At 60.0% G+C, this 54,960-nt stretch carries 52 protein-coding genes and 4 pseudogenes (2 of these 56 only partly in view); 29 read left to right on the top strand and 27 right to left on the bottom strand.

The features are described 5' to 3' along the window. From pbpC to AC07O1_RS02330, 5 genes are all read left to right on the top strand, one after another. Positions 1-1,892, top strand: partial view of a peptidoglycan glycosyltransferase PbpC gene (pbpC, locus tag AC07O1_RS02310; protein WP_495087799.1) — the 3' portion only. The gene continues 430 nt to the left of window position 1, outside the view; the window shows 1,892 of its 2,322 coding nt (coding positions 431-2,322); its start codon lies off the left edge, out of view; the stop codon is at positions 1,890-1,892. 150 nt (positions 1,893-2,042) lie between these two features. Continuing rightward, positions 2,043-2,345, top strand: a complete 303-nt coding sequence (locus tag AC07O1_RS02315; protein ID WP_494993529.1) for a MazG-like family protein — start codon at positions 2,043-2,045, stop codon at positions 2,343-2,345. Beyond that, positions 2,345-3,094 carry a methyltransferase gene (locus tag AC07O1_RS02320; RefSeq protein WP_495087800.1) on the top strand — a complete coding sequence of 250 codons (750 nt, stop codon included), beginning with the start codon at positions 2,345-2,347 and terminating at the stop codon, positions 3,092-3,094. Before AC07O1_RS02315 ends, AC07O1_RS02320 begins: the two co-directional genes overlap by 1 nt. A 24-nt stretch (positions 3,095-3,118) precedes the next feature. Then, positions 3,119-3,730, top strand: coding sequence for a DUF4136 domain-containing protein (locus AC07O1_RS02325; protein ID WP_495087801.1), 612 nt, complete (start codon positions 3,119-3,121; stop codon positions 3,728-3,730). A gap of 41 nt (positions 3,731-3,771) precedes the next feature. Continuing rightward, on the top strand, positions 3,772-4,332 hold the full coding sequence (locus AC07O1_RS02330; RefSeq protein WP_495087802.1) for a DUF4136 domain-containing protein: 561 nt from the start codon (positions 3,772-3,774) through the stop codon (positions 4,330-4,332). Between the two features lie 182 nt (positions 4,333-4,514). Here AC07O1_RS02330 and AC07O1_RS02335 read toward each other — a convergent pair whose 3' ends face one another. Together AC07O1_RS02335 and AC07O1_RS02340 are read right to left on the bottom strand one after the other, a co-directional pair. Beyond that, positions 4,515-7,268: an ATP-binding protein gene (locus AC07O1_RS02335; RefSeq protein ID WP_495087803.1), complete on the bottom strand. Its 2,754-nt coding sequence runs from the start codon at positions 7,266-7,268 to the stop codon at positions 4,515-4,517. Then, on the bottom strand, positions 7,265-7,534 hold the full coding sequence (locus tag AC07O1_RS02340; protein WP_495087804.1) for a TadE/TadG family type IV pilus assembly protein: 270 nt from the start codon (positions 7,532-7,534) through the stop codon (positions 7,265-7,267). The genes AC07O1_RS02335 and AC07O1_RS02340 overlap by 4 nt, the downstream gene beginning before the upstream one ends. 75 nt (positions 7,535-7,609) lie before the next feature. Between AC07O1_RS02340 and AC07O1_RS02345 the strand changes: the two genes are divergently transcribed. Both AC07O1_RS02345 and AC07O1_RS02350 read left to right on the top strand, forming a co-directional pair. Beyond that, positions 7,610-8,080, top strand: coding sequence for a prepilin peptidase (locus tag AC07O1_RS02345; RefSeq protein WP_495011285.1), 471 nt, complete (start codon positions 7,610-7,612; stop codon positions 8,078-8,080). 130 nt (positions 8,081-8,210) lie between these two features. Beyond that, a pseudogene (locus AC07O1_RS02350) lies at positions 8,211-8,531 on the top strand (response regulator); the annotation flags it as partial. 92 nt (positions 8,532-8,623) lie between these two features. Here the strand turns inward: AC07O1_RS02350 and AC07O1_RS02355 are convergent. The 4 genes and pseudogenes from AC07O1_RS02355 to AC07O1_RS02370 all read right to left on the bottom strand — a co-directional run. Then, on the bottom strand, positions 8,624-8,890 hold the full coding sequence (locus AC07O1_RS02355) for a DUF3613 domain-containing protein (RefSeq protein ID WP_494993629.1): 267 nt from the start codon (positions 8,888-8,890) through the stop codon (positions 8,624-8,626). Positions 8,891-8,908: 18 nt separating this feature from the next. Next, positions 8,909-9,631: a tetratricopeptide repeat protein gene (locus tag AC07O1_RS02360; RefSeq protein WP_495087805.1), complete on the bottom strand. Its 723-nt coding sequence runs from the start codon at positions 9,629-9,631 to the stop codon at positions 8,909-8,911. 120 nt (positions 9,632-9,751) lie between these two features. After that, on the bottom strand, positions 9,752-10,930 hold the full coding sequence (locus AC07O1_RS02365) for a type II and III secretion system protein family protein (protein ID WP_495011343.1): 1,179 nt from the start codon (positions 10,928-10,930) through the stop codon (positions 9,752-9,754). A gap of 260 nt (positions 10,931-11,190) precedes the next feature. Beyond that, a pseudogene (locus AC07O1_RS02370) lies at positions 11,191-11,559 on the bottom strand (SAF domain-containing protein); the annotation flags it as partial. Positions 11,560-11,774: 215 nt separating this feature from the next. Here AC07O1_RS02370 and AC07O1_RS02375 point away from each other — a divergent pair. Both AC07O1_RS02375 and AC07O1_RS02380 read left to right on the top strand, forming a co-directional pair. Then, positions 11,775-11,903: pseudogene (locus AC07O1_RS02375) on the top strand (response regulator); the annotation flags it as partial. Positions 11,904-11,957: 54 nt separating this feature from the next. Then, positions 11,958-12,407, top strand: coding sequence for a DMT family transporter (locus AC07O1_RS02380; RefSeq protein WP_494993538.1), 450 nt, complete (start codon positions 11,958-11,960; stop codon positions 12,405-12,407). 9 nt (positions 12,408-12,416) lie between these two features. On the opposite strand, the gene AC07O1_RS02385 is transcribed toward AC07O1_RS02380, so the two are convergent. Further along, positions 12,417-13,271, bottom strand: coding sequence for a MaoC family dehydratase (locus AC07O1_RS02385; RefSeq protein WP_495087806.1), 855 nt, complete (start codon positions 13,269-13,271; stop codon positions 12,417-12,419). Between the two features lie 2 nt (positions 13,272-13,273). After that, positions 13,274-14,626 (bottom strand): 3-oxoacyl-ACP reductase, encoded by a 1,353-nt coding sequence (locus AC07O1_RS02390; RefSeq protein ID WP_495087807.1) that lies wholly within the window; start codon positions 14,624-14,626, stop codon positions 13,274-13,276. Between the two features lie 123 nt (positions 14,627-14,749). Here AC07O1_RS02390 and AC07O1_RS02395 point away from each other — a divergent pair, with 123 nt between their 5' ends. Beyond that, positions 14,750-16,027 carry an acetyl-CoA C-acetyltransferase gene (locus AC07O1_RS02395; RefSeq protein ID WP_495087808.1) on the top strand — a complete coding sequence of 426 codons (1,278 nt, stop codon included), beginning with the start codon at positions 14,750-14,752 and terminating at the stop codon, positions 16,025-16,027. On the opposite strand, the gene AC07O1_RS02400 is transcribed toward AC07O1_RS02395, so the two are convergent. Continuing rightward, a complete protein-coding gene (locus tag AC07O1_RS02400) occupies positions 16,014-17,042 on the bottom strand; it encodes a bile acid:sodium symporter family protein (protein ID WP_495087809.1) in 1,029 nt (342 codons plus the stop codon). The two genes, AC07O1_RS02395 and AC07O1_RS02400, sit on opposite strands and share 14 nt — an antisense overlap. An 83-nt stretch (positions 17,043-17,125) precedes the next feature. Between AC07O1_RS02400 and AC07O1_RS02405 the strand changes: the two genes are divergently transcribed. After that, complete coding sequence (locus AC07O1_RS02405) at positions 17,126-17,917, top strand: AraC family transcriptional regulator (protein WP_495087810.1); 792 nt, start codon at positions 17,126-17,128, stop codon at positions 17,915-17,917. Positions 17,918-18,050: 133 nt separating this feature from the next. Here the strand turns inward: AC07O1_RS02405 and AC07O1_RS02410 are convergent, their stop codons facing one another. The 3 genes and pseudogenes from AC07O1_RS02410 to AC07O1_RS02420 all read right to left on the bottom strand — a co-directional run bounded on the left by AC07O1_RS02410 (position 18,051) and on the right by AC07O1_RS02420 (position 20,275). Beyond that, positions 18,051-18,818 (bottom strand): methyl-accepting chemotaxis protein, encoded by a 768-nt coding sequence (locus AC07O1_RS02410; RefSeq protein ID WP_494993631.1) that lies wholly within the window; start codon positions 18,816-18,818, stop codon positions 18,051-18,053. 90 nt (positions 18,819-18,908) lie between these two features. Beyond that, positions 18,909-19,997 (bottom strand): annotated as a pseudogene (locus AC07O1_RS02415) (cache domain-containing protein); the annotation flags it as partial. Then, on the bottom strand, positions 19,994-20,275 hold the full coding sequence (locus AC07O1_RS02420) for a hypothetical protein (RefSeq protein ID WP_495087811.1): 282 nt from the start codon (positions 20,273-20,275) through the stop codon (positions 19,994-19,996). The pseudogene AC07O1_RS02415 and the gene AC07O1_RS02420, both read right to left, overlap by 4 nt. Positions 20,276-20,485: 210 nt before the next feature. Here AC07O1_RS02420 and AC07O1_RS02425 point away from each other — a divergent pair, with 210 nt between their 5' ends. Then, the gene (locus tag AC07O1_RS02425) at positions 20,486-21,379 is read left to right on the top strand and encodes a PA4780 family RIO1-like protein kinase (protein WP_495087812.1); all 894 of its coding nucleotides are present in this window, start codon (positions 20,486-20,488) and stop codon (positions 21,377-21,379) included. A gap of 170 nt (positions 21,380-21,549) precedes the next feature. On the opposite strand, the gene cueR is transcribed toward AC07O1_RS02425, so the two are convergent. The 3 genes from cueR to AC07O1_RS02440 all read right to left on the bottom strand — a co-directional run bounded on the left by cueR (position 21,550) and on the right by AC07O1_RS02440 (position 24,956). Further along, the gene (gene cueR / locus AC07O1_RS02430) at positions 21,550-21,963 is read right to left on the bottom strand and encodes a Cu(I)-responsive transcriptional regulator (protein ID WP_495011292.1); all 414 of its coding nucleotides are present in this window, start codon (positions 21,961-21,963) and stop codon (positions 21,550-21,552) included. Beyond that, on the bottom strand, positions 21,960-24,356 hold the full coding sequence (locus AC07O1_RS02435; protein WP_495087813.1) for a heavy metal translocating P-type ATPase: 2,397 nt from the start codon (positions 24,354-24,356) through the stop codon (positions 21,960-21,962). Before AC07O1_RS02435 ends, cueR begins: the two co-directional genes overlap by 4 nt. A gap of 216 nt (positions 24,357-24,572) precedes the next feature. Further along, a complete protein-coding gene (locus tag AC07O1_RS02440; protein ID WP_494993547.1) occupies positions 24,573-24,956 on the bottom strand; it encodes a hypothetical protein in 384 nt (127 codons plus the stop codon). 148 nt (positions 24,957-25,104) lie between these two features. On the opposite strand from AC07O1_RS02440, the gene AC07O1_RS02445 reads away from it, so the two are divergent. After that, positions 25,105-25,302: a heavy-metal-associated domain-containing protein gene (locus AC07O1_RS02445; RefSeq protein WP_494993548.1), complete on the top strand. Its 198-nt coding sequence runs from the start codon at positions 25,105-25,107 to the stop codon at positions 25,300-25,302. Positions 25,303-25,396: 94 nt separating this feature from the next. Then, positions 25,397-26,593: a multidrug effflux MFS transporter gene (locus AC07O1_RS02450; protein WP_495087814.1), complete on the top strand. Its 1,197-nt coding sequence runs from the start codon at positions 25,397-25,399 to the stop codon at positions 26,591-26,593. 1 nt (position 26,594) lies between these two features. On the opposite strand, the gene AC07O1_RS02455 is transcribed toward AC07O1_RS02450, so the two are convergent. Next, a complete protein-coding gene (locus AC07O1_RS02455; protein WP_494993550.1) occupies positions 26,595-26,774 on the bottom strand; it encodes a hypothetical protein in 180 nt (59 codons plus the stop codon). Positions 26,775-26,922: 148 nt separating this feature from the next. Next, positions 26,923-27,936: a zinc-binding alcohol dehydrogenase family protein gene (locus AC07O1_RS02460; protein ID WP_495087815.1), complete on the bottom strand. Its 1,014-nt coding sequence runs from the start codon at positions 27,934-27,936 to the stop codon at positions 26,923-26,925. A gap of 136 nt (positions 27,937-28,072) precedes the next feature. On the opposite strand from AC07O1_RS02460, the gene vimR reads away from it, so the two are divergent. Next, entirely contained in the window at positions 28,073-29,002 is a 930-nt protein-coding gene (gene vimR / locus AC07O1_RS02465) for a transcription regulator VimR (RefSeq protein WP_495022821.1), read from the top strand. 129 nt (positions 29,003-29,131) lie between these two features. Further along, positions 29,132-30,511: an MFS transporter gene (locus tag AC07O1_RS02470; RefSeq protein ID WP_495087816.1), complete on the top strand. Its 1,380-nt coding sequence runs from the start codon at positions 29,132-29,134 to the stop codon at positions 30,509-30,511. Between the two features lie 126 nt (positions 30,512-30,637). Here AC07O1_RS02470 and AC07O1_RS02475 read toward each other — a convergent pair whose 3' ends face one another. Further along, on the bottom strand, positions 30,638-31,603 hold the full coding sequence (locus AC07O1_RS02475) for an alpha/beta hydrolase (protein WP_495087817.1): 966 nt from the start codon (positions 31,601-31,603) through the stop codon (positions 30,638-30,640). Continuing rightward, a complete protein-coding gene (ypfJ, locus tag AC07O1_RS02480; protein ID WP_495087818.1) occupies positions 31,604-32,494 on the bottom strand; it encodes a KPN_02809 family neutral zinc metallopeptidase in 891 nt (296 codons plus the stop codon). On the opposite strand from ypfJ, the gene AC07O1_RS02485 reads away from it, so the two are divergent. Further along, positions 32,493-32,681 carry a hypothetical protein gene (locus AC07O1_RS02485; RefSeq protein WP_494993556.1) on the top strand — a complete coding sequence of 63 codons (189 nt, stop codon included), beginning with the start codon at positions 32,493-32,495 and terminating at the stop codon, positions 32,679-32,681. The two genes, ypfJ and AC07O1_RS02485, sit on opposite strands and share 2 nt — an antisense overlap. Before the next feature lie 40 nt (positions 32,682-32,721). On the opposite strand, the gene AC07O1_RS02490 is transcribed toward AC07O1_RS02485, so the two are convergent. After that, positions 32,722-34,440 (bottom strand): FAD-dependent oxidoreductase, encoded by a 1,719-nt coding sequence (locus AC07O1_RS02490; RefSeq protein ID WP_495087819.1) that lies wholly within the window; start codon positions 34,438-34,440, stop codon positions 32,722-32,724. A gap of 187 nt (positions 34,441-34,627) precedes the next feature. On the opposite strand from AC07O1_RS02490, the gene AC07O1_RS02495 reads away from it, so the two are divergent. The 4 genes from AC07O1_RS02495 (at position 34,628) to AC07O1_RS02510 (ending at position 38,467) form a co-directional block, all read left to right on the top strand. After that, positions 34,628-35,404: an IclR family transcriptional regulator gene (locus AC07O1_RS02495; RefSeq protein ID WP_495011297.1), complete on the top strand. Its 777-nt coding sequence runs from the start codon at positions 34,628-34,630 to the stop codon at positions 35,402-35,404. Between the two features lie 178 nt (positions 35,405-35,582). After that, positions 35,583-36,635, top strand: a complete 1,053-nt coding sequence (locus AC07O1_RS02500) for a Gfo/Idh/MocA family protein (protein WP_495087820.1) — start codon at positions 35,583-35,585, stop codon at positions 36,633-36,635. A gap of 10 nt (positions 36,636-36,645) precedes the next feature. Then, positions 36,646-37,461, top strand: coding sequence for a sugar phosphate isomerase/epimerase family protein (locus AC07O1_RS02505; protein WP_495022815.1), 816 nt, complete (start codon positions 36,646-36,648; stop codon positions 37,459-37,461). A 127-nt stretch (positions 37,462-37,588) separates the two neighbouring features. After that, positions 37,589-38,467, top strand: coding sequence for a DMT family transporter (locus AC07O1_RS02510; protein WP_495087821.1), 879 nt, complete (start codon positions 37,589-37,591; stop codon positions 38,465-38,467). 6 nt (positions 38,468-38,473) lie between these two features. Here the strand turns inward: AC07O1_RS02510 and AC07O1_RS02515 are convergent, their stop codons facing one another. After that, positions 38,474-40,096, bottom strand: coding sequence for a methyl-accepting chemotaxis protein (locus AC07O1_RS02515; protein ID WP_495087822.1), 1,623 nt, complete (start codon positions 40,094-40,096; stop codon positions 38,474-38,476). Between the two features lie 96 nt (positions 40,097-40,192). Next, positions 40,193-41,530 (bottom strand): MFS transporter, encoded by a 1,338-nt coding sequence (locus AC07O1_RS02520; RefSeq protein WP_495087823.1) that lies wholly within the window; start codon positions 41,528-41,530, stop codon positions 40,193-40,195. Positions 41,531-42,120: 590 nt separating this feature from the next. On the opposite strand from AC07O1_RS02520, the gene quiC reads away from it, so the two are divergent. Next, entirely contained in the window at positions 42,121-44,031 is a 1,911-nt protein-coding gene (gene quiC, locus AC07O1_RS02525) for a 3-dehydroshikimate dehydratase QuiC (RefSeq protein WP_495022813.1), read from the top strand. Positions 44,032-44,133: 102 nt separating this feature from the next. Beyond that, entirely contained in the window at positions 44,134-44,811 is a 678-nt protein-coding gene (locus tag AC07O1_RS02530; RefSeq protein WP_494993565.1) for a TetR/AcrR family transcriptional regulator, read from the top strand. 47 nt (positions 44,812-44,858) lie between these two features. On the opposite strand, the gene AC07O1_RS02535 is transcribed toward AC07O1_RS02530, so the two are convergent. After that, on the bottom strand, positions 44,859-45,713 hold the full coding sequence (locus AC07O1_RS02535) for a shikimate dehydrogenase (protein WP_494993566.1): 855 nt from the start codon (positions 45,711-45,713) through the stop codon (positions 44,859-44,861). Positions 45,714-45,718: 5 nt separating this feature from the next. After that, entirely contained in the window at positions 45,719-46,159 is a 441-nt protein-coding gene (aroQ, locus tag AC07O1_RS02540; protein ID WP_494993567.1) for a type II 3-dehydroquinate dehydratase, read from the bottom strand. Positions 46,160-46,513: 354 nt separating this feature from the next. On the opposite strand from aroQ, the gene AC07O1_RS02545 reads away from it, so the two are divergent. Then, positions 46,514-46,912, top strand: coding sequence for a DUF4160 domain-containing protein (locus AC07O1_RS02545; RefSeq protein ID WP_495087824.1), 399 nt, complete (start codon positions 46,514-46,516; stop codon positions 46,910-46,912). Continuing rightward, positions 46,909-47,355 (top strand): DUF2442 domain-containing protein, encoded by a 447-nt coding sequence (locus tag AC07O1_RS02550; protein WP_495087825.1) that lies wholly within the window; start codon positions 46,909-46,911, stop codon positions 47,353-47,355. The genes AC07O1_RS02545 and AC07O1_RS02550 overlap by 4 nt, the downstream gene beginning before the upstream one ends. Before the next feature lie 65 nt (positions 47,356-47,420). Here the strand turns inward: AC07O1_RS02550 and trmA are convergent, their stop codons facing one another. Continuing rightward, positions 47,421-48,509 (bottom strand): tRNA (uridine(54)-C5)-methyltransferase TrmA, encoded by a 1,089-nt coding sequence (gene trmA / locus AC07O1_RS02555; protein ID WP_495087826.1) that lies wholly within the window; start codon positions 48,507-48,509, stop codon positions 47,421-47,423. Continuing rightward, positions 48,506-49,801, bottom strand: coding sequence for an NCS2 family permease (locus AC07O1_RS02560; protein WP_494993571.1), 1,296 nt, complete (start codon positions 49,799-49,801; stop codon positions 48,506-48,508). The genes trmA and AC07O1_RS02560 overlap by 4 nt, the downstream gene beginning before the upstream one ends. Positions 49,802-50,004: 203 nt before the next feature. Here AC07O1_RS02560 and AC07O1_RS02565 point away from each other — a divergent pair, with 203 nt between their 5' ends. Both AC07O1_RS02565 and AC07O1_RS02570 read left to right on the top strand, forming a co-directional pair. Continuing rightward, the gene (locus AC07O1_RS02565; RefSeq protein WP_495087827.1) at positions 50,005-50,460 is read left to right on the top strand and encodes a DUF4879 domain-containing protein; all 456 of its coding nucleotides are present in this window, start codon (positions 50,005-50,007) and stop codon (positions 50,458-50,460) included. 67 nt (positions 50,461-50,527) lie between these two features. Further along, on the top strand, positions 50,528-51,079 hold the full coding sequence (locus tag AC07O1_RS02570) for a DJ-1 family glyoxalase III (protein ID WP_495087828.1): 552 nt from the start codon (positions 50,528-50,530) through the stop codon (positions 51,077-51,079). 14 nt (positions 51,080-51,093) lie between these two features. Here AC07O1_RS02570 and AC07O1_RS02575 read toward each other — a convergent pair whose 3' ends face one another. Beyond that, positions 51,094-52,335 (bottom strand): MFS transporter, encoded by a 1,242-nt coding sequence (locus AC07O1_RS02575; RefSeq protein WP_494993574.1) that lies wholly within the window; start codon positions 52,333-52,335, stop codon positions 51,094-51,096. Positions 52,336-52,732: 397 nt separating this feature from the next. On the opposite strand from AC07O1_RS02575, the gene AC07O1_RS02580 reads away from it, so the two are divergent. Together AC07O1_RS02580 and cydB are read left to right on the top strand one after the other, a co-directional pair. Beyond that, on the top strand, positions 52,733-54,166 hold the full coding sequence (locus AC07O1_RS02580; protein ID WP_495087829.1) for a cytochrome ubiquinol oxidase subunit I: 1,434 nt from the start codon (positions 52,733-52,735) through the stop codon (positions 54,164-54,166). A 3-nt stretch (positions 54,167-54,169) separates the two neighbouring features. After that, a protein-coding gene (cydB, locus tag AC07O1_RS02585) for a cytochrome d ubiquinol oxidase subunit II (protein WP_494993576.1) crosses the window boundary here: on the top strand, positions 54,170-54,960 show its 5' portion. The gene runs 217 nt beyond the window's last position; 791 of the gene's 1,008 nt are visible here — the first part of the coding sequence; it begins with the start codon at positions 54,170-54,172; the stop codon falls past the right edge of the window.

Here is a 54,960-nt window from a genome sequence, read left to right on the forward strand (position 1 = left end):
TGTCCAAGGATCAAATCCTCAGCCTGTATCTCAACCGCGCGCCGTTCGGCGGTACGCTGCAAGGCGTGGCGGCGGCCAGTTGGGCATACCTTGGCAAGTCACCGCAGCAACTGACTCACGCCGAAGCGGCACTGCTGGCGGTCCTGCCGCAGGCACCGAGCCGCTTGCGCCCGGACCGTCACCCGGCGCGAGCCCAAGTGGCACGGGATAAAGTCTTGCGGCGGCTGGCGCAGTTCCATGTCTGGCCGCAATCAGCGGTGAACGAAGCACTGGAAGAGCCCTTGCTGCTGGCGCCACGCCTGGAACCGAGCCTCGCGCCGTTGCTGGCGCGAAGGTTGAATCGCCCGGACAGCCCGCCGCTGATCCGCACCACCCTGGATGCTACTTTGCAGCGACGTCTCGAGGACCTGCTGCTGGGCTGGCGCGCGCGCTTGCCGGAGCATACGTCCGCAGCGATTCTGGTGGTCGAAGAAGAGACCATGGCGGTGCGCGCCTACCTTGGCTCGGTGGACATCAACGACACACGGCGCTTTGGACATGTGGACATGATCAGCGCCATGCGCTCGCCCGGTTCGACCCTAAAACCCTTCCTGTATGGCATGGCCATGGATGCCGGGCTGATCCATTCCGAATCACTGCTGCAGGACGTGCCGCGGCGTTACGGCGATTACCGGCCGGGCAACTTTTCCATGGGCTTCAGCGGTGCGGTGTCGGCCAGTAGCGCGCTTGCGATGTCGCTGAATCTGCCCGCGGTGCAGCTGCTCGAAGCCTACGGGCCGAAACGTTTCGCCGCCCGGATGCGCATCGGCGGCGTGCCGCTGACGCTGCCGGTGTTGGCCGAGCCGAACCTGGCGTTGATTTTGGGCGGGGCTGGTAGTCGTCTGGAGGATCTGGTCAGTGGTTACAGTGCTTTCGCCCGTGGTGGCAAGAGCGCCAATATTCGTTTGCAACCGGACGATGTGCTGTATGAGCGGCCGTTGCTGTCGCCGGGCTCGGCGTGGATCGTGCGGCGGATCCTCAGCGGTCAGGCGCGGCCGGATCGCGATCCGCTTGCCGAGTTGGTGCAGCGCCCGGTGCTGGCCTGGAAAACCGGCACCAGCTACGGTTTTCGCGATGCCTGGGCGATTGGCGTCGGCCCACGGTACTTGATCGGCACCTGGATCGGCCGCCCGGACGGCACCCCGGTGCCGGGGCAGTTTGGTCTGGCCTCGGCAGCGCCACTGATGCTGCAAGTGCACGACGTGCTGATCAACCGCGACACTCAGCGGGGAATCACCGTGCCGGCGCAACCGGTGCCGATGAACGTCGGGGTAGCGGCGATCTGTTGGCCATTGGGTCAGCCCATGAACCGTAACGATCCCAATTGCCGGCGCCAGCGTTTCGCCTGGACCCTGGACGGCACCACCCCGCCAACCTTGCAGGCACTGGATCAACCGCTGGGCGTCGGTTTGCTGGAAAAAATCTGGGTTAACGCCAAGGGCCAGCGGGTCGACGTCAAATGCCCAGGGGCGCAGGCTCGTGATATTGCGTTGTGGCCAGCACCGCTGGAACCGTGGTTGCCGAGGGTGGAGCGTCGCGAAGCGCGTTTGCCGGCCAACGACCCTGAGTGCCCGGGGCCGATGCTGTCAGCCGCGTCGCCATTGTCGATTGTCGGCGTGCACGAAGGCGATCAACTGCGCCGCCCGGCCGCCAGCCAGGAACTGCTGCGATTGGAGCTTTCGGCCTTGGGCGGCAGCGGTCGACGATGGTGGTTTATCAATGGCGCACCGCTGGGTGACAGCGCCAGTCAAGACAGCATCAACGCGACCTTTGATCAGCTCGGCCGCTACCAGCTCAGCGTGCTCGACGAGGGCGGGCAGACCGCACAGGTCGAATTCAGTGTTGTTGATTAGTCCGCCATCGCGAGCAAGCTTGCTCCAAAAGGTTATGCGCTGCTCTTGCAGGAGCGAGCTTGCCCGCGATCTGTCGCGAAGCGACTGCAATGCCCGGTACTTGCCTTCACTCGCCATCCACCCGAAGCTATACGCCTTCAGGAGAGCCCGATGAACCTTGACGAACTGACCGAACGCCTACACTCCATCCGCGACCGTAACGACTGGCGCCAATTCCATAGCCCGAAAAACCTGGCCATGGCCGCCAGTGTGGAAATGGCTGAACTGGTAGAAATATTCCAGTGGCTCAGCGAGGATCAGTCGCGGCAGTTGCCTGCCGAAAAACTTGCCCATGCCGGTCAGGAAGTGGGCGACATCGTGCTTTATCTATTGTTGTTGTGCAGCGAGTTGGGGCTGGACATGGAACAGGTCGTGCGCAGCAAGCTGGCAGACAGCGAAAGGAGATTCAGCTAATGAGCGACCGTCATTTCGATCAGTTGGCGACCCGTTTCGCCGAGAAAATCTACGGTGGTGCCAAAGGCGCGATTCGCCTCGCGGTGCTCCAGGCCGATCTGGCCGAGGCCCTGCCGGACCGCCCATTGCGGGTGCTGGATATCGGTGCCGGTCTAGGTCACATGTCCCTGTGGCTGGCCGAGCGTGGGCATCAGGTGACACTGGCCGAGCCTGCCGAGCCGATGCTCGAAGGCGCGCGCCAGCGTTTCGCCGAGGCGGGTCAAACCGCGACCTTCATTCAGGCACCGTGGCAGGAATTGCTCGGCCAGCTCACCGAACCTTACGACCTGGTGCTTTGCCACGCGGTGCTGGAATGGCTGGCCGAGCCCCACGCGATCCTGCCGGTGCTGCATCAGCTTACGACCCAGGAAGGCTGGCTATCGCTGGCGTTCTACAACCGTGATGCGTTGATTTATCGCAACTTGCTCAAGGGCCACTTCCGCAAGATGCGCAAGAACAACATGGCCGGTGAAAAGCAGAGCCTGACGCCTCAGCAGCCGCTTGATCCACGTGAATTGGCAGTGCAACTCGAAGGTCTGTGGCAGGTCGAAAGTCAGAGCGGGGTGCGGGTTTTCCACGACTATATGCCGGTGGAATTCCAGGCACGCGCCGAATTGCTGGATTTGCTGGAAATGGAGCTGGCTCATCGCCGTCACCCAAGCTTTGCCGGACTTGGGCGTTATTTGCACTGGATCTGCCGTCCGGTTTAAGCGGTCCCGTCAGTGGAGAGCGAAATGAAACGCCGCGTTGGATCAGTCGTGCTGTGGTGCTCGCTGTACTTGAGCCTGGTCGCTTGCCAGGGCAACAATCCTTATGTCGCCAGCTCTAACCCGATTCCGCCCGCACCGCCACAAGCCGCCCATACCTTCGACCGCAGCGCCTACCCGGCGCCGCAACGGGATTACGGTCGCTATCGCAACTGGGCCTGGCTCAACGGGCGTTTGCCCGCCGGCTCGGCTTGGGCCGATTCAGCGCAGATTGCTGAAGCGGTCAGCAATGCTCTTGACCAACGCGGTTTGCGCCCGCTGCGTGACAACCGTCCGGCGGACCTGTGGGTCAGCGCCGACGTGCATCTGGAGAAACGACTGCGTCAGGTGCAGGACGACTACGGCTACGGCGGTTATAACCGCTATGGCAATGGCTACGGTATGTACAACGCGGTGCCGGTCGTGCGCACGTATGAGGTGCAAGTGATGGTCGTGCGGGTCGACTTGTTTGACGCCGGCAGCGGTCAGCCGGTGTGGAGCTCCAGTGCCGAAGCCAGTAGCCAGGGCAGTCTCAGCGAGCATGCCGATGCATTGCGCAAAGCTGTGGAAAAGGCCCTTTCGGCGTATCCTCCTGGTTAGCGACACCCTGTCAGGTTCATGTCTTCGACCGGAGAAGAATCATGTTCCGCCGTCTCGTTTTACTGGCTTTGGTTGCGTTGCTCGGCGCTTGCGCTTCCAGCCAGGTCAACCACGACTTCGATGCCAGCCGCGACTTCACCGCCTATCGCAGCTGGAGCTGGAAAGAGCCCGCCCTGCAATACCGCCCCGATGATCCACGGATCAAAAGTGACCTGACCGAGCAGCGCGTCCGCCAGGCGATCAGCGATCAATTGGATCAGCGTGGTCTGCGTCCGGCTGCCGCTGGTAGCAAGGGCGATCTCAAGGTGCAGGCTTACCTGATTGTTGAAAACCGTCAGCAACAAGTGACCACCAGTTACGGCGGCAGCGCCTGGGGTCGCCCATGGAATGGTTATTGGGGCGGGCCGATGTACAACGAAACCCGCAATGTCACCTACAAGGTCGCGACCATTCAGATCGACCTGCTCGATGGCAAGGACGGCAAGCTTGTCTGGAGAGGCAGTGACGAGCAAATGCTCAGCCGTACGCCGGAGCCTGCAGACCGCAGCGCCGCTATACGAGTGACAGTGGGCAGGATTTTGGCGAATTATCCGCCGAGGTAAGGACCTTTTCACCTGAAGCCAGGTAATGCCAGTCGGTTAAGCGATTGGTTTTGCGCAATACCCTGCTGCCGCAGCCTGCGGCAGCTGCTGCAGGGAGCTTCGCCTCCCCCGGGGATTACCTAATGGAGGAAGCGCTCGGCACTGCGCCGGCAAAGGAGTGCTCGATGTCCCATTCGGGTGATCTAACCCACCACCGGCAACTCAATACAAAACCGCGCACCCTCAACCGTATTGCTGGCGCTTAGCCGTCCGCCCATGTTCTCGACGATGCCGTAACTCACTGACAACCCGAGTCCGGTCCCGACACCGACCGGTTTGGTGGTGAAAAACGGTTCGAAAATCCGCTCCAGCAGCCGCGGGTCGATTCCGCCGCCGTTGTCCTCCACCCATAGGCGCACTGAACTGCCATCTCGTTGGGCAGACACCGCAATCCAGGGTTTGAATTCCCGGATAGCCTCGCGTTTGCTCAGCAGTGCGTCGCGGGCGTTGACCATCAGGTTGATCAGCACCTGCTCAAGCTGATCGACATAACCGCGTACTTGCACCTCGAAGGCCATCTCGCTGACCCGCAGTTCGACGCCTTTGCCGCGCATACCTTCGCTGAGCAGCGATAGCGTGCCTTCTATGGCCTGCGCCGGGTTGAACGGTTGCTGTTCGACTTCCGAGCGTCGACCGAACACCCGCATATGATCGACTACCCGCGCCGCACGCTGGACCTGGGCATCGATACGGTTGAGTGTGTCCTGCAGGTAGTCGATCTGCACCTCGCCGCGGCTCAAACGTTTGAGCCCATTGAAGATGGCCATGCGCATCACGTGCAACGGCTGGTTGATTTCATGGGCAAGGCCGGTGGCCATTTCACCGAGTGTGGCCATTTTTGCGCTTTGAGCGAGTTGCTGTTGGGAGCGACGGACTTCGGTGTTGTCACGGCCCACGGCTTGAACCTCCAGCAATCGGCCTTGCTCATCGAACACCCCCCGATCCGACCAGATCCACCAGGCGTGTTCGCGCCCAGGCAATTGCAGGCTGATTTCTGCGGTGCTCACCGGGAATTGCGGGCTTAACCGGCTGATGCGCTGGACAAACGCTTCGCGCTGTTCGGCAGACAACCAACTGCCCAGATTCACCCCCGGCAGTTGCGCAGGCAGACATTCCAGATAGTTCGCCAGGGGCCGGTTGCCGAAGGTCAGGGTCAGGTCCGGGCGATAGCGACAGATCATCGCTGGCGAGTCCTCTACCAGAATGCGATAGCGCTCTTCGCTCTGTTTCACGTGCTCGGCGGCCAGGGTCGCCTCGGTGATATCCAGCCACAGTCCGACGGCCTCCACCGGCAGGCCCAGGTCATCACGGAGCAATTTGGCTTCATCCAGCAGCCAGTGGTAATTGCCGTGTTTATCTTGCAGGCGATAACGGCAGCGCACCGAGCCTTCGCGCAGCAGTTGCCGGGTGCGTTCGAAATACAGGTCGCGATCTTCGGGATGAACCCGGTCTACCAGTGCACCATTGAGACAATCGACCAGGTTCCAGCCGAGCAGCGGCAGCAAACTGTCGCTGAAAAACGTCGGTTGCAACGCACCTTCGACATAACGCTGCACGTAGATCACCGCAGGCGAGCTGGCGATCAGGTTATCCAGCCGCGCATGGGCGGCTTCGGCTTGCCGTTCCTGGGTCTTGATATCGCTGATGTCGAGCATGAAACCGACCACCCGCCGAGGTTCGCCCACTCCCAGTGCCTGGCCTTGAAGGCGATACCAGATCGGGTTTTGCGCGGCGTCTGACCGGTGCAGGCGTACACACAGCAACAAGGCTTTGCCGTGTTGTTGCAGGTCCTGCAAGCGGCTGCTCAGCTCCTGGCGGTCGGCGGGATGAATCAGGGCCAACCACGCGTCCAGGGGCAGCCGGGCAGTGTCTGGTTTCAGATGCAGGTTGAGGGCCAGTTGTGGCGCCAGTTGTACCTCGCCACTGTGCGCATAAAGCTCCCACCAACCGGTGCCGAGTAATCCTTGCAGGGTTTCCAGTCGCTCCAGTTGCTGATGGTGATGCTGTTCGCGCAAGCGGCTCAACAACGGCCCGGCCAGCGAAGCGGTCAGCAGCAACCAGTCACGCTCACTCAGGTCCGGGGCGCGCTTTTGCACCGGGTAGAAGCCACAGAGCAACCAGGCCGCAACACCATGATCATCGCGGTAGGGCACTATAAACCCATCGCTATTGCCAAAGGCACTTTGCAAGCGCGGATGTTCGCTGAAGCCCTGGCGCACGCTCAGGCGCAACGGTGTATTGCCGTTCAAGCTGTCCAGGCTGGTACCCAGAAGCTGCCCGGCGTGCCATAGCGCCGGGGCATCGTGGGCCGCATACTGGCTATGGATTTGCCAACCCTGCTCCTGTTCGTCGAGCAACGCGAGGGCAATACAGGGGATGCGCCAGCGCTGGGCAAGCGCTTGCAGTTGTTCGTTCAAGACCTCCGCCAGCCGCGCCATGCTGCACAAGTACAGATGTTCGCTCATCTGTCCGGCAAACACTTGGCATTGCTCACGGCTTTGGGACAGCTGCCGCTCGTGGAGCAAGTCGCCGATATCAAGTAACTGCAGCAGCCAGCCGTCCGCTGTGGGCTGGACCCAACCGCGCAGATGCAGGCTTTGTCCGGTGAGGCTCAGGAAGTCCAGGTCGAGGGTCTGTCCCTGCCAATCGGCGGGCGTGCCGTCGACCACAAGCGCGCTGTGGGGCAACAGGAAATCGAGCAGACGCGGCGACTGATTACCGGGTGTTTGCTGGACCAGAGCATGGTGCAAGGGTCCGGTCATCTGCAGCACGCGGCCCTCATGGTCCAGGTACAGGTGCAGCCCGACACTGCGCGCGGTGACGCTGCCCGGCGTCTGGGCAGTGAGCGGGGGCTGGCGTCCGAGCAAGCGCCCGAAGAGTCTTTCCCCCGAATTCAAAACTGCAAACTCGACTTCGCGCGGAGTGTCACCGGCAGATCGGGGACTGTTCCCACGCCGGGTAGCAGCAGAAACGGCAGGACCTGATTTAATTTAATGGTTGGATAGTTCACGCTGACGGTCAACACCTCGTTGAACGATTGCATCAACAGCAGCGGCAGGCTGTAACTGACCAAGCCATAAAACACCGCGAAGAAAATGACAAACACCAAAGCGAATTCAATCGCCACGGCACCTTTTTGCTTTCTGAGGAGGCTTAGCGTCATCAGTGCGTCTACCCTGACAAGTATTACGTCATACCAGCATAGAATCATTCAGCCAAAAGGGACGCTTTTTACCTGATGCAGAGCTTTATCCTATTTATCTGGCTGGCTCTCTGCGCTGTGCAGGACATTCAGCACCGCCAAATTGCCAATGGCTTGACCCTTGGCGCGACGGTCGTGGCGCTGGTGTATTTGCTGTGGAACGACACCACGTGGCTAGGCGCCCGTGCGGAGCAGGGTGTCTGGGCATTCTTGCTGGCGTTGGCCTTCACGTTGCCCGGCTACGTGTCAGGGCGTCTGGAGGCGGCTGATGTGAAGCTGATGGCTGCGTTGGGGCTGGCGACCGACAACCTGCATCTGTTGGGAACCTTCATTGGCGCGGGCATCGTCAGTGTCATCTGGCTGCTGATTGCTCCCAGGCTCTGGCCGCATATCAGTAAAAAACTGAGAACCCGCTTGCAGTACCTCGATCCGAAAGAGTCCAGACAACAACCCTTTGCGCCCTTCGTTTTTGTCGGCATGCTCCTGGCTGTCGCCTGGATTCATTAATAGCCCTGAGCTACTAGTGGCCTGTACATAGTCGCAAAGTAGTCTATTTTCAATTCAGTACCTGAACAGCCCGACGCTGCAGGTACAGGAAAGGTCAGTCAGTCTTCGGCTGCCAGACATGGAGTCGCGCGTGAACAAGCTAATGTCCCCGGTAAAAGTGCTTGTGGTCGACGATCAGCCGCCGGTCGTGGAAGAATTCTGCGAACTTCTCGAAAACAGCGGTTATCGCTGTGTCCCCTGTAAATCCGGCAGACACGCCATCGAACGGTTCAGTGAGGACGCTGAAATAGGCCTGGTGCTGTGTGATTTGCACTTGCCCGAGCTGGACGGCATTGAGTTGGTGCAGGAGCTGCAACGCATCGCCGGCAAACAGCGAGCGTTCGAGGCGATCATGCTCACCGGGCATGCCGATAAGCAGCATGTGATCAAGGCGCAACGCGCCGGGGCCGCCTTTGATCAGCGAGCCGGACACAGCAAAGCCGTGTTGACGGAAAGGCTCAGGGCGTGATGGCGGCCTGTCATTGAACGAAGATCTCGCCTCTACTAATTGGATTTCACCCTCCCGGCCATTTTCTGCTCATAGAGGGCAGGAATTTCATGTTGATAGCTTTTCAGCCAGCGCTGCATGCTCAGCTCACGCTCGGCGGGCGTTGCGATTTGCGGTATTGACGATGCCACTGTGTTGCGGCCTTGCAGCTGCAGCCAGACTTCGGTTCCCTGTTGCTGCGCCGAGGCGGGCCCGGCATCCATGGCCAGGGCGGTCAACGGCAGGCTCAGCAGGCCCGCATAGCAGAGGATATTCAGTTTCATCATGGCCTCTCTTGGTGCTTACTTGATACTCGGTTGTTGTGGATCGCTGGCGGTAACGACTTGATCGCCTACGGCCGGTTTGCCTTTGATCAGGGTTTTGAGCTTCTCGGCGCGCGCCTTGGCATTGGTGAATTGTTCAGGGCTCAGGCCGGCGCGGCTGACCACCTCGGAAGCTTGTCTCCAGTTGTCTTGATAGAGTAGCAAGGACACCAGATTCACTGCCGCCAATTGATCTGTCTGCTTGAGCTCAATGGCGGTGAGGAACTCAAAGCGTGCTTCGTTGATCCGCAGTTGGTTGAGGTAGACCACGCCCAGGTCGTTGCGGATTTTCTCGTCAGTGGGCGAGAGTCGCGCGGCACGCGACATATGTTCCAGGGCCTGGTCGTTGTCACCTTTGGCCGCGGCCAGCTGGCCCAGGCCATGTTCAGCTTCGGCTGACAGGCAGGTGCCGAGCAGGCTGCGGTACAGCGGCTCGGCTTCATTTTGGCCCAGCAAGCGGTAAATCCTGGCTTTGCGCAAGCGCACCTGGTTGAGGTCATCGGGCAGATTTTGCAGGTTGGCCAGGCCGGCGTGCAGCTTGCCATCATTGATCATGTCGTCGGCCAGGTTCAGCGACAGTTCCTGATCGGAGTTCAATTTGGCACAGGGGCCGGGTGGGGAAAGGCTCGACCAGGAGCCCTGACCGTTGGTGGCGCAGCCGCCCAGCATCAGCAGGCTTAGTACAGCAATCATTGCTTTCATCAGGATCCCTCTAGTAAGCAAATGCACGGGCGATGTCGGCGCTGATCACTTGCCCCAGTAGCGCCTCAAAGTAAGTACTGTTGCGAGTGATCGCAAGGAAGGTCTGACTCAGGCTTTGGTTCATTGCGAGAGTCCCATTTTCTTGTCGAAGTCGCCGTTTTCCAGGAAGTACATGCGGTAAAAATTCGGGTCGTAATTGCGCAGTTGCTCGCCGGGCAGCGACGGCAGTTGCGCATTGGCCGCCAGCGGCTGAACCAGGTGCGGGGTGACGATCATCAGCAGTTCGCGCTCTTCGCGATTGATCTTCGAGTCGCGGAAAAAAGCCCCGAGGATTGGAATATCACCCAGGCCGGGAAACTTGTTGACCTGAGAATTATTGCGGGTACTGATCAAGCCGCTGATCACGAAGCTTTCGCCATCGGCCAGGGAAACGCTGGTGTCGGTACGTCGCACCGTCAGTGCTGGCACCACGGTACCGGCGATGGTCACGGCGTTGGTGAAGTCGAGTTCACTGACTTCCGGCGCCACCTTCAGGGCAATGCGGTTGCGGCCGACGATCGTCGGCGTCAAGCTCAGGCGGATGCCGAATTCCTTGTATTCGATGAACACGCTGTCGCTGCCGGAGCTGGGCACCGGAATCGGAATCTCGCCGCCGGCGAGGAAGCTTGCACTCTGGCCACTGAGGGCCACCAGGCTCGGACGTGCCAGGGTGTAGGCAAAACCGCTGCCCTCCAATGCGTTGATCGCTACCAGGGTTTTGCCGCCGATCCAGTTGAAGTTGAACTGAGCGTTATCCACTGGTGCGGTGGCGGTGACGACTCCGTTAATCGTCGGCAGGGTTTTCGGTGCGCCGAACAGGAAGTTGCCACGGGTACCGAAAATCGAGGTCGTGGCTTCCTTGAGCTTGGTGCGGCTGACCTCGACAAAGCGGATGTCGGTCTGCACCTGGATGGGCAGCGTCGGGTCTTCGGACGGTGCTAACGAACTGCTGGTCAGGGAGGCGCTGGCTTTGCCCTGAACGAATATCATGCTCTGACGAGGAGCACTGGAGCACGCGGTCCAGACCATCAGGCTGGTTGCGCCCGGGGCCATACCCGTGAGCAGAAAAGCGTTGTTGCCATTGAGGTGCACGTCAGCGACTTTCGGATCGCCCACCGCCAAGCGAGTGATCGCCACAGGTGATGGTATCTCTCGCTGGAGGCCCTCGCCGACTTCAATCGCTGCTGGTAATCGGTCTAATGCGGGGCAGTTGCTGGAGGCGGCTAGCGCCATATCGATAGGTAGTCCGGCCAGCATCATGGCCCAGATCACACGTTTGAACTCTGGCACGGAATGTTTGCGCATGTATGTTCTTCCCTGCTTTATCAAGGGGTTTGTCAGGAGGCCTGGTTACCGCGAATAATCTCTATGGCTGTGTGTAGCGTAGCCACAGTATTGTTTCTAGCCAGCCCTTTGGACACCGCACCGAGGGCCAGTTGGGTGAATTGGAACAAGTGACTATTGACGGTGTAGAGGTTGGCCGGGGAGTCGCTTTCGCCTGCCCAGGAAAGGGCTGGCGGGCCACCGGCCTCGAAGCTGTCATCACTGAACCAGGCACCGGCACTCAGGTGCCGCCAAGGCGCACGACCAACAGCCTGATCGATACTGCTCAGGCTGCCAGCAGGTGCACTGCGAAGTTTTTCCAGAGCAAGGTCAGCGGCGCTGATCGGGACGAACGGAGGTACGTCGTGGACCAGCACTACGACCGGTTGACGGGGCTGGTCTTCGGCCGTGGCAACGGCTTTTTCCAGTGCGACGGGGGCGGAGCTCTGGACCATTGGTTCGGCTACCAGCACTGGTTGGTGGCTGAGTACGAGCCCCCAATAACCAACAAAAATGGCCCCTGCTAAAAGTAATCCGGCCAGGCCCATGGTGATGCGACTGTTCATCACGGCTCTCCCTTTCCTGCCGTATTACCAGTCTGTATTTCCAGACGGTCAGTTTCGCAATCAGGCAGCTATGAACATGTATCTATTTGCTATTTGAAGGTAGCGCAGACAAGCCAAAATGCCATTAGCCAGAAAGAAATAACTCAAAGACGTCTGTAATTCTTTAAAAACGACGGACTTTTGGCGTGATCCTCCTGGTTAATAGTTTGTGATTAATCCGTTCTTGCAGTTGCTTCACCGCGACCTCGGTCAAACTTGCCCTGCAACACTTGACCCGCAATCCGGATATCGCGCTGGTCATCGCCGACCTGCGCATGCCGGAAGAAAGCGGTATGCCGATCATTTAACAAGAGGGATTACCTTATACTGCGGTCCCAATTTCCCCGCTGGAGAACACTATGCCCGCCCCTGTCTGGTGGCTGCTTTGCCTGCCCTTTATTGCCGGCGCTTTTCTTCCGCTGCAGGCGGGGATCAATGGCCAACTGGCCAAGCAGGTGTCCAGCGTTCTGGCTGCGGCATTGATTTCATTTTTTGTCGGGGCCGTGGCGCTGCTGATTCTGGTCATGGTTCAACGTGAAGTACCGACGTTGAACGCGCTGAAAAGCCTGACCTGGTGGCACTGGAGCGGGGGGCTGCTCGGCGCTTTCTTTATCACCACAGCCGCGTTTGCCGGCCCGCGAATCGGCGCCATGTTGTTCATGGCGCTGGTACTGGCCGGTCAGTTGGGCATGGCCCTGGCGCTGGACCATTTCGGCTGGGCCGGTTTTCGCGAAGCGCCGATCAGCGTCGGCAAGGTTGCCGGGCTGGTGCTGATCCTGGCCGGGGTGTTCATGATCCGGCGTGGTTGAGTCGCAGCCTCAGGCAATTGGCCGCCAACTGCCGAGCATGTGCTCCAGATCCCCGACACCCATCAATCGCAAATCCCCACTGGAGCCCGCTGCGCTGCTCAGTAATGTGACCTCGCCGGGCAAGCGCACCGGTTTTTTGAACTCCACCGCAATTTCTACATTGGCCGCGGGCAAACGCTCGCTGAGTGCTGCCAGGGTGCGCGCCTTGTTCCACAATCCGTGGGCGATGGCTTTGGGGAATCCGAACATTTTGGCGCTGACGGCGCTCAGGTGAATCGGGTTGTAATCGCCGGAGACCCTGGCGTACCGACGGCCGATGTTGGCGGGAGCCCACCAGCGCGTCAATTCGCTCAAGGCCGTGGGCGCTGATTGCGTTTCTTCGAGCGGTTCGCCCGGCAACTCGACGCCTCTGCACAGCATGCGGCTTTCGGCTTCCCACAGCGGACCGAGCGGATCTTCAAGCGTGGTGATCAGGTCGAACACCGCACCTTTGGCGTGAGGTTGCAGGTTTTTCAGATGAACACTCACTCGCACACTGCCGACACCGCCCATGGGTCTTAACACGCGGATGCGATTGGCCAGATGAATCAGCCCCAGCAGCGGGAAAGGGAAGTCACTGGCGGTGAGCAGTTGCATCTGCAAGGCGAACGCCAGCACATGGGGATAGGTCGGCGGTAGCAAGCCGTTCTCGGTAAAACCGCAGACTTTGCGATAGGCCGCCAGCCGTTTTGGGTCGACATCGACCCAGCAGCGCAAGCCATACTCGGGCAGTGTGCTGCCGGTGATCTTGCGCCGCGTGGCTGCCCGAACGTATAGCTCGGTCAGGTTGGGGGCTCTGTTGAGTGCGTGCCAGTCCACTGCCATGATTATGCTCCCAATACGTTTTGCCCACAGACGCGCAAGGCTTGCCCGGTGACTGCGCCACTACCCGGCTGGCTGAGCCAGGCCACAGCTTCGGCGACGTCCTGGGGCAAACCACCCTGGCCCAGAGAATTCATGCGCCGCCCGGCTTCGCGCAGAGCGAACGGAATATGTGCAGTCATCTGTGTTTCGATAAAGCCCGGCGCTACCGCGTTGATGCTGATGCCGCGCTCCCGCAGCAGCGGCGCCCAGGCCTGGGCGAGGCCGATCAGCCCGGCCTTGCTCGCGGCATAGTTGGTTTGCCCGCGGTTGCCGGCAATGCCGCTGATGGAGGCCAATAGAATCACTCGACCGTTATCGCACAGGGTGCCGCTGTCCAGTAGCGCCTGGGTTAGTACTTGCGGCGCGTTGAGGTTGACGGCGAGCACCGCGTCCCAGAAATCCGGGGTCATGTTGGCCAGGGTCTTGTCGCGGGTAATCCCGGCGTTGTGCACCACGATATCAATGCCGTCCGGCAGCTGTTCGATCAGTTGCGTACCGGCATCCTCTGCGCAGATATCCAGCGCGATACCGCGCCCGCCCAAGCGAGCGGCGAGGGCATCGAGATCGGATTTGGCCGGCGGCACGTCAAGCAGGATGACGTCGGCGCCATCTCGGGCCAGAGTCTCGGCAATCGCTGCTCCGATACCGCGTGCAGCGCCAGTGACCAGGGCTTTGCGCCCGGCCAGGGGGCGGCTCCAGTCCTGCACCTGGGTGTCGCAGGCACTCAGGCGCAACACTTGCCCGGACACGTAGGCGCTTTTGGGCGAAAGGAAAAACCGCAGTGCACCTTCAAGCTGCTCTTCGGCGCCTTCGCCCACATGCAACAACTGCAAGGTGCCGCCGTTGCGCAATTCCTTGGCCAATGAGCGACTGAAACCTTCCAGCGCCCGCTGGGCGCTGGCGGCGAACGGGTCGCTCAGGGTGTGCGGTGCGCGTCCGAGAATTACCACGTGAGGGCTGTTGTCGAGGTTCCTCAGCAGCGGCTGGAAGAATTCGCGCAATTGCTTGAGTTGATCGGTCCGGGTAATGGCGCTGGCATCGAACACCACGGCTTTGAGTCTGGGGCCGTGACCGGGAATCCAGGCAGGCGCCACCAGCGGCTCGGGGCCGTAGCTGTAAATAGCATCGGTCAGCTTGTTGGCGAACGCGCTGATGTTCTGCGCCAGCGGGCCACCGCCAATCAGCAACGCGCCTTCGACGGGTCGCAGGCGCCCGGCCTGCCAGCGCTCCAGACGTCCCGGTGACGGCAGGCCAAGGGCACCGACCAGGCGGCGGCCGATTGCCGAGTTGGCGAAGTCGATATAGCGATCAGACATGGAACGCCCTCCAGCTGCTGGGGTTCAAACTGTGGACCATTGATGGTCATCAGTCGTTCGATTAAACGAGATACAACCTACGCTTGTACAAGCGTGCACCACTCACAGGATAGGGAGCTTTTCATGACTCAGCCGCGCCGCGTCGCGATTATCGGCGGTAACCGTATCCCCTTCGCCCGCTCCAATGGTCCTTATGCCACGGCGAGTAACCAGGCGATGCTGACGGCGGCGCTCGAAGGGTTGATCGAACGCTATAACCTGCACGGCCTGCGCCTGGGCGAAGTGGTTGCTGGCGCGGTACTCAAGCATTCGCGGGATTTCAACCTGACCCGCGAATGCGTGCTTGGCTCGCGACTGTCACCGACCACCCCGGCCTACGACATTCAACAAGCCTGCGGTACAGGCCTTGAAGCGGCGCTGCTGGTGGCGAACAAAATCGCCCTGGGGCAGATCGAATGCGGCATCGCTGGCGGGGTCGACACAACCTCGGATGCGCCGATCGGGGTGAATGAGGGGTTGCGCAAGATTCTGTTGCAGGTCAATCGCAGCAAAACCACCGTCGAAAAGCTCAAAGCCCTGCTGCAACTGCGGCCCCATCACCTGAAGCCTGAATTGCCACGAAATGGCGAACCGCGCACCGGCTTGTCCATGGGGGAGCATTGCGAGTTGATGGCGCAGGCCTGGAGCATTCCCCGTGCCGAACAGGATCAGCTGGCGCTTGAAAGCCATCAGAAAATGGCTGCCGCCTACGCTGAAGGCTGGCAAAACGATTTGATGACGCCGTTCCTTGGCCTGACCCGTGATAACAACCTGCGCCCTGACCTGACCCTGGAAAAGCTCACGTCGCTCAAACCGGTGTTCGAGCGCAGTGAAAAGGGTACGTTGACGGCGGGCAATTCGACGCCGCTGACCGATGGTGCGTCGCTGTTGTTGCTGGGCAGTGAGGCATGGGCCAAGGAGCGCGGCTTACCGATCCTCGCGTATCTGCGCGACGGCGAAGCGGCTGCGGTGGATTTCGTCAAAGGTGCGGAAGGCCTGTTGATGGCGCCGGTGTATGCGGTGCCGCGCTTGCTGGCGCGTAACGGTCTGACGCTGCGGGACTTCGATTACTACGAAATCCACGAAGCCTTTGCCGCGCAAGTGCTGTGCACCCTCAAGGCTTGGGACGATCCGGTGTATTGCAAAACCCGTCTCGGCCTGGACGCGCCGCTGGGCTCCATTGACCGCAGTCGGCTAAACGTCAAAGGCAGCTCTCTGGCCGCCGGACATCCGTTTGCGGCCACGGGCGGGCGGATCGTTGCGAGTCTGGCCAAGTTGCTGGACGCGGCGGGGCAGGGTCGAGGCTTGATCTCGATCTGCGCCGCTGGCGGTCAGGGTGTCACTGCAATCATTGAGCGCTGAGCACAGCTGCGCCTTGCTGCTCGGCGATCAACCGATTGCGGTTGGCGTAACTCTCGGCCATCACCGAGCAGACGATCAACTGCAAGGGGTGATAGATCATGATCGGCAACAGGATCAGCCCCAGCCCCGGGTTGGCGCCGAAGATCAGCGCGGCCATCGGTGCGCCGGCGGCCAGAGACTTTTTGCTGGAGCAGAACACCGCGGCGATCTCGTCGGCCGGACTGAACTTCAAGGCGCGGGCGGTGCGAGTCGTCATCCAGAGGATAGCTGCCAGCAATATCGCGCTGCCAATCAAGGCGCTGAGAATGACCGAGTTACCCTGCTGCTGCCACATGCCGGAGACCATCGAGTTGCAGAACGCGGCGTAGACCAGCAACAGGATCACCAGCTTGTCGACGATGTTGGTGTAGCGCTTGTGTCGGGCGAAAAACTTGCCGAAGAACGGCCGTAGCAACTGGCCGAGCACCAGCGGCAGCAGCAACATTGCGCAGAGGTCGAGCAAGGTCGAGCCCAGGTCGATTCCGCCCGCGCCGCTGCCCATCACCAAACTCACCAGCAACGGCGTGAGGAAGATCCCCAGCACACTGGACAGGCTGGCATTGAGAATCGCCGCAGGCACGTTGCCGCCGGCGCTGCCGGTCAGGGCCACAGAGGAGGAGATCGTCGAGGGCAGGGCGCACAAGTAGAGAAAACCGAGCATCAACAGCGACGGGAAATGGGAACCCAGCAGTTTGTCGCTGAGCAGCCAGATCAGCGGAAACACCACGAAGGTGAAACTCTGCACCATGATGTGCAGACGCCAGTTCTTCAGACCATGGCTGATCTGTTCGCTGGACAGGTTGACCCCATGCAGAAAGAACACCAGAAACACACCAATGTTGATCACCCATTCGGCATGCATCGATCCGCCCGAAGCGCCGAAGCGTGGGAACAGGTACGACAGCAAGGTCGCCACCAGCATGCCGCACAAGAACCAGTCGGTGACCACGCGTTTGAGGTGTTTGAAGGCATGCATATCCGGCACCGATAGGATTGTAAGAATTGATGACTTAGCCTAACGTCGGTGCAACAAGCCGTCTTGCGACATAAGGCCAATCAATGCCGACTAACGGACAACGTGGACTCGAACGGCAAATTCCTGCCCTGACGGCATTGCCGCGTCCACTGTATGCGCGGGCTGAAAGTCTCAGCGCCGGCTCATGGACGCCTGCTCATCGCCACGACTGGGTGCAGTTTTCCTACGCGATCAGTGGCGTACTTGGCGTGCATACCGCCGAGGGCAGCTTCTTTGCGCCGCCACAGTGGGGGATCTGGATTCCGGCCGACCTGGAGCATCAAGTGGTGACCTCGATGCGCGCGGAAATGCGCAGCCTCTATGTGCGCCGCGAAGATTGCGTATGGGCCCCTGAGCGTTGCCGGGTGCTGGAAGTGACGTCGCTGGCGCGGGAGTTGATCAAGAGTTTTTGCCAATTGCCGGTGGATTATCCACAGGGCAATACCCGCGAAGCGCGCCTGGTGCAGGTGCTGATGGACCAGTTGGCGAGCTTGCCTGAGGTCGGCTTCTCCTTGCCGCTGCCACGCCATCCACGCCTGCTTGGGCTGTGCAACGAGTTGATCGCCAGCCCTGAGCAAAGCGTCACTTTGCAGGAGTGGGCTGAGCATCTGGGGACATCGGAGAAAACCTTGATGCGGCTATTTCAGCGCGAGACGGGTCTGAGTTTCCGCAGCTGGCGTCAGCGTATGCGCTTGTTGTCGTCATTGCGCGCATTGGAGGAGGGCGACAGCGTGACCGCTGCCGCGCTGTCGTGTGGCTATGACTCGACCTCGGCGTTTATTGCGGCGTTCAAGGGGTTGTTCGGATGTACCCCGGGAGAATTGTTCAAACAGTGAAAGCGCTAAAAGAGCGATCACTCCCACGCTCTGCGTGGGAGTGTAGCGATGGACGCTCCAGCGGCGCTTTTGAAGCGTGACGCGGAGCGTCACCGGAGGCATTCCCACGCAGAGCGTGGGAACGATCAGGCTCTTACGTGCGGAACCTTCTCACCAAAACATCCAGCTCATTGGACAACCCTGCCAGGCTCCGGGAATCCAGTTGCGCCGAGTTGGCCAGTTCGGCCACCAGCTGCGCATCGCCATGGATCTGGCTGATGTGGCGGTTGATGTCTTCAGCGACCTGGTGCTGCTCCTCGGCAGCCGTAGCGATCTGGGTGTTCATGTCGCGGATCACGTCCACCGACTCACGGATCTGCCCGAAACTGCTACGCGCGAGCCCGATGCGGCTGACGGACTGTTGCGACACTTCAAGGCTGGCGTGCATCTGCTGCGTGACCTGACTGGTGCGCTTGGCCAGATTGCCCAGCAGGCCGTCGATCTCGGCAGTCGAGTCGGCGGTACGCTTGGCCAGGGCTCGCACTTCATCGGCAACCACGGCAAAACCGCGACCTTGCTCACCCGCGCGGGCGGCTTCGATGGCCGCGTTCAAGGCCAGCAGGTTGGTTTGCTCGGCGATGGAGCGGATGGTGCCGAGAATCGACTGGATGTCATTGCTGTCGCGCTCCAGTTGCTGCATCGACTGCGCTGACTGCTCGATCTCCTGGCTCAGCTGATCGACGCTGCTGACCGCGGCATCGATCTGTTGCTGACCTTCGCGGGCCTGGCGCTGACCACTGTCGGCCGATTCGGCGGCCTGGCTGCAAGAGCGCGCGACTTCGTTGGCGGTGGCGACCATTTCGTGGAACGCGGTGGACACCATGTCCACTGCTTCGCGCTGGCGTCCGGCGGCTTCGGCCATGTCGCTGGAGACCTGGGTCGAGCTCTTGGAGGTGGCGAGGATCTTGTTCGCTGCCTGGCCGATGTTCTGGATCAGGTTACGGATCGCTGCCAGGAACTGATTGAACCAGTTGGCCAGTTGCGCGGTTTCATCGCTGCCACGGATCTGCAGGTTCTGCGTCAGGTCGCCTTCACCCTGGGCGATCCCTTCCAGACCGCTGGCAACGCTGCGGATCGGCCGCACGATCAGGCTGGCGAAACTCGCACCGACCACGGCGAAGATCACCGCCAACACCGTGGCGATGATTGCGATCAACCAGGTCAGCTGGGTCGCCGAACTCATCACTTCGGTCTGTTTGATCAGGCCGATAAAGGTCCAGCCCAGCTGTTCCGATGGCCAAACGTTGGCCATGTAGTGCTCGCCGTTCAGTTCGACTTCCACCAGGCCTTTGCCGGCCTTGGCCAGTTGCGCATAACCATCACCCAGGCTGCTCAGGGCTTTAAAGTTGTGCTCCGGTTGCTTGGGATCGACCAGCACCGTGCCGGTGTTTTCCATCAGCATCAGGTAACCGGTATCGCCAAGCTTGATCTGTTTGACGATTTCGGTGAGCTGTTTGAGCGTCACGTCGATACTTACCACGCCGCCCGTGGCGCCCAACTTGTTGCCGATGGTGCGCACGGTACTGACGTAGGTCGTGTCGTCGGCGGCATAGTAATAAGCTTCTGTGCGAAACGGTTTGCCCGGATTGGCCATGGCGGCCTTGTACCAGGGGCGCTGACGCGGGTCGTAGTTGTTCAGCTTCGCTTCGTCAGGCCAGGAGACGTAACCGCCAGCACTGGTGCCCACGATCGCATAGGCGTAAGACGGATGGCTGGTGCCTATGCTCTCGAGCAGGGTAAAAATCTGTTTGTCCATCTCCCCTTGGGGAATGTCCGCCGCGTTGGCGCTGATGTAGGTTTTGAGGCTGTCATCGCTGTTTTTGATCAGCGGCTGGTTGGCCAGATAGTTGACGTTCTGGCTGATGCTATCGAAAAATATTTGCATGGCGTTGCTGACCTGACGAATCTCACGGCCGCTGCCGTCGACGAAAGCGTCTTTCGCATCGCTGCGCAGGTTCAGCACCACCAGGGTGGCGACCAGTACGACCGGCAAGCAGGCGATGATTGCAAACGCCCACGTCAGTTTTTGTTTGATGTTCATCCGCGCTCCAGATTTTTCTTATAAGCCCACGAAGTGCTGATGCCTCGCGGATTAACGGCAGCCGTAAAGCCTTGCGGTGTTTTTTGCAGTCTCTTGCATCCTGCGACGTGCGCGGCCTCCATCAAGGAGATCCAGTGCGGTACGCTGGCGTCTTTATTCTGATTGTCAGACAAAATAGGTTTGTCTCTGATGACTTCGGCTGAATGGAGAGAAAATTGAGGCTCTTCAAAAAAAAATCCTGCACTGGCCTGGTGACCCGGTCTCAGCTTGTGTCGCAAATGCCCTCCTATCGGGCCGCTAACAAGAGCAGAACACTCGGCTATGATTCGGGGCGGTCGATCGATATCGGCAGGTTTGGCTGATTAATCTGGCACATTGAGTGCATCTGAGGTGTTCATAGGTCGGCAACCCCTCCCCGCTGTGAGAGGATTGCCGTATAACGAGTGACATTCGCGTGTTTGGTAATAAAGGACCCACAATAAAAGCTGATGAAGACTCCCAAACGCATTGAACCCCTGATCGAGGACGGTCTGGTCGACGAGGTGCTGCGCCCACTCATGAGTGGTAAAGAAGCAGCTGTTTATGTGGTGCGCTGCGGTAACGAGTTACGTTGCGCCAAGGTTTACAAGGAGGCGAATAAACGAAGTTTTCGTCAGGCCGCCGAGTACCAGGAAGGTCGCAAGGTGCGCAACAGCCGGCAGGCTCGAGCGATGGCCAAGGGCTCCAAGTTCGGTCGTAAAGAAACCGAAGACGCCTGGCAGAACGCCGAAGTGGCTGCATTGTTCCGTCTGGCCAGTGCCGGCGTGCGGGTTCCCAAGCCGTTCGACTTCCTTGAAGGCGTGCTGCTGATGGAGCTGATCGCCGATGAGTACGGTGACGCGGCGCCACGTTTGAACGATGTGGTGCTGGAACCGGATCAGGCGCTTGAGTATCACGCTTTCCTGATTCAGCAGATCGTGCTGATGTTGTGTACCGGTCTGGTGCACGGCGACCTGTCCGAGTTCAACGTGCTGCTGACGCCGACGGGTCCTGTGATCATCGATCTGCCGCAAGCAGTGGACGCGGCGGGCAACAACCATGCGTTCAGCATGCTGGAGCGGGATGTCGGCAACATGGCGTCCTACTTCGGGCGTTTTGCTCCGCAGTTGAAAGGCACCAGGTATGCCAAGGAAATGTGGGCCTTGTATGAAGCCGGCGCCTTGCATCCGGCCAGCGTGTTGACCGGCGAGTTCGACGAACCGGAGGAGCTGGCGGACGTCGGCGGCATCATGCGCGAGATCGAAGCCGCACGGTTCGATGAAGAGCGTCGGCAAGCGGTGCGCGCCGCTGACGATGCGCCACCGGGCAAAACCGAAGAGCCGCCTCCACCCTGGATGCAGTGATTGGGTAAAAAATCCGGCCTCGGCCGGATTTTTTGTGAGTGTTGATCCTGTAGGAGCGAGCGGTGCGGCGATCCGACTTGCCCGCGATAAGGGCGATGTGGTCTATCTGGAATACCGCGTTATCGTTCATCGCGAGCAAGCTCTGCTCCTACAGGTTTGCGTGGATCAGATCAGGCAACACCCTTTTCACAACATCCACCCGAGGCCAGCTCCTTGAGGATCGGGCAGTCGGGTCGATGGTCGCCGTGACAGTGTTCGACCAGGTCTTGCAACGTGTCGCGTAACTGCCCAAGTTCGCGGATCTTCAGGTTCAGCTCCTCGATATGCTGACGAGCCAGCGCCTTGACGTCGGCGCTGGCCCGCTGCCGATCCTGCCACAGGGTCAGCAGCTTGCCGACCTCTTCCAGCGAGAACCCCAAATCCCGTGAACGTTTGATAAATGCCAGCGTGTGCAGGTCGACGTCACCGTACACGCGGTAGCCGCTGTCGGTGCGATGGGCCGCTTTGAGCAGGCCGGTCGACTCGTAATAACGGATCATCTTCGCGCTCAGGCCGCTCTGACGGGCTGCTTGGCCGATGTTCATTCAGCGTCCTCCAGGTCGTTGGGTTTCCAGGTTTTCAACAGTAGCGCATTGCTCACTACGCTGACGCTGGACAATGCCATGGCGGCGCCAGCCAGTACCGGATTGAGCAGACCGAACGCCGCCAGCGGGATCCCGATCAGGTTATAGACGAAGGCCCAGAACAGGTTCTGGCGAATCTTCGCGTAGGTCTTGCGGCTGATCTCCAGCGCCGCCGGCACCAGCCGCGGATCGCCGTGCATCAAGGTGATCCCGGCAGCATGCATGGCGACATCGGTGCCGCCGCCCATGGCGATGCCGATATCGGCCGCCGCGAGGGCCGGGGCGTCGTTGATGCCGTCTCCGACCATGGCCACCACGCCCGTCTTTCTGAGATCGGCGACGGTGGCGGCTTTATCGGCTGGCAGCACTTCGGCGTGTACGTCGCGAATCCCCAGCGCTTGGGCGACGACCCGGGCGCTGCCACGGTTATCGCCTGTCAGCAGGTGGCTGCTGATATCGCGGGCGTTGAGCGCTTGCACGGCTTGCAGGGCTCCGGGCTTGAGGGTATCGCCAAACGCGAACAGGCCGAGCACACGAGGTTGCGGGCTTTGTTCGATTAGCCAGGACAAGGTCCGGCCTTCGATTTCCCATGCTTGAGCGGATTCTTTCAGCATTCCGGCGTTCAAACCGCTTTCCTCCAGCAGGCGACGGTTGCCCAGTGCCAGTTTTCGGCCGTCAAGGGTGCCGGCGATACCGCGTCCGGTCAGGGACTGGCTGGCGCTGACATTGGCCACGGGCAAATTACGCTCGGCGCAGGCGTCCAGCACGGCTTTGGCCAATGGGTGTTCACTACCGCGTTGCAGCGCACCGGCCAGTTGCAAGAGTGTGCCTTCGTCACCGTCGATGGCACTGAGGTGGGCGATTCGTGGCGTGCCGCAAGTCAATGTGCCGGTCTTGTCGAAGACCACCGCACTGACTTCATGGGCGCGTTCCAGTGCTTCGGCGTCTTTGATCAGAATGCCGTGGCGGGCTGCAACGCCGGTCCCGGCCATGATCGCCGTCGGCGTTGCCAGGCCCAGCGCGCAAGGGCAGGCGATGACCAATACCGCCACCGCATTGATGACGGCAATCTCTAGCGGTGCGCCATACATCCACCAGCCAATTAGCGTTGCCAGGGCCAGCAATAGTACGACGGGCACGAACACCTGGCTGACTTTATCCACCAGTTTCTGGATCGGCGCCTTAGCGGCCTGGGCGTCTTCCACCAGACGAATGATTCGCGCCAGCACGGTTTCCGCGCCGAGTGCCAGGGTGCGCACCAACAGACGACCTTCTCCATTGATTGCGCCACCGGTGACTTTGTCGCCGGGCTGTTTCGGTACTGGCAGGCTTTCGCCGCTGATCAGCGCCTCATCGGCATGGCTCTGACCTTCGAGCACTTCGCCATCCACCGGGAAACGCTCGCCGGGTTTGACCATGACCAGATCATGGAGGCGCAAGTCGCTGATGGCGACGTCCTGTTCGCGGCCGTCGATGACTTGAGTCGCCCGCTCCGGACGCAAGGCTTCAAGGGCGCGGATGGCGCTGGCGGTCTGGCGTTTTGCGCGGCTTTCCAGGTATTTGCCAAGCAGCACCAGAGCGATGACCACTGCCGACGCTTCGAAATACAGGTGCGGCATGCTGCCGGCGGTGGCAGTGGCCCATTCATAAAGACTCAGGCCATAACCGGCGCTAGTGCCCAGCGCCACCAGCAAGTCCATGTTCCCGGCGCCGGCCCGAACGGCCTTCCAGGCGGCGATATAAAAGCGCGCACCGAAGATGAACTGCACCGGTGTCGCCAAGGCAAATTGCGCCCAGGCGGGGAGCATCCAGTGCAGACCGAAGGGTTGCACCAGCATCGGCAACACCAGCGGGAGTGCCAGGATGATTGCGAGCAACAAGGCCCGGCGTTCGCGATGCAAACGCTGTTCCTGATCGGTGAAAGTCGATTGTTCGCTTTGCCACAGGCTGGCGGAGTAACCGGCGTTGCTGACGGCCGTGATCAAGGTCGCGGGATTGATCTGGCCAAGCAGTTCGAGGTGGGCACGTTCATTGGCCAGGTTGACGCTGACGCTCTTTACCCCGGCGACTTTGCCCAATGCTCGCTCGACTCGCCCGACGCAGGAGGCGCATGTCATGCCGCCGATGCTCAATTCCAGGCTCTGGGCCGGAACGCTGTAACCAGCCAGCTGCACAGCTTCCATCAAGGCCGGGAGGCTGTCGCTCGGCGCCTGGACGCGAGCCTGTTCAGTGGCCAGGTTGACGCTGACGGCGCTGGCACCGATGACCTTGCTCAAGGCGCGTTCCACACGCCCGGCACAACTGGCGCAGGTCATGCCGGCAATCGGCAGATCGAAGGTGGTTGATTCGGGCATGGGCAGTACTCCCTGTAGAAATTACCTACAGGATCAACCTTGCCATGCTGGCAAGGTCAAGCGCCAATTTGCGGACGCAGAATAACTGTAGGAGCAGCCGGTCGACGCTCGATTGCTCGCGATGGACGTTAACGATAACGCGTACTCATTGAAGAAACGCGTCAAGTTCATCGTCGGAACGCCGCCCGGAGCAAGCTCGCTCCTACAGGGCGGTGATTAATACTCCAGCGACGCCTGTTTCAGGTACATGCCTGCCTGGGTCATGGCGATGCGGAATTTGACAATGTCGCCCGCCTTGAGGGTGATGTTCTGCGGCCCCGAAGCCAGCATCCCGGGGTTGCAGCCCGGCGCCTGGCCCGGCAGCAACTTGAGTCGTAGTGAAACGTTGCCCGGTGGCAAATTGAATGAAGTGCTCTGCTCCTGGAACAATCGCGCAGATAACTGATCCTGTATGTACACGCCGATCTCGCACGAGGTCGCGACTTCCAGGCGTTCGCGGGAAATAATCAACACGCCGTAATCTGTTCCGGCGGCGCTGGTCGTTTGCGCGACACCGAAAAGGCTGAGGAGGCTGAATAGGCTAAAGGCTGACCAGCGCATGGCTGAATCTCCTACTGTCGTTTCATTGATGACGCAGCTTGGCCGAGCAGGGCGCCGATTGCCAGCCCGGCAGATCACTTCAGAACTTGACCTTGCCATCGTGGCAAGGTCGAGGATGGTCACATCCCTCATTAAAAGGAGAAGTGTGATGCAAGTATTCAACGTTCAAGGTATGTCGTGCGGCCACTGCGTTCGGGCCATTACTCAGGCGCTACAGGCCAAGGATCCGGCGGCCAGTGTTCGTGTCGATCTTGCTGCGAAAGAGGTGGGTGTTGAAAGCGCTCTGTCGGCGGATGAAGTGATCAACCTGATCAGCGAAGAGGGCTATGCAGTGACGCTCGCCTGAGTCTTTTTATTAGTTAGCGACCTATCGGAATGTTCAAGGCGTCCAAGCGCGGCTAGACTGTCGGGCCGCTGACTGACGTTCAACTGGATGCCTGATGAACTTTCGCACAATCCTGATTCTTGGTGCCTTGAGCGCTTTCGCACCGCTGGCGATCGATTTTTATCTGCCGGGTTTTCCGGCGATGGCGGTCGCTTTCGGTACTGATGAAAAACATATTCAGCTAACGCTGGCGGCTTATTTTCTCGGCTTGTCTATCGGGCAACTGGCCTATGGCCCGGTGGCGGATCGCTTCGGACGGCGGATTCCGCTGCTGGCCGGGGTTACGCTGTTCACCCTGGCGTCGCTGGCTTGTGCCTTTGCGCCTGGCCTCGATTGGCTGATCGGCGCGCGCTTCGTCCAGGCCTTGGGCGGCTGCGCGGGGATGGTGATTTCCCGGGCGGTGGTCAGCGACAAATGCGATGCGGTGGGGTCGGCCAAAGTCTTCTCGCAACTGATGCTGGTGATGGGCCTGGCGCCGATCCTCGCGCCGATGCTCGGCGGGCTGATGGTCAACCTCTATGGCTGGCAGTCGATCTTTATTGCGCTGACCCTGTTCAGTGCCCTGTCCGCACTGGCCGTGGCACTGGGACTGCCGGAAAGCCTGCCGGCCAGTCAGCCGCGCCAACCGTTGTCGGGTGCCTTGCGCCAATATGGTCGCTTGCTGTCAGACAAAGTCTATCTCGGACATGCCTTGACCGGCGGGATTGCGATTGCCGGGATGTTTGCCTATATCGCCGGTTCACCCTTTGTCTTCATCAAACTCTACGGCGTACCGGCTGAGCACTTCGGCTGGTTGTTCGGCAGTAACGCGGCGGGTTTCATTCTGGTAGCGCAGATCAATGCGCGGTTGCTGTCCAGGCGTGGGCCGGCCTTTTTGCTGGCGCGTACGGTGTGGATATATCTGGCGGCCGGTTTAACGCTGCTGGGCGTCAGTGCGTTGCACACGACTCAGTTGTGGCCGCTGCTGGTGCCGCTGTTTATCTGCATCGCGAGTTTGGGCTGCATCATTCCCAATGCTTCGGCCTGCGCCATGAGTGGTCAAGGCGCGCGGGCGGGCAGCGCCTCGGCCATGCTGGGATGTCTGCAGTTCAGTGTTGCCGCCGGGGCGGCGTCACTGGTAGGTGTTCTGCATGATGGCAGCGCAATGCCGATGGCTATGGTGATCAGTCTGTGCGGGGTTCTTGCGGTGAGCGTGGCGATGGTCACTCGCCGACTGCAAAACGCCCGGACCGCAGCACAAGCGGCTGCATGACTCAGCCAGCAGTGTACTGTTGTCTGTCGGGAAATCGATGGGGAGCCTGGAGCCGCGTTTCCAGTGTATGGGCAAAGGCGCGGGCTTCGGCTTCACTACGGAATGTCACCGCGTGTTGGTCGAGCCGGACCTGCCATTGAGGGCCTTGGGGTTTTGCCAGTTCTTTTATCAGGATCTTCATTGCTGACCTCCTCACGTAAAAGACAACGCTGCAAAGACCTAGAGTGTAGACCCGAATGCGGTCGCAGATATGACGCAGGTCAAGTCTCTGACTGACGGTGTCATCCGCATCCCGCTCAGGTTGCGGATGACTGCGATGTCCCTGCGCTTTAGAAGCCTTCGAGCACGATCTTGCCTTTGGACTTGCCGCTTTCCAGCAGTGCGTGGGCACGCCGCAGGTTGGCCGCGTTAATGGTGCCGAAGTGTTCGCCGACGGTGGTTTTCAGGGTGCCCGCATCGATCAACTCAGCCACGCGGTTGAGCAGCTTGTGCTGTTCGAGCATGTCTGTGGTTTCGAACAGCGAACGGGTGTACATGAACTCCCAATGCAGCGACAGGCTCTTGCGCTTGAGCTTGGTGACGTCCAGCGCCTTCGGATCATCGATCAGCGCCAGTTTGCCTTGGGGCGCCAGCGCTTCGACCAATTGCTCCAGGTGCTGATCGGTTTGCGTCAGGCTGGCGACGTGGGTCACGTGAGTCTGGCCGGCACGCTTGAGTTCTTCGCTTAGCGGCTGGCTGTGATCGATCACCAGATCGGCCCCCAGTTCATGCACCCAGCTCCGGGTTTCGGGGCGTGACGCGGTGCCGATCACTCTCAACGCCGTGAGCTGGCTGGCCAGTTGAGTCAGGATCGAACCCACGCCACCGGCGGCACCGACAATCAGCAGGCTTTGGCCCTGATCGGTTTTGCCTTCACTGACTTGCAGCCGTTCGAACAGCAACTCCCACGCGGTAATCGCGGTCAGCGGCAATGCAGCGGCTTGCGCGAAGCCGAGGGTTTTTGGCATGTGGCCGACAATCCGCTGGTCAATGACGTGCAGCTCGCTGTTGCCGCCGGCACGGGCAATGGACCCGGCGTAGAACACTTTGTCGCCAGCCTTGAACAGACTGACTTCGCTACCGACGGCTTTGACCACGCCAGCTACATCCCATCCCAATACCTTGGCGGTGCCACCTTCGGGCTGGACGTTCTGGCGGACTTTGGTGTCCACCGGGTTGACCGAGATGGCTTTGACTTCAACCAGCAGATCCCGAGGGCCGGCCACCGGTTCTGGCAGCTCGACGTCTTGCAGGGATTTTGGGTCGTCAATGGGTAAGGACGTGTAGTAGGCAACGGCTTTCATGGGAGCTCCTGAAGGGTAATAGCGCTGAAAGGCAATAGTTCGATAGGCGGATCATTGGCTATTTCTCTTGAAGATAAAACCCGCTAAAACAGCAGTCTCTTTCAATATTTTTTTGATAATCGGCTGGTGATAGACGATGTTGCGTTTCGATGACTTGCAGTTGTTCGTGCGCGCGGCGGACCTGGGCAGTTTGTCTGCGGCCGCGCGGGTGATGGATATGTCGGCGGCGGTGGCCAGTGCCGCGTTGAAACGTATCGAGCAGCAATTGGGTGCCCGGCTGCTGGCGCGTTCGACCCGCAGCCTGCGATTGACGGCCGAGGGCGAAGGCTTTCTTGAGTACGCCAGGGCCGCGTTGAGTAACCTCGATGAGGGCCGGCGTCTGCTGGCCAGCGGGCAGGATCAGGTGAGCGGGATTTTGCAGCTGTCGGCGCCTTCCGATTTCGGGCGCAACGTGTTGCTGCCCTGGCTGGATGAGTTCCAGCGTGAGCACCCCAGGCTCACCGTACGTTTGTTGCTGGGCGACCGGATTGCCGACCTGTTCCGCCAGCCGGTGGATATCGCTCTGCGTTACGGTGAACCGGAAGACTCAAGCCTGGTGGCGTTGCCGATTGCGCCGCAGAACCGTCGGGTGTTGTGTGCGGCCCCCAGTTATCTGGCCCGGCGGGGTGAGCCCCGGCAACTGGAGCAATTGGCCCAGCATAATTGCCTGCTATTCATGCTCGGCAGTCGGGTTCACGATCACTGGAGTTTTCATGACGGCAAGCGCGAAGTGGGCCTGACCGTTAGCGGCGATCGCTTCAGTGACGATGCCGATGTGGTGCGCTTATGGGCCGTGGCGGGTGCGGGGATTGCCTACAAGTCCTGGCTTGATGTGGCCGCCGATGTGCTGGCCGGGCGTTTGCGAGTGCTGATGCCGGAATTGTCATGTGAGCGTGCGCCGCTGAATTTGTTGTGCGCCCATCGCGCGCAATTAAGTAAACCGGTGAACTTGTTGCGTGAAATGATTAAGTCACGTTGCGAGACGATATCCAGCCAATGTCCAACATTGTTTGTCTCTGATGATTAACCGCCATAAGACGTCTGTGCCCTGGGTTTAAGGCGTCGTTAACAGAAGCGGGCAGGTCGCATCCAGCAATAACCCTGGTAAACGTTCCCGCACACTCGATTTGCAGACTATCGAATCGGGGGAGAGGACATGGGGATTCAAGGATATAGCGCTGCTGAGCGTCTGGAACGGTTACCCATCAGTGGTTACCACCGAATCATTTTCATCATCATTGCCCTGGCGTTTTTCTTCGACTCCATGGACCTGGCAATGATGACCTTCCTGCTTGGCTCGATCAAAGCCGAGTTTGGACTGAGCACGGCGCAGGCAGGGTTGCTGGCCAGTTCGAGCTTCTTCGGCATGGTCCTGGGGGCGTCCTTGTCCGGTATGTTGGCCGATCGTTTCGGCCGCAAGCCGGTGTTCCAGTGGAGCATTGTGTTATGGGGCCTGGCGAGCTACCTGTGTTCCACGGCGCAGACGATCGAGATGCTTACGCTATTCAGAATCCTGTTGGGGATCGGCATGGGCATGGAGTTTCCGATTGCCCAATCAATGCTCTCCGAGTTGATTCCGGCCAAGGGGCGGGGACGTTACATCGCGTTGATGGACGGCTTTTGGCCCCTTGGGTTTGTAGCGGCGGGAATTCTTTCCTACTTCCTGTTACCCGTCATTGGCTGGCGTGACATTTTTCTGGTGTTGGCGGTGCCGGCGGTGTTTGTTCTGGCTATCCGCTTCTTCATTCCGGAGTCACCGCGCTGGCTGGAACAGGCCGGGCACCACGACTCAGCAGACAAAGTATTGCTGCGCATCGAGGACCGGGTTCGCGCCTCGTTGAAACGGCCCGTTTTGCCTGAGCCGATTCGCCTGCCACGCATCGCCATCCACCCCGTGACCTTCTTTTCGGCATTCCGCGAGCTATGGTCGCCACTCTATCGCCAGCGCACGATGATGATCTGGAGCGTCTGGTTCTTTGCTCTGCTGGGCTTTTACGGCCTCACTTCCTGGCTCAGCGCGTTGCTGCAGCAGTCGGGTTTTGCCGTGACGCAGTCGGTGTATTACACCGTGCTGATTTCCCTCGGCGGGATCCCTGGCTTTTTGATGGCGGCGTGGCTGGTGGAGCGCTGGGGGCGCAAACCCGTGTGCATCGTGACCTTGCTCGGTGGCGGGACCATGGCGTTCTTTTACGGGCAAAGTGCGGTGTTTGGCGGCAATGTCAGCCTGCTGATTGGCTCGGGCTTGCTGATGCAGTTCTTTCTGTTCGGTATGTGGGCGGTGCTTTATACCTATACACCCGAGCTGTATCCGACGTCGGCGCGGGCTACAGGATCAGGCTTCGCCTCGGCGATCGGTCGGATTGGTTCTTTGCTCGGGCCGATGGTGACCGGGCTGGTATTCCCGATCACCGGGCAGGGCGGTGTATTCGCCTTGGGTGCACTGTGTTTTGCGACCGCCGCAGCGGTGGTCTGGCTGTTCGGGATGGAGACCCAGGGCAAGACGCTGGAGGAGTTGAGCGAGGCGGTTGCGGGGTAGGTCTGTCAGGGCACACCACGTTATCGTTCATCGCGGGCAATCCTCGCTCCTACAGGTACATGCGGTTCGTAGGAGCGAGGGACGCCCAGTCCTTGCCCGCGGCGTCCTGTTTGACGACGTCTCCAACTACCTGAACAACGCCGCCTGCCCCTCAGGCGATGTAAACATTCCATCCCCGTCATGCCCAACCCCGGGCACTTCGATCAGGCGCTGGCTCAGTCCTTGAGGATGGCGCCGTCTCAGATAGTCAAAATAATTGCGCCCACGAATCAGTCGATAAGCGCCCTGGGTTTGGGCCTCACAACTTTTATCCAGCGTCGGATGATGCGGGTCGATGTCTTGCTGCCCCAGCAGATAAACGATGTCGCGTTTGACGTAGTTTGCCTCCAGCTGCGCAGGCGTTTGCCCGCTTGCATAGGCGGGTAAATCCGTTAGCCCGTACTTCCAGTGGTTAAATGCCGGACAACTGGCGTGATTGAACGCGACTGGCCGTTTTTCATCGAAATACGCGTACGACGAGGGATTGACGATCACATAGCGCACCTTCACGCCGGCGGTCTTGATGGCTGGTTGATCATGGCTCAGCAGCGCGTAGCGCTGAACCACCTGAGCGCCGCCGGAGTGGCCGGCGATGACGATTTCCTTCACATCCGGGAACTGTTGTCGATCGACGAGTCGGGCGACGATTTCGTCGATAACTGCGTAGGAACTCAGAGGGTGCGGAGCTGAGGACAAGCCGCCGGCCATCCAGTCATTGCCCTGCCAGTGCAACATGCTGTCGGGCAACTGATGGCGGGCGATATCGGATTCATTGAGAAACTGTGGTGCGATCACCAGTGTGGTCGCGCTTTGCCCGGCCTGCTCGGCTGCGCGTTCGGCACTCCGACGGTAGGTTTGAGCATTGCGTAAATGGCCATGAATGATGATCAGCACGCGTTCGATCTTCGTCGGCGCAGGGCCGATGTCCACGGTCATCTCGCCGGCTTCCAACTGCAAGCGCCCGGGGCTGATCTCTTTGACCCCATGCTCGGCAGCCTGGCTGCCGATGCAGATGACCAACAGGCCCAGAAACGTCAGCCATCGAGCGATCATTTACAGGTCTTTCACAGCGAAGGTATCGCACTGGCTGATCTGGCCCTGGGCGAACCCGGTCTTGAACCAGCGAACCCGTTGTGCCGAGGTGCCGTGAGTGAAGGAGTCCAGTATTACGCGGCCCTGACCCTGCTGTTGCAAGCGGTCGTCACCGATGGCATTGGCTGCGTTCAGCGCTTCTTCGATGTCTCCCGGCTCGAGCCAGTTCAGACGCTTTTGCGCATTGTTGGCCCAGACACCGGCCAGGCAGTCGGCCTGTAACTCCTGACGCACCAACAGACCACCGTCGCCCTCCATCTGCCGACCCTGGTGCCGAGCAGCCTGGATCTTGGCAGAGACGCCGAGCAAGGTTTGTACGTGATGGCCGACTTCGTGGGCGATGACATAGGCCTGAGCAAAGTCGCCCGCAACGGAGAAACGTTGGGACATCTCCCGGAAGAAACTCATGTCCAGATAAACCTTCTGGTCCGCCGGGCAATAGAAGGGGCCGGTGGCGGAGCTGGCGAAGCCACACGCGGAGTTCACCCCGTTGCTGAACAGGGTCAGCGTAGGGTACTTATATTGGCGTCCGGCCTGCTGGAAAATTTGCCCCCAGGTGTCCTCTGTATCGCCGAGGATGGCGCGGACGAATTCTGCTTGCTCATCTTTGGCCGGCAGTGCCTTGCGCATCTGTTGGGTGGTGGCCGCTTGCTCGGTCAGTTGGCCGGTCAGTTGCCCGAGAATCTGCATCGGATCCTGGCCGGTCAGCCAGCCGATGCCGACTATCAGCACGACGGCAGTCAGGCTCAGGCCCTTGCCACCACCGAAGCGTATCCCACCGCCGCCCTCGCCAGTATCGTCACCGCGAGCATCCACCACGTTGTCGCTGCGTCGACCTTTTTTCCATAGCATGTGGGAATCCTCTCTTAATCTGGTGATGAGTGTTGCTGGTGAGTGGCGCTGGCGCCAGTCCGGCCGTCCGGCATTTGCCGCGAACGGTGGTATTCGCGGCAACGATTTCGTCGTCGCCGAGAAATATTCAGCGTTCCATAGAACACAGGCGACCCATCAAATTCCGTCGGGTGACGGGTTTTATTAAGGAGGGCAGAACGTCTGCTTCGAGAGGGCTGGTCGATCTCCTATTCGTAAGCGGTAGCACCGGCGATATGTCGACCGGCAATGTAGCCAAAGGTCAGCGCCGGGCCGAGATTGATGCCGCCGGCCGGGTAGTAGCCGCCCATGATGCTGGCCATGTCGGTACCCGCAGCGTATAGCCCGCGGATCGCCTGGCCGGTTCCATCGAGCACTTGGGCATGTTCATTTACTTTGAGCCCGGCGAAGGTGCCGAAACACCCCGGCTGGACTTTCACGGCATAGAACGGACCTTGTTCGATGGGGGCGACGCAGGGGTTGGGCTGCTGCAATGGGTCGCCCTGTTTACGGTTATAGGGTGTCGAACCGCGGCCGAACTGCGGGTCGTCGCCGTGTCGCGCATGCTGGTTGTAGCGCGACAGGGTGGAGCGCAGGCCCTGCTCGTCGATACCGCAGGCGTGGGCCAGTTCCTCGAGGGTGTCGCCGGTCTTGAGGTAACCCGAGCGAATGAACGGCGACACCGGCAAGGGAAAGGGACGAGAGATGCCGAGACCATAACGACGCTGGAAACGATGGCTGCAGATCAGCCAGGATGCGACTTCCTCACCTTGTGGGGCTGCTTCAACCATCGCCGTGACATAGTCGTAGTAACCGTTGGCTTCGTTGACGAAGCGTTGGCCATTGCTCAAGACACCGATGATTCCCGGCTTGCCGCGCTCGATAATGTGCGGGAAGTGGCCGATCCTGCCGTTCTTGTACGGCACTTGCGAGACCGGGGCCCAGGCGACGGGGGACTCGAGATCGGTCTTGACCTGCGCGCCGACGCTTTCGCCCAGCCGCAGCCCGTCGCCTGAAGCGCCAATAGGCGGCAATGCCAGATGCTCGTGGCCTGTGGGTGTGCGCGGGAACAGTGCTTTACGTCGCTCTATGTCGTTGGGGAAACCACCCGCGGCCAGCACCACGGCTTTGCGGGCGCGGATGTGGAACGTGCGCTTGGCGGTACTGACTATCGCACCGCTGACCTCATCTCCCTCGCGCAGCAGTCCTGTGACCGGTGCCGACTCCCAGAGCAGCACGCCGAGGTCTTCAGCCGATTTTGCCAGGCGTGCGATCAGCGCGACGCCGTTGACCAGTTGCATGGCGCGACCGTGCCGCGCAAGGTCAAACACATGTCGGCTCAAGCGCTTGACCACATGCAGTGCCGCAGATGGCGAGCGGGTCAGGTTGAGGAACGCCGAGAGGTCAGCACCGGCCATGATCGGCATGCCCATGAATGAGGTTTCACGCAGGGTTTTGCGCAGGCGTTTGAGCAGTTTGCCGACCAGGCGACCATCATAGGGCGCGGCGATGACCGAGCGCCCGCCGGTGCCGGCACCGGGAGTGTCGCCATGGATATCGGCGATGGCGTTGCCGTCGGCAAATTGCAGCGAGGTGTGGCGCTCGAAAAACGACACCATGTGTGGCCCGGCTTCGAGGAAGGCGTCGATCAACGCCGGTTCATAGCGTTCACCCAGTTCGTGCTTGAGGTAGGTGCGCGGCAGCTCCACATCTTCGACGATACCCGCGCGTTGGGCCAAAGGGTTGCACGGCACCCACATCCAGCCACCCGACCAGGCGCTGGCGCCGCCGAACACCTCGTCCTTTTCGACGACGATGACTTTCAGGCCATGCCAGGCTGCTGTGACGGCGGCTGCCAGACCCGCCGCGCCAGAGCCGACGATCAGCACGTCGCAGTCGATTTCTTGCTGGGAGGAGGCGGCAGGCATCGTGGCAGAACTCCAGAAATATTCAGTAGATTGTTATTTTGTGGAACTTGGTTCCAAAATATACGTAGTCGAATTAGAAACGGCAAGTGACGGGCTACCGACTGATTTCACTCCGGAACGCAGTTCCAGGTTTCGTATTCGATGTGTTGTCTTCTAGAATCACGCAAATTTCGTCTGGACCCCAACCATGGCCGGCAGTCAAATCGAACGTGTTTTCAGCGTTCTGGAAAGTCTCACCAGTGACCCGCGGGGCCTGCCGATGCAGACCCTGGCAGAGCAACTGGACATCCCGAAAAGCGCCACCCATCGTCTGCTCGCCGAGCTGATTCGCTTGGGCTATGTGCGGCAAAACCCAGACAATCTGCGTTATCACCTGTCAACCAAACTGGTCGCGATGGGCTTTCGTTACCTGGCGAGCAGCGGTGCGGACATCGTTCAGCCAGTGCTTGATCGCCTCGCTCAGGAAACCGGTGAGCTGGTGCGTCTGGGGGTGATCGAGGGCGAGCGTCAGACCTGGATTGCCAAGTCTCAGGGGGCGCGCTCCGGCCTGCGCTACGACCCGGACATGGGCCGTGAAGCGCCGCTGTTCTACACCGCTTCCGGGCATGCCTGGCTGGCTTGTCTGAGCGATGCCGAGGCCTTGTCGCTGGTTGAGCGACAAGCAGCGCACGTTCCAGCGGAGCTGGGGCCGAACGCGCCACGCTCCAATATCGAACTGCTCGAGCGTTTGCGATTGGCGCGTGAACAGGGCTATGCCTGGGTCGAGGAAAGCTCGGCGGTCGGTACCTCGGCGATTGCCGCGGTGGTACGTCATCCGGTGGATGGACGGGTGGTCGGCGTGCTCAGCGTCGCCGGGCCGAGCGCGCGGCTGCCACAGGCAAGGCTGCATGAGCTGGCGCCGCTGCTGTTGAAGTTTGCGCACGAGTTGTCGGCGGCGAGCCAGGCGTCTGAACTCTTCAGCTGATCCTTTCGGGTTGACCTCAAACCTGTAGCAGCTGCCGAAGGCTGCTACGGGGGCGAATCGTCTTCAAATCTGTTCGCTGTTCGCCCAGCATTTTGTTTTTCTCTTGATTGAAACTGGAACTGAGTTCTAAATAATTTGAGTTCAGCGTCCCGAGAACAATCACAAGAGGATTTCCGCTTTGAACCCGCCACTTCGCATCGCTCTGATCGGCGCCGGCAACATGGGCCAGCAGCATTATCAACACCTCAAACATCTGCCCGAGGCCACATTGTGCGCGGTGGCCGATCCCGGGTCTCAGGCCGTGGGCATCGCGGCGCAATGGGATGTGCCGTATTTCGCGGATCATCGGCAGATGCTCGAGCAGGTACGGCCTGAGGCGGTGATCGTCGCCAACCCGAACAACCTGCATGTCGGCACAGCGCTGGATTGCCTGGCGATGGGCGTGCCGGTGCTGCTGGAGAAACCGGCAGGCGTGCACATGGACGAAGTGCGCGAGCTGGTTGCCGCCTCGAAAGCCACCGGGGTGCCGGTGCTGGTGGGGCATCACCGGCGACACAATCCGCTGATCGTCCGCGCCCATGAACTGGTGCGCAGCGGCGCGCTGGGACGGCTGACCACGGTCACCGCGCTTTGGCAATTGCAAAAGCCCGACAGCTATTTCGAGACCCCCTGGCGCCGCGAACCCGGCGCCGGGATGCTGCTGACCAACCTGATCCATGACCTCGATTTGCTGCGCCACCTGTGTGGTGAAGTGCGCCAGGTTCAAGCCATTACCAGCAACGCGGTGCGCGGTTTTGCCAATGAAGATTGCGCGGCGGTGTTGCTGCAATTCGACAATGGCGTGCTCGGCAGCCTGACCGGCTCCGACGCGGTGGCGGCGCCCTGGAGCTGGGAGCTGGGTTCCGGTGAAAACCCGATTTATCCACGGCAATCCGATCAACCCTGCTATTTGTTGGCCGGGACCGGCGGCGCGTTGAGCATCCCGCAGCTCAAGCGTTGGCAGTACGCCGAGGCCGGTGCCGGGTGGCATCAGCCGTTGCTGGCGGTGCAGGAAAGCTTCACCGCGGATGAGGCGTTGCGTCTGCAACTGCAACACTTCGTTCGGGTCGCGCGAGGTGAAGTGGAACCGTTGGTGAGTGTCGCCGACGCCGCTCGCACCCTGGCGCTGATTGACGCGATTCGTGAGGCCGCCGCAACCGGTCGTGCTTGCGCCCCAGCCCACATTGGATGAAGTGACGATGATGAACGAACGCGTTTTTTCTCTGGCAGCCCTGACGGTTCTTGAGCTTTCACCTCCCGAGATGGTCGAAGTCGCAGCCCGCGCGGGCTACAGTCATGTTGGCTTGCGCGTAGTGCCGGCGACGCCTGAGGAGCATCACTTCCCCTTGGTCGGCGATACCGGTTTGCGCCGTCAGACGATGGCGCGGCTGCGCGATACCGGCATACAGGTGCTGGATGTCGAGATCCTGCGGCTCAAACCGCAGACCTGCGTCGCTGATTTTGAGGCGATCATCGCTGTGGGTGCTGAACTGGGTGCCAGTGAATTGCTGGTCGCCGGTAACGATCCTGATGAACGTCGACTCACCGATAACGTTGCGTCGTTGTGTGATCTGGCCGGTCAATACGGTTTGCATCTGCATCTGGAGTTCATGCCCTGGACCGATGCGCGCAACCTCGAGCAGGCTGTGCGCATCATTGAAAACGCCGACCGCGAGAATGGTTGTGTGCTGGTGGATGCTTTCCACTTCGACCGCTCGGGATCGCGCCTGGAGGATCTGGCCAGGGTCGCGCCATCCCGGCTGCGTTATGCACAACTTTGCGATGTGGCGGGACCGCGACCGGACGACATGCAGGAAATCCTGCGCCAGGCGCGTAATGAGCGGCGTTTCCCTGGTGATGGCGATTGCGATTTGCTCGAGCTGTTGCGTTGTTTGCCAGGCAATCTCCCTTTGAGTCTGGAAGTCCCCACCGCGCGGTTGTTGGAACAGGGTGTGAGTGCCTTGCAGCGGGCGCAGATGGCGCTGGACAAGACCCGGGTGTTGTTGGAAAACCTATAGCTGATCGTTCCCACGCTCTGCGTGGTAACGCATCCATGGACGCTCTGCGTCCGCTTCCGAAGTGACGCAGAGCGTCACGGTATGCATTCCCACGCAGAGCGTGGGAACGATCAATGAAGAGAATCCCATGACCCTCAGCACACCCCTTTCCGGCGTCAATAAGCCCTTTAAAGGCATTGTGTTGATCGTCGTGGCGACCTTTCTGTTTTCCAGTCATGACGCGCTGTCGAAGTTCCTCTGTGGTTTCTATCCGGTGGTGATGGTGGTCTGGGCGCGTTATCTGGTTCATACGTTGCTGATGGCTGGCATCTTTGTGCCGCAGTCCGGCCTTCGGGTGTTGCGCACCAAGCGGCCGCTGCTCCAATTGCTGCGGGCGCTGTGCCTGCTCAGTACCAGCCTGTTGTTCACCACGGGATTGCTGTTCATCCCGTTGGCCGAAGCTACGGCGGTGAACTTTCTTGCTCCGGTATTGGTGACAGCCTTGTCGGTGCCGTTGCTGGGTGAGAGGGTGACGAGTGGCCAGTGGGTGGCGGTGCTCTGCGGTTTTATCGGGGTTCTGATCATCGTCCACCCCGGCGGCGAACTGTTCACCCCGGCGGTGCTGTTGCCATTCTGTTCGGCGCTGTTTTTCTGCTTCTATCAGTTGCTGACACGCAAGCTCAGCGAGTACGACAGTCCAACCACCAGCAACTTCTTCGCCGGCCTGTGCAACACCTTGGTGATGAGCGCGTTGGTGCCGTTCTTCTGGCAAGTACCGAGCTTCAGTCATGGCTTGCTGATGCTGGCGCTGGGCGGTTGCGGCATGACCGCTCACTTGTTCCTGACCCAAGCCTTCCGCCACGCGGCGCCTGCGTTGCTGGCACCCTTCAGCTATTGCCAGATCGTTTTTGCCGGCCTGTTGGGTTGGTTGCTGTTCAAGCACACCCCTGACCTCACCACTCAGATCGGGATACTGGTGATCTGCCTGAGTGGCCTGGCCGCAGCGTGGCAACAACGCCGCCGCTGACATCAATCAAAACCTGAAGCGCACTACCAGGCTTTGCAACCCGGCCGCCAGCCGTGACAGCTCGTGGCTGGTGGCGCTGGTCTGGGTGGACGCACCGGCGCTTTGCAGGGACAGGTCGCGGATATTCAGCAGGTTGCGGTCGACCTCCCGGGCCACCAGGGCCTGTTCCTCGGAGGCGCTGGCGATTACCAGATTGCGCTGGTGGATCTGCTCCATGGTCCGGGTGATTTCAGCCAACGCCTGACCCGCATGTTCGGCGATAGCCAGGGTGTGGGCGACGCGTTGGCTGTTGCTATGCATTGATAGCACCACGCTGTCAGTACCGCCCTGAACCCGGGCGATCATCTGTTCTACTTCCCGGGTCGATTGCTGAGTGCGATGAGCCAGAGCGCGAACCTCGTCGGCAACCACGGCAAAGCCGCGTCCCGCCTCACCGGCCCGTGCGGCCTCGATGGCGGCATTGAGGGCGAGCAGGTTGGTCTGTTCGGCAATGGCGCGGATCACATCGAGCACCTTACCTATTTCCCGCGACTGTCCGGCCAGGTCCTGGACCTGATGCAGGGCCGATTGCACGTCGTTGCTCATTGCCCGGATAGCATCCAGAGTCTCGGCGACTCGTGTCTGGCCGCGGGTCGCTTCGAGGGTCGATTGGCCCGTGGCGTCGGAGGTCGAGACTGCATTGCGTGCGACCTCTTCAACGGCGGCGGTCATTTCATTGACCGCTGTGGCGGCCTGCTCGATTTCGTTGTGTTGCTGCTGCAAACGGTTGGAGTCTTGTTCCGTGCTCTGGCTCATTTGTCCGGCCGCGCTGGCCAGTTGCGTAGACGTGCCGCTGATCAATTGCAGGGTTTCACGCAGGCTGGTTTGCATACTCGCCAAGGCCCTGAGCAGGCGTGCGGTCTCATCGGTGCCGAGGCTCTGGATAGGGCTGCTCAAGTCGCCGTGGGCGACCAGCTCGGCGATCTGAACGGCCTGACGAATCGGGATGACGATGCTGCGAATCAACAGCCAAGCCAGGCACAACGTCAGCAGGGCGACGGCGATCAATGCACCGATCACGGTCATTTTCACTTGGGAATAGAGTGTGTCGGCATGGCTGGCCGACTGGCTGACTTCATTGGCCGTAAGGCTCATCAGTTCGGCGAACTGATCGCCGGTGCGGGTCGAGTAATCCTGGATCTTGCCGTTGAGCAGCGTGCTCATTTCCTCGCTGCGGTTTTGCCTGGACAACTGTTCGTACTGATCCAGCGCCTGACGGTAACTCTGCACGGTATTGACGAATTGTTGGTATTGCGGGCGGTTGTAGTCGCCGACCAAGGGCGCGAACTGACCCATGGTCTGCTCCAGCCAGCTTTCTACCAGATGCAGGCGGGCGATGGTCGCGTCGAGCACTTTGGGCTCGCGATTCAGAGCCATGCGCAGGCTGAGCACGCGAATGCTCAGAATATAGTCGCGGATCTCCCCCAGGTACCGGGTGCTGGGCAGGGAAACATTTTCTGTATGTTGACCGGTGGCGCGAACCTCAGCGACCTGCTTGAGGGCGAATAGCCCTTGCAGCAGGACCAGCAGGGCGATCAGGCCGAAGCTGATCAACGCGCGTTTGGCGATGCTCAGGTTGCCAGGCGACATGGCGTGAGTTCCTTGGGCGCAAGAGAAAAAAGAGGGGGGCAGTGAGGGGGAGGGGCATGTACGCAGGCCTGGAGCCCAGGCCTGCGTGGAGGTGGATCAGTCTTCGATTTTCGGGATCTTGCGCGGTGCCATGAAGTACATCCAGATCAGCGCAATGAAGTACATCGCCGGGATCATGGTGAACAGTACGGTGTAGTTATTATGGGTGGTGGTCAGGATGTAGCCGACCAACTGGGTCATGAACATCCCGCCGATGGCCGCGCACATACCGCCGAAGCCGAACACCGTACTCATCATGTGCTTGGGTGTGTAGTCCATCACCAGGCTCCAGATGTTTGCGGTCCAGGCCTGGTGTGCGCCGATGGCCAGGGAGATAGCGAACACTGCGACCCACAGATTGCTCGAGCCTGCAGCCATGATCACGCCAATGATGCAGCAGGCGAACAGCAGCATCGACATCAGCCGCGCTTTGATCGGGTTGACTCCGCGACCTATCAGGAACGAAGACAGAATGCCGCCACCGACGCTGCCGAAGTCGGCGGTCAGGTAAATGATGATCAGCGGGATACCCATTTGGGTCACGTTGATGCCCAGGTTGTATTGCTGGTTCAGAAATGGCGGCAGCCAGTACAGGTAGAACCAGAACACGGGCGCGGTGATCGCGTAGGCCAGGGCGAAAGCCCAGGTGCCACGCATGCGCAGGATTCGCGAGAAGGGTACGGAAGGTTGTTCCGGCTCGACTTCCTTCTGGATGTAGTCCAGTTCGGATTGTTTTACCGAGGGGTGATCTTCCGGGTTGAAGTATTTCAGGCCCCAGAATATCAGCCAGATCGCGCCCAGTGCCGACATGCAGAGGAACGCGGCTTGCCAGCCCCAGACCTGCAGGATCAGCGGCAGCAGCATCGGCGTGAACATCGCACCGACGTTAGTGCCGGCGTTGAAGATGCCAGTCGCTACTGCACGCTCGCCAGCCGGGAACCACAGCCGGGTGGTTTTAACGCAGGCCGGGTAGTTGGCGGCTTCGGTCAGGCCGAGAATGAACCGACAGACCATAAAGCCCGCTGCCGAGGTTGCCAGGCCATGGGCGCCAGTGGCCAGGCTCCAGAGCAGCACGGCGAAGAAGAACACCCGTTTCACGCCGATCCTGTCGATCAACCGTCCTTGCAGGACGAAGCCAACGGCGTAGCCGACCTGGAACCAGAAGTTGATGTTGGCGTAATCCATCGCTGTCCAGCTCATTTCCTTGGCCAGGATTGGCTGCATCACGCCCAGTGCGGCGCGGTCGATGTAGTTCAGCGTGGTGGCGAAAAACACCAGTGCCAGCATGCCCCAGCGGGTCTTGCCGACAGCCATTGCTGCGCGAATCTTGTCACCTACGCCGCCTCTGGCGACGCCCAGATCTGGGGCCATGCGTGAGCTTTGAGAAGGAATCATGTGGGCCATCCGTTCAATGACTGACGAGCATTGCTCGTCGGGACTTCAAGGGCGCGTGATCAATCGTCAGGGTGCGCGGGCTTACGCAGGGCGAACTCAATGATTGATCGGCTGAGTGTTCTCGTCGACTCAAGGCTGGGCCGAGCGGACGAAAGCGGTTTATTCAGCGTGCAAGCACGGTTCAGCCGAGGGCGCGTAGAACGTCGGAATGAGGGCTGCGGATGGGCGCCAGGCAGGGCGTGTGAAGGGGCGAGCAAGGGAGCAAAGCGTTGGATGCGAGCATGAGCGTGTACCCGATTTTTGAAATTTTTATGGTGTGTTCTGGGTCTTTGGTAACTGAAACCCGCTTTTTTAAGGTGGGTTCAATGTGGTGTCGATGGTGCGCAGTGAGCGAAAAATCGTCAATTCACTAACGGCCATTGTGTTCGATAATCGCCCGAAAAACTAACCAGTTCGTACACTTTGAATTGCTGTATGGATGGCTCGGCTCAATAATTCACACCGCTAACCCCGTAGCAGCCTTCGGCAGCTGCTACGAAAAGCGTGCAGGTCCTCTAACAAGATCAGCCCATTTCACCGGGAGTTGAAACATGCAGCGTTCCATTGCCACCGTTTCCTTGAGCGGTACCCTGCCGGAAAAGCTTGAAGCCATCGCCGCCGCCGGTTTTGACGGGGTGGAGATTTTCGAGAATGACCTTCTCTACTACGACGGCAGCCCGCGTGAAATCAGGCAGATGTGCGCTGACTTGGGCATCGCCATCACACTGTTTCAGCCTTTCCGTGATTTTGAAGGTTGTCGCCGCGATCGTTTGTCGCGCAATCTCGAGCGGGCCGAGCGCAAGTTCGACCTGATGCAGGAACTCGGCACCGATCTGGTGCTGGTGTGCAGCAACGCCTCGGCAGACAGCGTCGGTGATGAGCAAATCCTGATCGACGACTTGCGCCTGTTGGCCGAGCGCGCTGGCGCTCGGGGCCTGCGGATTGGCTATGAAGCGCTGGCCTGGGGCCGGCATGTGAACACTTATCAACAGGTCTGGAACATCGTCCGTCAGGCCGATCACCCGAGCCTTGGCGTGTTACTGGACAGCTTTCACACCCTGTCGCTCAAGGGCGATCCTAGGGCCATCGCCGAGATTCCGGGCGACAAGATCTTTTTCGTGCAAATGGCCGACGCACCGATTCTGGCCATGGATGTTCTGGAGTGGAGCCGGCACTTCCGCTGTTTCCCTGGTCAGGGTGAGTTCGACCTGCCGGGCTTCCTCGCGCCAATCATCAAGAGTGGCTACACCGGACCGTTGTCGCTGGAAATCTTCAACGACGGTTTCCGCGCCGCCCCGCCCCGGGCCAATGCCGCCGATGGTTTGCGCTCCTTGCTGTATCTGGAAGAAAAAACCCGCGAGCGCCTGCAACAAGAAACTGTACCTGCGGCCAACCTCGATACGCTGTTCGCCACGCCTGCGGCCAGCGAGTACGACGGCATCGAGTTTCTCGAGTTTGCGGTGGACGAAAGCCTTGGCGCCAAACTGTCTCACTGGCTGGAGCGCCTGGGGTTCGTCAAGGCCGGTCAGCATCGTTCCAAGAACGTCAGCTTGCTACGCCAGGGCGATATCAACCTGATTCTCAACTCAGAGCCCTATTCATTTGCCCACAGCTTTTTCGAAGCTCACGGGCCGTCGCTGTGCGCTACGGCGATTCGGGTCAAGGACAGCGCCAGCGCACTGGCTCGGGCTGTTGCTTACAAAGGCCAGCCTTATCGCGGTCTGGTCGGGCCGAACGAGCTTGAGCTGGCGGCCGTACGGGCGCCGGATGGCAGCCTGATTTACCTGGTGGATCAGGACGTCGACGGCAAAACCCTCTACGACACCGACTTCAATCTGCAACCGGCGCTGATCGCCAGCGGCGGTCTCAAGCGCATCGACCATATGGCCATGGCGCTGCCGGCGGACAGTCTCGACAGCTGGGTGCTGTTCTACAAAAGCCTGCTGGATTTCGAGGCCGACGATGAAGTGGTACTGCCCGATCCTTATGGTCTGGTGAAGAGCCGTGCGCTACGCAGCCGTTGCAGTTCGATTCGTTTGCCATTGAACATCTCCGAGAACCGCAACACGGCGATTTCACACGCCTTGTCCAGTTACCGCGGTTCTGGGGTACACCACATTGCCTTCGATTGTGACAACATCTTCGCCGAAGTCAGTCGGGCCAAAGAGGCAGGGGTGCCGCTGCTGGATATCCCTCTGAACTATTACGACGACCTCGCGGCACGTTTTGATTTCGACGACGAGTTTCTCAGTGAACTGGCGTACTACAACGTGCTGTATGACCGCGACGCGCAAGGCGGTGAGCTGTTCCATGTCTACACCGAACCTTTCGAAGGGCGCTTCTTCTTTGAAATTATCCAGCGCAAGAATGGCTACGTGGGTTATGGCGCGGCGAACGTCGCGGTGCGCCTGGCAGCGATGGCCAAGTCACGCAGTGGTGGCGTGCGGCAGGCCAAGTTGTAAGCGTTTGGTAACGGCGGTCAGAAACGGCCGCCAGTGTCCTTTCCTTCACTGCGCGGCGCGGCCCATAATCGCTACCTGTGCAGTGATGGCCGTGAGCCCGGAATGACTATGACCCCAGACCTCTCTGTAGCGCCCGACGAGCCTGCTCTCGAGCCGCGCAAGAGTCGCAAGAACAACCCGGAAAAGACCCGCGAGAATATTCTTCAAGAGGCTATTGTCGAGTTCGTCCAGCAGGGGCTTTCGGGTGCTCGCGTTGATGCCATCGCCGAGCGTATCCACACCTCCAAGCGAATGATCTATTACTACTTCGGCAGTAAGGAGCAGCTCTACGTCGAGGTTCTGGAGAAACTCTACGGCGATATTCGCAGCACCGAGAGCCGTCTGCACCTGGCTGAGCTGGAACCCCGTGAGGCGATTCGGCGGCTGGTGGAATTCACCTTCGATCACCATGATCGCAACGTCGATTTCGTGCGCATCGTCAGCATCGAGAACATTCACAATGCCGAGTACGTGAAGCAGTCCGACGCGATCAAGGCGATGAACAACACCATTCTGGATTCACTGGGGGAGATTCTTGAGCGCGGTGCCGAGGAGGGCGTGTTCCGCCGTGGGCTTGAACCACTGGACGTGCATTTGCTGATCAGTTCGTTCTGTTTCTACCGCGTCTCGAACCGCAATACCTTTGGCGAAATCTTCCAGATCAATCTGGCGGACGAAGCGATCAAACAGCGCCATCGCGAAATGATCAGCGAGTCGGTGTTGCGGTATTTGCAGGCCTGAGCTGTGGCGAGGGGCTTGCCCCCACGCCACACATACCTGTGCAACTCTTAGCTATTCATGCTCTGAAAGTGCTCAAGCATTCGCTGCGCATCCGGCACCACGCCGCTGAACAATTCAAACGCCTTCACTGCCTGAAACACCGCCATCGTGCCGCCATCCAGTGTGCGACAGCCTAAAGCTCGAGCGTTGCGCAGCAGTTCGGTTTCCAGCGGGAAGTAGACGATCTCTGCGATCCACAATTCTGCTCTCAGTAACTCCACCGGCACTGGCATTCCAGGCAGCTTGGCCATGCCCATCGGTGTGGTGTTCACCAAGCCATCGGCTTGCGCCAGTGCGCTCGGCAGATCGCTTCCCGCACGGGCGCGACCGGCACCGAAGTGCTTGTTAAGATTGTCTGCCAGGCTTTGTGCGCGGCTGGTTTCCACATCGAAAATGCTCAGCTGTTGCACACCTTCGCTCAGCAGCGCGTGGGCAACCGCCGCCCCGGCACCGCCTGCGCCCATTTGCACCACGTGCCGGCGGGCGACGCCATTCAAGCCACGCCGAAAACCTTCGGCAAAGCCCAGACAATCAGTGTTGTGGCCGATGCGTTTGCCATCCTTGAGCACCACGGTGTTCACCGCGCCGATGCCGCTGGCCTCAGGTGAAAGTTCGTCGAGCAACGGGATGATCGTTTGCTTGCACGGGAAGGTGATATTCAGCCCGGTAAAATTCATCCGCTCGGCGGCCAACAGCAGCTCGGGCAGGGCGTTGCTGTCGAGCTTCAACGGGTCCAGATCGATCAACCGATAGAGGTAGCGCAAGCCCTGGGCATCGCCTTCATGCTCGTGAAGTGCGGGTGTGCGCGATGCCTGGATGCCCGCGCCAATCAGTCCAGCCAGTACACCGGTTTTCTGCGACATACCGATCACCCCTTCAACTGCTGGCTGAAATGCTCCAGCGCCAGGCGATAGCCGTTGCTACCAAAACCGCAAAGCACGGCCTTGGCAATCGCCGACACAAACGAGTGATGACGGAACGGTTCGCGAGCATGGACGTTGGACAGGTGGACTTCGATCACCGGCAGCTCACTGGCCACCAGCGCATCGCGGATCGCCACCGAAGTGTGGGTCCAGGCCGCCGGGTTGATCACGATCCCGGCGCAACGGCCGCGAGCGCCGTGAATCCAGTCGAGCAACTCGCCCTCGTGGTTGGTCTGGCGAAACTCTACTGCCAACCCGAACTCCTCTGCGGCACGGCCGCACAAGGCAGAAATGTCAGCCAGGGTTTCATGGCCATAAGTCGCCGGCTCACGGGTGCCGAGCATGTTCAGGTTCGGGCCGTTGAGCACCAGAACGATAGGGGACATGTGGGGTATCTCCGCTGTTATTTTTGGCTTTGGCTGAGAGAGTCAGCCTGTGGGGATAAATTGTACTAACTAGTTACTTCGGTCAATTGAAGACATGCGGCAGGCAAGAAACGGCAGAAATAAGTGTTCGGTGATCGGACATTTCAGCCAGGGCAGAGGGCGGGGTAGTAAGAATTACTTACGACTTGGCGCCGCAGGACGAGGGGCTTTGCCCGCCGGCAGAACTAATCTCAAGTCCGGGCAGTGGCATGGAAAACTGCCAGCTGTCGGATTCATTAAGGAAAAACGAGCCAAGTGGCTTATTAACCTAACGGATGGGTTAGCATGAAAATATGCAACTAAAAGGGATTGGCGATGGTGCTCATGCTGCGAGACGAACACTGTCCGCCTCACGTGCATGTCGACGGAGGCAGATGGAGTGCTCGTTTCAAATTCAGCTTCTGGCATAACGGCGTTGAGCTGTGGGATGTCATCCCTTATGCCCGTCGACCGCCTTTGGCGATCCTGGAGGGCTTGCGTCAGGAGCTGAAACAACCTGCTCATTTGCAGCGTGCGCGCAGTATTTGGTGGGCCAAAATTCAGACTGCCTGCCTGGATAATCAATTGTGGGATTGGCAGGCAGATGAAGTGGTCGCAACGAAGAGGCCTGGCAGCACGACCTATCTGATTGAGTCGGCTCGTTATGAGCTAGAGGGAAATAAAACCCTGCTGGGGCTGGTTGATGCGCCAGACAGGGTGGAGATCGAACTATGAAAACGATAAAGGCCAGGGTGCCATTCGATGGGCCGGTAACCGAGGCCGTTTTGGATGAGGCGATAGAACGTGGTCAGGCTCGCCGCAGTCGCGGGGTCAATGCGACCACCGTGAAGTTTCAGGAGCAGCGCCTGTCTATCGGTTTTGAAGATGGCAGCGCGATCCTGCTGCCGGTGAAGAACTATCCGGAATTCGATGATTTCAAGGGCGAGGATTTCGCCGGACTGGAAATTGGCTTTGCAGGTACGGCGATCTGTCATGAGGCGCGGGATTTACAGGTATCCATTGCCGGTCTGATATCGGCCAGCAAGCCGTTGATGGACATGGCAGCGGTAGTGATCGCCTCGCGCAATGGACGGCAAAGCAGTGATGCCAAAGCGCAGGCGGCCCGTACTAACGGTAGAAAGGGTGGTCGTCCGCGCAAGGTCGATGTCACCCTTTAAGCCGCCCGGATGACCCATGCAAAACAGCCGTCATTGCGACGGCTGTTTTGTAGGTCAGAGCAGTTTCAGCGCCGGGTCAACAACACCCCGGACTCCATATGATGAGTCCATGGGAATTGGTCGAACAGCGCACAGCGGGTGATGCGGTGGGTGTCGTGCAGTTGGGCGATGTTGGCCGCGAGGGTTTCCGGGTTGCACGAGATGTAGAGGATATTCTCGAAGCGTCGGGTCAGCTCGCAGGTGTCCGGGTCCATACCGGCGCGCGGTGGGTCGACGAACACGCTGCCGAACTCGTAGCTCTTGAGGTCAATGCCGTGCAAACGGCGGAACGGGCGAATCTCGTTCAAGGCTTCGGTCAGTTCTTCTGCGGACAAACGCACCAGGGTGACATTATCCACAGCGTTTTCGCTGAGGTTGCTCAATGCGGCATTCACCGAGGTCTTGCTGATTTCGGTGGCCAGCACTTTGCGCACACGGGTTGCCAGCGGCAGGGTGAAGTTGCCGTTGCCGCAATACAGCTCCAGCAAGTCATCCGAACGCTCGCCGAGTGATTCGAACGCCCAGTTGAGCATCTTCTGGTTGACCGTACCGTTGGGCTGAGTGAACGCGCCTTCCGGTTGGCGGTAGCTGAACGTGCGGCCGCCGACGTCGAGCTTCTCGACCACATAATCGCGGCCAATCACCTCGCGCTTGCCCTTGGAACGGCCGATCACGCTGACATTCAAGTCGGCGGCCAGTTTTTCTGCGGCGACTTGCCAGTGCTCATCCAGCGGGCGGTGATAGCACAGGGTGATCATCGCATCGCCAGCCAGGGTGGTCAGGAAATCCACCTGAAACAGCTTGTGGCTCAATGCTGCGCTGGCTTGCCATGCCGCCTTGAGCTGCGGCATCAATTGATTGATGCGCAGGCTGGCGATCGGGAACTCTTCGATCAGAATCGGCGTGCGATTGTCCCCCGGGGCGAACATTGCGTAGTGGCGCTCGCCGTCTTCACGCCACAGGCGGAATTCGGTACGCAGGCGGAAATTCTTCAGCGGTGAGTCAAACACCTGAGGCTCGGGCGCATCGAACGGCGCCAGCAGTTCGCGCAGGCGCGCAGCTTTTTCGTCGAGCTGACGGGTGTAGGCTTCGGTGTCGAAAGACGGAGCACTCATGCGTTGAACCAACCCAGCTTGATCACAAACAGAATCGACAGAATCACCAGCGCCGAGTTCAGTTCACGACCACGACCGGACAGCACCTTGATCGCGGTCCAGGAGATGAAACCGAAGGCAATGCCGTTGGCGATGGAATAAGTGAACGGCATCGCCAGGGCGGTGACAACTACAGGCGCGGCGACAGTGATGTCGTCCCAGTCGATTTCGGCCAGGCCGGAGGTCATCAGTACCGCGACGAACAGCAGGGCGGGCGCGGTGGCGAAGGCTGGAACGCTGCCGGCCAGTGGCGCGAAGAACAATGCCAGCAGGAACAGGATCGCCACAACAATGGCGGTTAGACCGGTACGGCCGCCGGCGCTGACGCCCGCTGCCGACTCGATATAGCTGGTGGTCGTCGAGGTGCCCAGCAAGGAGCCTGCCATGGCCGCAGTACTGTCGGCGATCAGGGCGCGACCCATTTTCGGCATGTGGCCGTCTTTGCCCATCAGGCCGGCGCGTTTGGCCACGCCGATCAGAGTGCCAGAGTTGTCGAACAGATCGACGAACAGGAAAGCGAAGATCACGCTGACCAGACCGATGTCCAGCGCGCCTTTGATGTCCAGTTGCAGGAAGGTCGGCGCCAGGGGAGGCGGCATCGACATCACGCCGCCGAACGGGGTAAAGCCCAGCGCGATGGAAACAATAGTCACCGAAAGAATGCCGATCAGCACTGCGCCACGAACCTTCAGGGCTTCAAGAGCGACGATCAGGGCGAAACCCAGGGTGGCGAGGATCGGTGCCGGTTGTTTCAGATCGCCCAAGCCAACCATAGTGGCTGGGTTACTGACCACGATGCCGGCGTTGTGCAGGGCGATCAGTGCCAGAAACAGGCCAATACCGGCGGCAATCGCCGAGCGCAGCGCCAGCGGGATGCTGTTGATGATCCATTCGCGGATGCGGAAGATCGACAACAGGAAAAACATCACCGCCGAGATGAACACCGCCCCCAGTGCTACTTGCCAGGTGTGGCCCATGTGCAGGACTACGGTGTAGGTGAAGAAGGCGTTCAAGCCCATGCCCGGCGCCAGAGCGATCGGGTAGTTGGCGATCAGGCCCATCACGGTCGAGCCGATGGCCGCCGCCAGACAGGTCGCGACAAACACTGCACCCTTGTCCATGCCGGTCTCGCCGAGGATGCTCGGGTTGACGAATAGAATGTAGGCCATGGCCAGGAAGGTCGTGAGGCCCGCAAGAATCTCGGTCTGCACGTTGGTGTTGTGTGCCTTGAGTTGAAACAGCCTTTCCAGCATGTCTGCTCCCCGTGGCGCGCCCGGCGCCGTGAATGTATCGACTCAAACAGCAAAGCACAGTCTGCCTGAAGCACCTGTTGATTTTCTGTGGGTCGGAAAAAGCCGCGCATCATACCAGTAGCTTGCGCCAATGACTGCGATCCTCGGCGTTGTTTTGCCATAGTGGGTAGTGGGGCATACTGCGCGCAAGTTTGGGGGTAGATATGTATTGCACAAAGAACAGTGTCGTTTTGCTTCTTGGGTTGTTGGGCGCCCTGCTAACAGGGGCACAAACCGCCTTGGCTGCTCCGGCCCCGCCGTTGAGCGAGGTGAAAATTCTCAAGGTCCAGTCGCCGGTCTGTGGCCTGGAAGACGTATCGGATGGCCGTGAACAGACCCACTGCAATCACGGCGGTGGGACTATCAGGGTTTTCGTGCTGGAGCAGGGTTATGGCCGCAACCCGATTGTCGCGTTGGACGGTTTAGCGGTGAGTGGTAGTAAAACGAGGGTCTGCGCGGCCGCCGGCAATGGTTTGGGGGCGTGTTCCGATTCGGCGAAAATAGTCGGTTATCTCTATATCTTCGATCTGGTCGGCAAACAGGAGGGCACCTTCACCTTCAGTAACACGTCCATCAACGCGCCTGGAAACACCCTGTCAGCGCAGATCTACATCAAGTAATTGCACTCGCCGGACTCTTATAAGGAAAGCTGACTAAGCTTTAAGGATCATTGTGTGGAAACAGCCCATGACCTTTAGAGCCCTGATCACCCTCGCCGAAGGCATCGACGACCTGCAAAGCGTGACCCTGATCGATGTACTGCGCCGCGCCGGGATTGAAGTGGTGGTGGCCAGCATTGAGTCTCGGCGCATGCTCACTTGCGCGCGCGGTACCCGGCTGACGGCCGACGCCATGCTGGTGGATGTGCTGGCACAGCATTTCGACTTGATCGTACTGCCCGGCGGTGTGGTCGGCGTCCAGCACCTGGCGGCCCATCAACCCTTGCTGCAATTGGTTACGGACCAGGCTGCGGCCGGACGTCTGTTCGCCGGCATCGCCGAAGCCCCGGCGCAGGCCTTGCAGACTTATGGCGTTCTGCGCCAGCGGCGCATGACCTGCCTGCCAACAGCCAGCCATCAGTTGTCCGGCTGTAACTTCATCGACCAACCGGTCGTCGTCGACGGCAATTGCATCACCGCCCAAGGCTCCGGCGCGGCGCTGCCGTTTGCGCTGACACTGGTTGAGCAACTCTGCGGCAAGGCCAAGCGAGCGGCGTTGGCGGGGGAGTTGGTGGTTTAACCGCGAAGGGCTCCTCAGGCGTTGGTTTCGACACTCGCGACCGCATGCATGCGGTCGCGTTTGGCCAGTGTCGGAAACAGTTTGATCCATGCACCGGTGACCATCAGCGTACCGATCCCACCGAGCACCACAGCCGGCACGGTACCGAACCAATGGGCGGTCACGCCGGATTCGAATTCACCCAACTGGTTCGAGGCACCGATGAACAGGCCGTTCACGGCGCTGACCCGGCCGCGCATTTCGTCCGGGGTTTCCAGTTGCACGAAGGAGGCGCGGATCACCATGCTGATCATGTCAGCGGCGCCCAGCACCACCAGGACCGCGAGGGAGAACCAGAATGAGGTCGATAAGCCAAAGGCAATGGTCGCAACGCCGAATACGGCAACGGCGGTGAACATGATTCGCCCGACGTTGCGCTCTACGGCAAAGCGCGCCAGCCACAGCGACATCAGCAAGGCGCCGACAGCAGGGGCCGAGCGCAGTAACCCCAGGCCCCATGGCCCGGTGAGCAGGATGTCTTTGGCGAACACCGGCAGCAATGCTGTCGCCCCCCCCAGCAGTACGGCGAACAGGTCCAGGGAAATCGCCCCGAGAATGTCCGGCCGACTGCGAATGAAGCGAATCCCGGCCAGCAGCGAGTCCAGCGTCGCCTTGCCTTTGTTCAGCGGTGTCTGTCGGGCGGGCAGGTTGAGCATCAGCAGGCAGGCAATGATGTACAAAATCACGGTGGGGCCGTAAACCCAGACGCTGCCGAAGGCATAGAGCAAACCGCCCAGAGCCGGCGCGACAATGGTGGCCGATTGTTGGGCTGACTGCGACGCGGCAACGGCTCGCGGGAACAGTGCACCGGGGACGATGGTCGGCAGCAACGCTTGAGTTGTCGGCATTTCGAACGAGCGGGCGGCACCCAGCAGGAAGGCGAGGATGAAGATCATTTCCCGGGTGACGTTGTCGGTGACACTGCCGATCACCAGGGCCAACGCGATCAATGCTTGCAGGGACTGACAGATGGCTGCGATTTTGCGCCGGTCATAACGGTCCGCCACATGCCCGGTGTGGAGCATGAACAGCACCCTCGGGGCGAACTCCACCAGCCCGACCCAACCGAGGTCCAGGACATTGCCGGTCAGTTGATAGAGGTTCCAGCCAATGGCCACGGTCAGCATCTGGAAACCACTGGCGGTAAACACCCGAGCAAGCCAGAACGCGATAAAAGGGCGGTGATGACGCAACAGAAGGGGGGCTTGGCTAGGCATCTGAAAGGCAGGTCTGTGCGGGGGGAAAACGAGACTATCACCAAGCTGTAACCATTGGTTGCCATGGCCGAAAATATCGTTAGCCAAGCATCTATTTCAACAATGGCGACATTCCCTCTGACGAGGGGGCAAACCCCTCACCCCTGAGTCCGGTGAGGCAACCTGTCACGCGACAAACGACCACACAGTCCAGGCCTGAAAATGGGACTACTCTTTGAACGTTGATTGATCCAGATCAATTCCTTTTCCGGAACTGATCTGGCGGCCAGATGGCCAGAATCCCTGCGTTGTGATGGTTTAGAAAAAACGAATTTGAATTCGCCACGCGCCATATCCGTGGGGGCAGTGGGTGCAGGCCTCCAGCCGGCAGCCGGTATTACCTGACAGAGGAAGACTTATGTTCGGTTTGGAGGCACTTGATCTCGCCCGAATTCAGTTCGCGTTTACCATCTCGTTCCACATCCTGTTTCCAGCCATCACTATTGGTCTGGCGAGTTACCTGGCGGTGCTCGAAGGCCTGTGGCTGAAGACGCACAACGATACCTACCGCGATCTGTACCACTTCTGGTCGAAGATCTTTGCCGTCAACTTCGGCATGGGTGTGGTTTCCGGGCTGGTCATGGCCTATCAGTTCGGCACCAACTGGAGCCGCTTCTCCGACTTTGCCGGGTCTGTCACCGGGCCGCTGCTGACCTATGAGGTGCTCACGGCGTTCTTCCTCGAGGCTGGTTTCCTCGGCGTCATGCTGTTCGGCTGGAACCGGGTCGGGCGCAAGCTGCACTTCTTCGCAACCGTCATGGTGGCCATCGGTACGCTGATATCGACCTTCTGGATCCTGGCTTCCAACAGCTGGATGCAAACCCCGCAAGGTTTCGAAATCATTGACGGTCGGGTGATTCCGGTTGACTGGCTGGCGGTGATTTTCAACCCGTCTTTCCCCTACCGTCTGATGCACATGGCCACGGCGGCCTTTGTCGCTACCGCCTTCTTCGTCGGTTCGTCCGCTGCCTGGCACCTGCTGCGCGGCCGTGACAACCCGGCAATCCGCACGATGCTGTCGATGGCGATGTGGATGGCGCTGGTCGTGGCGCCGATCCAGGCGGTTATCGGTGACTTCCACGGCCTCAATACCCTCGAGCATCAACCGGCTAAAATCGCCGCGATCGAGGGCCATTGGGAGAATGTCGGCAATGAGCCGACTCCGTTGATCCTGTTCGGCTGGCCGGACATGAAAGCCGAGAAGACCCGTTTTGCCGTAGAAATCCCTTATTTGGGCAGCCTGATCCTGACCCACTCGCTGGACAAACAAGTGCCGGCGCTCAAGGACTTCCCACCTGAAGACCGACCGAATTCGAGCATTGTTTTCTGGTCGTTCCGGGTCATGGTCGGGCTGGGTATGCTGATGATCTTCACCGGGTTGTGGAGCCTGTGGCTGCGCAAACGCGACACCCTGTATTCGTCTCGTCCGTTCCTGTATCTGGCGCTGTGGATGGGGCCGTCCGGTCTGATCGCGCTCCTTGCCGGCTGGTTCACCACCGAGATCGGGCGCCAGCCGTGGGTGGTCTACGGATTGATGCGCACGGCAGATGCCTCGTCGGGGCATAGCTTGACGCAGATGAGTATCACCCTTGCCTTGTTCGTCGTGGTGTATTTCTCGCTGTTTGGCGTGGGTCTGGGCTACATGATGCGTCTGGTGCGCAAAGGACCGGTGCTCAACGAGGGGGCCGAAGCAAGCCACGGTGGTCCTGGCCAGAAACGTACACCAGCGCGTCCGCTTTCCGCTGCTGATGATGATGGCGATCACAGCGACAGCCTGAACAAGGGGAACTGAGTCATGGGTATTGATCTTCCGCTGATCTGGGCCGTGATCATCATCTTCGGCATCATGATGTACGTGGTTATGGATGGGTTCGACCTGGGGATCGGAATCCTTTTCCCCTTCGTCAAGGAGGACCGCGATCGCGACGTGATGATGAACACCGTCGCGCCGGTCTGGGACGGTAACGAAACCTGGCTGGTGCTGGGCGGCGCCGCACTCTTCGGGGCCTTTCCGCTGGCCTACTCGGTGGTGCTCTCGGCGCTGTACCTGCCGTTGATCCTGATGCTGATCGGGTTGATTTTCCGCGGCGTTGCCTTCGAATTCCGCTTCAAGGCCAAGGACGACAAGCGACACCTCTGGGACAAGGCCTTTATCGGCGGCTCACTGACGGCGACCTTCTTTCAGGGCGTGGCGCTGGGGGCTTTCATCGATGGCATTCCGGTGGTCAACCGCCAGTTCGCCGGCGGTTCGCTGGATTGGTTCACGCCCTTCACACTGTTCTGCGGTGTGGCACTGGTGGTCGCCTATGCTTTGCTCGGCTGCACCTGGCTGATCATGAAGACTGAAGGCAAGCTGCAGGAGCAGATGCATAATCTTGCGCGACCGTTGGCGTTCGTCTTGTTGGCGGTAATCGGCATTGTCAGTATCTGGACCCCGCTGGCCCATGTCGAGATCGCGGCACGCTGGTTTACCTTGCCGAACCTGTTCTGGTTCCTGCCGGTGCCGATTCTGGTATTGGTGACCCTGTACGGTTTGATCCGCGCCGTGGCCCGCAATGCGCATTACACGCCGTTCCTGTTGACCCT

It is taken from the genome of Pseudomonas sp. GW821-FHT07G10 (assembly GCF_059418545.1).

Excerpts from the sequence above, each read along its gene's own strand:
- AC07O1_RS02580 (WP_495087829.1), top strand. The coding sequence starts at position 52,733 with ATGTTCGGTTTGGAGGCACTTGATCTCGCCCGAATTCAGTTCGCGTTT.
- AC07O1_RS02340 (WP_495087804.1), bottom strand. The coding sequence starts at position 7,534 with ATGACGCTAAGCCTCCTCAGAAAGCAAAAAGGTGCCGTGGCGATTGAA.
- AC07O1_RS02405 (WP_495087810.1), top strand. The coding sequence starts at position 17,126 with ATGCCGACTAACGGACAACGTGGACTCGAACGGCAAATTCCTGCCCTG.
- AC07O1_RS02395 (WP_495087808.1), top strand. The coding sequence starts at position 14,750 with ATGACTCAGCCGCGCCGCGTCGCGATTATCGGCGGTAACCGTATCCCC.
- AC07O1_RS02365 (WP_495011343.1), bottom strand. The coding sequence starts at position 10,930 with ATGATGCTGGCCGGACTACCTATCGATATGGCGCTAGCCGCCTCCAGC.
- AC07O1_RS02475 (WP_495087817.1), bottom strand. The coding sequence starts at position 31,603 with ATGATCGCTCGATGGCTGACGTTTCTGGGCCTGTTGGTCATCTGCATC.
- AC07O1_RS02435 (WP_495087813.1), bottom strand. The coding sequence starts at position 24,356 with ATGCCCGAATCAACCACCTTCGATCTGCCGATTGCCGGCATGACCTGC.
- AC07O1_RS02545 (WP_495087824.1), top strand. The coding sequence starts at position 46,514 with ATGGTGCTCATGCTGCGAGACGAACACTGTCCGCCTCACGTGCATGTC.
- AC07O1_RS02470 (WP_495087816.1), top strand. The coding sequence starts at position 29,132 with ATGGGGATTCAAGGATATAGCGCTGCTGAGCGTCTGGAACGGTTACCC.
- AC07O1_RS02450 (WP_495087814.1), top strand. The coding sequence starts at position 25,397 with ATGAACTTTCGCACAATCCTGATTCTTGGTGCCTTGAGCGCTTTCGCA.
- AC07O1_RS02550 (WP_495087825.1), top strand. The coding sequence starts at position 46,909 with ATGAAAACGATAAAGGCCAGGGTGCCATTCGATGGGCCGGTAACCGAG.
- quiC (WP_495022813.1), top strand. The coding sequence starts at position 42,121 with ATGCAGCGTTCCATTGCCACCGTTTCCTTGAGCGGTACCCTGCCGGAA.
- AC07O1_RS02345 (WP_495011285.1), top strand. The coding sequence starts at position 7,610 with ATGCAGAGCTTTATCCTATTTATCTGGCTGGCTCTCTGCGCTGTGCAG.
- cueR (WP_495011292.1), bottom strand. The coding sequence starts at position 21,963 with ATGAACATCGGCCAAGCAGCCCGTCAGAGCGGCCTGAGCGCGAAGATG.
- AC07O1_RS02520 (WP_495087823.1), bottom strand. The coding sequence starts at position 41,530 with ATGATTCCTTCTCAAAGCTCACGCATGGCCCCAGATCTGGGCGTCGCC.
- AC07O1_RS02440 (WP_494993547.1), bottom strand. The coding sequence starts at position 24,956 with ATGCGCTGGTCAGCCTTTAGCCTATTCAGCCTCCTCAGCCTTTTCGGT.
- vimR (WP_495022821.1), top strand. The coding sequence starts at position 28,073 with ATGTTGCGTTTCGATGACTTGCAGTTGTTCGTGCGCGCGGCGGACCTG.
- AC07O1_RS02325 (WP_495087801.1), top strand. The coding sequence starts at position 3,119 with ATGAAACGCCGCGTTGGATCAGTCGTGCTGTGGTGCTCGCTGTACTTG.
- AC07O1_RS02380 (WP_494993538.1), top strand. The coding sequence starts at position 11,958 with ATGCCCGCCCCTGTCTGGTGGCTGCTTTGCCTGCCCTTTATTGCCGGC.
- AC07O1_RS02355 (WP_494993629.1), bottom strand. The coding sequence starts at position 8,890 with ATGAAACTGAATATCCTCTGCTATGCGGGCCTGCTGAGCCTGCCGTTG.
- AC07O1_RS02495 (WP_495011297.1), top strand. The coding sequence starts at position 34,628 with ATGGCCGGCAGTCAAATCGAACGTGTTTTCAGCGTTCTGGAAAGTCTC.
- AC07O1_RS02505 (WP_495022815.1), top strand. The coding sequence starts at position 36,646 with ATGAACGAACGCGTTTTTTCTCTGGCAGCCCTGACGGTTCTTGAGCTT.
- AC07O1_RS02530 (WP_494993565.1), top strand. The coding sequence starts at position 44,134 with ATGACTATGACCCCAGACCTCTCTGTAGCGCCCGACGAGCCTGCTCTC.
- AC07O1_RS02455 (WP_494993550.1), bottom strand. The coding sequence starts at position 26,774 with ATGAAGATCCTGATAAAAGAACTGGCAAAACCCCAAGGCCCTCAATGG.
- aroQ (WP_494993567.1), bottom strand. The coding sequence starts at position 46,159 with ATGTCCCCTATCGTTCTGGTGCTCAACGGCCCGAACCTGAACATGCTC.
- AC07O1_RS02510 (WP_495087821.1), top strand. The coding sequence starts at position 37,589 with ATGACCCTCAGCACACCCCTTTCCGGCGTCAATAAGCCCTTTAAAGGC.
- AC07O1_RS02385 (WP_495087806.1), bottom strand. The coding sequence starts at position 13,271 with ATGGCAGTGGACTGGCACGCACTCAACAGAGCCCCCAACCTGACCGAG.
- AC07O1_RS02485 (WP_494993556.1), top strand. The coding sequence starts at position 32,493 with ATGTGGGAATCCTCTCTTAATCTGGTGATGAGTGTTGCTGGTGAGTGG.
- trmA (WP_495087826.1), bottom strand. The coding sequence starts at position 48,509 with ATGAGTGCTCCGTCTTTCGACACCGAAGCCTACACCCGTCAGCTCGAC.
- AC07O1_RS02315 (WP_494993529.1), top strand. The coding sequence starts at position 2,043 with ATGAACCTTGACGAACTGACCGAACGCCTACACTCCATCCGCGACCGT.
- AC07O1_RS02565 (WP_495087827.1), top strand. The coding sequence starts at position 50,005 with ATGTATTGCACAAAGAACAGTGTCGTTTTGCTTCTTGGGTTGTTGGGC.
- AC07O1_RS02575 (WP_494993574.1), bottom strand. The coding sequence starts at position 52,335 with ATGCCTAGCCAAGCCCCCCTTCTGTTGCGTCATCACCGCCCTTTTATC.
- AC07O1_RS02400 (WP_495087809.1), bottom strand. The coding sequence starts at position 17,042 with ATGCATGCCTTCAAACACCTCAAACGCGTGGTCACCGACTGGTTCTTG.
- AC07O1_RS02570 (WP_495087828.1), top strand. The coding sequence starts at position 50,528 with ATGACCTTTAGAGCCCTGATCACCCTCGCCGAAGGCATCGACGACCTG.
- ypfJ (WP_495087818.1), bottom strand. The coding sequence starts at position 32,494 with ATGCTATGGAAAAAAGGTCGACGCAGCGACAACGTGGTGGATGCTCGC.
- AC07O1_RS02360 (WP_495087805.1), bottom strand. The coding sequence starts at position 9,631 with ATGAAAGCAATGATTGCTGTACTAAGCCTGCTGATGCTGGGCGGCTGC.
- AC07O1_RS02535 (WP_494993566.1), bottom strand. The coding sequence starts at position 45,713 with ATGTCGCAGAAAACCGGTGTACTGGCTGGACTGATTGGCGCGGGCATC.
- AC07O1_RS02560 (WP_494993571.1), bottom strand. The coding sequence starts at position 49,801 with ATGCTGGAAAGGCTGTTTCAACTCAAGGCACACAACACCAACGTGCAG.
- AC07O1_RS02460 (WP_495087815.1), bottom strand. The coding sequence starts at position 27,936 with ATGAAAGCCGTTGCCTACTACACGTCCTTACCCATTGACGACCCAAAA.
- AC07O1_RS02330 (WP_495087802.1), top strand. The coding sequence starts at position 3,772 with ATGTTCCGCCGTCTCGTTTTACTGGCTTTGGTTGCGTTGCTCGGCGCT.
- AC07O1_RS02410 (WP_494993631.1), bottom strand. The coding sequence starts at position 18,818 with ATGGCCGAAGCCGCCGGACGCCAGCGCGAAGCAGTGGACATGGTGTCC.
- AC07O1_RS02515 (WP_495087822.1), bottom strand. The coding sequence starts at position 40,096 with ATGTCGCCTGGCAACCTGAGCATCGCCAAACGCGCGTTGATCAGCTTC.
- AC07O1_RS02490 (WP_495087819.1), bottom strand. The coding sequence starts at position 34,440 with ATGCCTGCCGCCTCCTCCCAGCAAGAAATCGACTGCGACGTGCTGATC.
- AC07O1_RS02390 (WP_495087807.1), bottom strand. The coding sequence starts at position 14,626 with ATGTCTGATCGCTATATCGACTTCGCCAACTCGGCAATCGGCCGCCGC.
- AC07O1_RS02320 (WP_495087800.1), top strand. The coding sequence starts at position 2,345 with ATGAGCGACCGTCATTTCGATCAGTTGGCGACCCGTTTCGCCGAGAAA.
- AC07O1_RS02425 (WP_495087812.1), top strand. The coding sequence starts at position 20,486 with ATGAAGACTCCCAAACGCATTGAACCCCTGATCGAGGACGGTCTGGTC.
- AC07O1_RS02445 (WP_494993548.1), top strand. The coding sequence starts at position 25,105 with ATGCAAGTATTCAACGTTCAAGGTATGTCGTGCGGCCACTGCGTTCGG.